This window comes from Peristeroidobacter agariperforans (assembly GCF_004138335.1).
Lineage (GTDB): Bacteria > Pseudomonadota > Gammaproteobacteria > Steroidobacterales > Steroidobacteraceae > Steroidobacter > Steroidobacter agariperforans.
Genome location: NZ_RYFW01000002.1, coordinates 1782306 through 1839168, shown reverse-complemented (window position 1 = coordinate 1839168; position 56863 = coordinate 1782306). Strand labels below are relative to the sequence as shown.

At 60.8% G+C, this 56863-nt stretch carries 55 protein-coding genes and 2 pseudogenes (2 of these 57 only partly in view); 19 read left to right on the top strand and 38 right to left on the bottom strand.

All coding sequences use genetic code 11. From position 1 onward, the window contains the following. From EK373_RS21755 to EK373_RS21740, 4 genes are all read right to left on the bottom strand, one after another. Window positions 1–296, bottom strand: the beginning of a protein-coding gene (locus EK373_RS21755; protein ID WP_129645779.1) for an AMP-binding protein. The gene continues 1204 nt to the left of window position 1, outside the view; only the first 296 of its 1500 coding nucleotides appear in the window; it begins with the start codon at window positions 294–296; its stop codon lies off the left edge, out of view. A 2-nt stretch (window positions 297–298) separates the two neighbouring features. Continuing rightward, window positions 299–850 carry a thermostable hemolysin gene (locus tag EK373_RS21750; RefSeq protein WP_157994480.1) on the bottom strand — a complete coding sequence of 184 codons (552 nt, stop codon included), beginning with the start codon at window positions 848–850 and terminating at the stop codon, window positions 299–301. Between the two features lie 204 nt (window positions 851–1054). After that, window positions 1055–1507, bottom strand: coding sequence for a universal stress protein (locus tag EK373_RS21745; protein WP_129645777.1), 453 nt, complete (start codon window positions 1505–1507; stop codon window positions 1055–1057). Window positions 1508–1531: 24 nt separating this feature from the next. Next, window positions 1532–1996 carry an OsmC family protein gene (locus EK373_RS21740; protein ID WP_129645776.1) on the bottom strand — a complete coding sequence of 155 codons (465 nt, stop codon included), beginning with the start codon at window positions 1994–1996 and terminating at the stop codon, window positions 1532–1534. Between the two features lie 237 nt (window positions 1997–2233). On the opposite strand from EK373_RS21740, the gene EK373_RS21735 reads away from it, so the two are divergent. Beyond that, window positions 2234–2632 (top strand): DUF302 domain-containing protein, encoded by a 399-nt coding sequence (locus tag EK373_RS21735; protein ID WP_129645775.1) that lies wholly within the window; start codon window positions 2234–2236, stop codon window positions 2630–2632. A gap of 9 nt (window positions 2633–2641) precedes the next feature. Here EK373_RS21735 and EK373_RS21730 read toward each other — a convergent pair whose 3' ends face one another. The 4 genes from EK373_RS21730 to EK373_RS21715 all read right to left on the bottom strand — a co-directional run bounded on the left by EK373_RS21730 (window position 2642) and on the right by EK373_RS21715 (window position 6463). Beyond that, complete coding sequence (locus EK373_RS21730; RefSeq protein WP_198683503.1) at window positions 2642–3094, bottom strand: DUF2892 domain-containing protein; 453 nt, start codon at window positions 3092–3094, stop codon at window positions 2642–2644. A 139-nt stretch (window positions 3095–3233) separates the two neighbouring features. After that, window positions 3234–5045, bottom strand: a complete 1812-nt coding sequence (locus tag EK373_RS21725) for a CHASE3 domain-containing protein (protein ID WP_129645774.1) — start codon at window positions 5043–5045, stop codon at window positions 3234–3236. 120 nt (window positions 5046–5165) lie between these two features. Next, window positions 5166–5411 (bottom strand): EF-hand domain-containing protein, encoded by a 246-nt coding sequence (locus tag EK373_RS21720; RefSeq protein ID WP_129645773.1) that lies wholly within the window; start codon window positions 5409–5411, stop codon window positions 5166–5168. A gap of 11 nt (window positions 5412–5422) precedes the next feature. After that, window positions 5423–6463 (bottom strand): universal stress protein, encoded by a 1041-nt coding sequence (locus tag EK373_RS21715; RefSeq protein ID WP_198683502.1) that lies wholly within the window; start codon window positions 6461–6463, stop codon window positions 5423–5425. Window positions 6464–6724: 261 nt separating this feature from the next. Between EK373_RS21715 and EK373_RS33825 the strand changes: the two genes are divergently transcribed. After that, the gene (locus EK373_RS33825; protein WP_232831177.1) at window positions 6725–7324 is read left to right on the top strand and encodes a DUF2238 domain-containing protein; all 600 of its coding nucleotides are present in this window, start codon (window positions 6725–6727) and stop codon (window positions 7322–7324) included. Between the two features lie 171 nt (window positions 7325–7495). Here EK373_RS33825 and EK373_RS33820 read toward each other — a convergent pair. Continuing rightward, a pseudogene (locus EK373_RS33820) lies at window positions 7496–7861 on the bottom strand (AAA family ATPase); the annotation flags it as partial. Between the two features lie 337 nt (window positions 7862–8198). Here EK373_RS33820 and EK373_RS21700 point away from each other — a divergent pair. The 4 genes from EK373_RS21700 (at window position 8199) to EK373_RS21685 (ending at window position 13056) form a co-directional block, all read left to right on the top strand. Next, entirely contained in the window at window positions 8199–9167 is a 969-nt protein-coding gene (locus tag EK373_RS21700) for a ribose-phosphate diphosphokinase (protein ID WP_129645770.1), read from the top strand. Window positions 9168–9249: 82 nt separating this feature from the next. Further along, window positions 9250–9864, top strand: coding sequence for an OmpW/AlkL family protein (locus EK373_RS21695; protein WP_129645769.1), 615 nt, complete (start codon window positions 9250–9252; stop codon window positions 9862–9864). 83 nt (window positions 9865–9947) lie between these two features. Then, complete coding sequence (locus EK373_RS21690) at window positions 9948–10751, top strand: hypothetical protein (RefSeq protein ID WP_129645768.1); 804 nt, start codon at window positions 9948–9950, stop codon at window positions 10749–10751. A gap of 748 nt (window positions 10752–11499) precedes the next feature. Beyond that, window positions 11500–13056, top strand: a complete 1557-nt coding sequence (locus EK373_RS21685; RefSeq protein WP_198683501.1) for a hybrid sensor histidine kinase/response regulator — start codon at window positions 11500–11502, stop codon at window positions 13054–13056. 824 nt (window positions 13057–13880) lie between these two features. Here the strand turns inward: EK373_RS21685 and EK373_RS21680 are convergent. From EK373_RS21680 to EK373_RS21665, 4 genes are read right to left on the bottom strand one after another with little or no spacing between them, the layout of a single operon-like run. After that, entirely contained in the window at window positions 13881–15077 is a 1197-nt protein-coding gene (locus EK373_RS21680; RefSeq protein WP_157994479.1) for an efflux RND transporter periplasmic adaptor subunit, read from the bottom strand. A gap of 18 nt (window positions 15078–15095) precedes the next feature. Next, entirely contained in the window at window positions 15096–17462 is a 2367-nt protein-coding gene (locus tag EK373_RS21675) for an ABC transporter permease (protein WP_198683500.1), read from the bottom strand. Beyond that, window positions 17459–18190: an ABC transporter ATP-binding protein gene (locus tag EK373_RS21670; RefSeq protein ID WP_129645765.1), complete on the bottom strand. Its 732-nt coding sequence runs from the start codon at window positions 18188–18190 to the stop codon at window positions 17459–17461. Before EK373_RS21670 ends, EK373_RS21675 begins: the two co-directional genes overlap by 4 nt. Before the next feature lie 19 nt (window positions 18191–18209). Beyond that, a complete protein-coding gene (locus EK373_RS21665; protein ID WP_129645764.1) occupies window positions 18210–19016 on the bottom strand; it encodes a TIGR00730 family Rossman fold protein in 807 nt (268 codons plus the stop codon). A 191-nt stretch (window positions 19017–19207) separates the two neighbouring features. Between EK373_RS21665 and EK373_RS21660 the strand changes: the two genes are divergently transcribed. Further along, window positions 19208–19873, top strand: coding sequence for a phosphoribosyltransferase (locus EK373_RS21660; protein ID WP_129645763.1), 666 nt, complete (start codon window positions 19208–19210; stop codon window positions 19871–19873). Here the strand turns inward: EK373_RS21660 and EK373_RS21655 are convergent. Both EK373_RS21655 and EK373_RS21650 read right to left on the bottom strand, forming a co-directional pair. After that, window positions 19870–20910 (bottom strand): hypothetical protein, encoded by a 1041-nt coding sequence (locus tag EK373_RS21655; protein ID WP_129645762.1) that lies wholly within the window; start codon window positions 20908–20910, stop codon window positions 19870–19872. The genes EK373_RS21660 and EK373_RS21655 overlap by 4 nt on opposite strands. 23 nt (window positions 20911–20933) lie before the next feature. Then, window positions 20934–21872: a universal stress protein gene (locus EK373_RS21650; RefSeq protein ID WP_129645761.1), complete on the bottom strand. Its 939-nt coding sequence runs from the start codon at window positions 21870–21872 to the stop codon at window positions 20934–20936. Window positions 21873–22003: 131 nt separating this feature from the next. On the opposite strand from EK373_RS21650, the gene EK373_RS21645 reads away from it, so the two are divergent. After that, window positions 22004–22999 (top strand): zinc-dependent alcohol dehydrogenase family protein, encoded by a 996-nt coding sequence (locus tag EK373_RS21645; RefSeq protein WP_232831176.1) that lies wholly within the window; start codon window positions 22004–22006, stop codon window positions 22997–22999. Window positions 23000–23014: 15 nt separating this feature from the next. On the opposite strand, the gene EK373_RS21640 is transcribed toward EK373_RS21645, so the two are convergent. Further along, the gene (locus EK373_RS21640) at window positions 23015–23296 is read right to left on the bottom strand and encodes a DUF2934 domain-containing protein (RefSeq protein ID WP_198683499.1); all 282 of its coding nucleotides are present in this window, start codon (window positions 23294–23296) and stop codon (window positions 23015–23017) included. A gap of 60 nt (window positions 23297–23356) precedes the next feature. Beyond that, complete coding sequence (locus tag EK373_RS21635; protein ID WP_129645759.1) at window positions 23357–23794, bottom strand: Hsp20/alpha crystallin family protein; 438 nt, start codon at window positions 23792–23794, stop codon at window positions 23357–23359. A 219-nt stretch (window positions 23795–24013) separates the two neighbouring features. On the opposite strand from EK373_RS21635, the gene EK373_RS21630 reads away from it, so the two are divergent. Further along, window positions 24014–25540, top strand: coding sequence for a L,D-transpeptidase family protein (locus tag EK373_RS21630; protein ID WP_198683498.1), 1527 nt, complete (start codon window positions 24014–24016; stop codon window positions 25538–25540). A gap of 16 nt (window positions 25541–25556) precedes the next feature. Here EK373_RS21630 and EK373_RS21625 read toward each other — a convergent pair whose 3' ends face one another. From EK373_RS21625 to EK373_RS21615, 3 genes are read right to left on the bottom strand one after another with little or no spacing between them, the layout of a single operon-like run. Continuing rightward, window positions 25557–26144 carry an NAD(P)H-dependent oxidoreductase gene (locus tag EK373_RS21625; protein ID WP_129645757.1) on the bottom strand — a complete coding sequence of 196 codons (588 nt, stop codon included), beginning with the start codon at window positions 26142–26144 and terminating at the stop codon, window positions 25557–25559. Beyond that, the gene (locus tag EK373_RS21620; protein WP_198683497.1) at window positions 26141–26854 is read right to left on the bottom strand and encodes a c-type cytochrome; all 714 of its coding nucleotides are present in this window, start codon (window positions 26852–26854) and stop codon (window positions 26141–26143) included. The genes EK373_RS21625 and EK373_RS21620 overlap by 4 nt, the downstream gene beginning before the upstream one ends. A gap of 1 nt (window position 26855) precedes the next feature. Beyond that, a complete protein-coding gene (locus tag EK373_RS21615) occupies window positions 26856–27197 on the bottom strand; it encodes a TraR/DksA family transcriptional regulator (RefSeq protein ID WP_157994478.1) in 342 nt (113 codons plus the stop codon). 170 nt (window positions 27198–27367) lie between these two features. Here EK373_RS21615 and EK373_RS21610 point away from each other — a divergent pair, with 170 nt between their 5' ends. Beyond that, window positions 27368–28918, top strand: a complete 1551-nt coding sequence (locus tag EK373_RS21610) for a bifunctional aminoglycoside phosphotransferase/ATP-binding protein (protein WP_129645754.1) — start codon at window positions 27368–27370, stop codon at window positions 28916–28918. 12 nt (window positions 28919–28930) lie between these two features. On the opposite strand, the gene EK373_RS21605 is transcribed toward EK373_RS21610, so the two are convergent. The 7 genes from EK373_RS21605 to groL form a co-directional block, all read right to left on the bottom strand. Then, complete coding sequence (locus EK373_RS21605; protein ID WP_157994477.1) at window positions 28931–29482, bottom strand: GNAT family N-acetyltransferase; 552 nt, start codon at window positions 29480–29482, stop codon at window positions 28931–28933. 1 nt (window position 29483) lies between these two features. After that, on the bottom strand, window positions 29484–30455 hold the full coding sequence (locus EK373_RS21600) for a universal stress protein (RefSeq protein WP_129645752.1): 972 nt from the start codon (window positions 30453–30455) through the stop codon (window positions 29484–29486). 12 nt (window positions 30456–30467) lie between these two features. Continuing rightward, window positions 30468–30881: a c-type cytochrome gene (locus EK373_RS21595; RefSeq protein ID WP_129645751.1), complete on the bottom strand. Its 414-nt coding sequence runs from the start codon at window positions 30879–30881 to the stop codon at window positions 30468–30470. An 18-nt stretch (window positions 30882–30899) separates the two neighbouring features. After that, window positions 30900–31316 carry a c-type cytochrome gene (locus EK373_RS21590; RefSeq protein WP_129645750.1) on the bottom strand — a complete coding sequence of 139 codons (417 nt, stop codon included), beginning with the start codon at window positions 31314–31316 and terminating at the stop codon, window positions 30900–30902. Between the two features lie 87 nt (window positions 31317–31403). Beyond that, window positions 31404–32003, bottom strand: coding sequence for a phosphate propanoyltransferase (gene pduL, locus EK373_RS21585; RefSeq protein WP_129645749.1), 600 nt, complete (start codon window positions 32001–32003; stop codon window positions 31404–31406). Between the two features lies 1 nt (window position 32004). Continuing rightward, window positions 32005–32457, bottom strand: coding sequence for a CBS domain-containing protein (locus EK373_RS21580; RefSeq protein WP_129645748.1), 453 nt, complete (start codon window positions 32455–32457; stop codon window positions 32005–32007). Window positions 32458–32555: 98 nt separating this feature from the next. Continuing rightward, window positions 32556–34175, bottom strand: a complete 1620-nt coding sequence (groL, locus tag EK373_RS21575) for a chaperonin GroEL (protein ID WP_129645747.1) — start codon at window positions 34173–34175, stop codon at window positions 32556–32558. Between the two features lie 215 nt (window positions 34176–34390). On the opposite strand from groL, the gene EK373_RS21570 reads away from it, so the two are divergent. After that, on the top strand, window positions 34391–35467 hold the full coding sequence (locus tag EK373_RS21570) for an NAD(P)-dependent alcohol dehydrogenase (RefSeq protein WP_129645746.1): 1077 nt from the start codon (window positions 34391–34393) through the stop codon (window positions 35465–35467). A gap of 23 nt (window positions 35468–35490) precedes the next feature. Here EK373_RS21570 and EK373_RS21565 read toward each other — a convergent pair whose 3' ends face one another. Together EK373_RS21565 and EK373_RS21560 are read right to left on the bottom strand one after the other, a co-directional pair. Beyond that, entirely contained in the window at window positions 35491–36837 is a 1347-nt protein-coding gene (locus EK373_RS21565; protein ID WP_129645745.1) for a nicotinate phosphoribosyltransferase, read from the bottom strand. 23 nt (window positions 36838–36860) lie between these two features. Beyond that, window positions 36861–37313, bottom strand: a complete 453-nt coding sequence (locus EK373_RS21560; protein ID WP_129645744.1) for a universal stress protein — start codon at window positions 37311–37313, stop codon at window positions 36861–36863. Between the two features lie 200 nt (window positions 37314–37513). Here EK373_RS21560 and EK373_RS21555 point away from each other — a divergent pair, with 200 nt between their 5' ends. From EK373_RS21555 to EK373_RS21545, 3 genes are read left to right on the top strand one after another with little or no spacing between them, the layout of a single operon-like run. Then, window positions 37514–38485, top strand: a complete 972-nt coding sequence (locus EK373_RS21555) for an ATP-dependent 6-phosphofructokinase (protein ID WP_129645743.1) — start codon at window positions 37514–37516, stop codon at window positions 38483–38485. 18 nt (window positions 38486–38503) lie between these two features. Continuing rightward, complete coding sequence (locus EK373_RS21550) at window positions 38504–38953, top strand: CBS domain-containing protein (protein ID WP_129645742.1); 450 nt, start codon at window positions 38504–38506, stop codon at window positions 38951–38953. Window positions 38954–38963: 10 nt separating this feature from the next. Next, window positions 38964–40361, top strand: coding sequence for an MBL fold metallo-hydrolase (locus tag EK373_RS21545; protein ID WP_129645741.1), 1398 nt, complete (start codon window positions 38964–38966; stop codon window positions 40359–40361). Here EK373_RS21545 and EK373_RS34360 read toward each other — a convergent pair. After that, window positions 40280–40465: a c-type cytochrome gene (locus EK373_RS34360; protein ID WP_407676198.1), complete on the bottom strand. Its 186-nt coding sequence runs from the start codon at window positions 40463–40465 to the stop codon at window positions 40280–40282. The two genes, EK373_RS21545 and EK373_RS34360, sit on opposite strands and share 82 nt — an antisense overlap. A 245-nt stretch (window positions 40466–40710) precedes the next feature. On the opposite strand from EK373_RS34360, the gene EK373_RS21540 reads away from it, so the two are divergent. From EK373_RS21540 to EK373_RS21530, 3 genes are all read left to right on the top strand, one after another. Continuing rightward, complete coding sequence (locus tag EK373_RS21540; RefSeq protein ID WP_232831175.1) at window positions 40711–41343, top strand: response regulator transcription factor; 633 nt, start codon at window positions 40711–40713, stop codon at window positions 41341–41343. 55 nt (window positions 41344–41398) lie between these two features. Further along, a complete protein-coding gene (locus tag EK373_RS21535) occupies window positions 41399–42448 on the top strand; it encodes a DUF1254 domain-containing protein (protein ID WP_129645739.1) in 1050 nt (349 codons plus the stop codon). A 120-nt stretch (window positions 42449–42568) separates the two neighbouring features. Continuing rightward, the gene (locus EK373_RS21530; protein ID WP_198683495.1) at window positions 42569–42937 is read left to right on the top strand and encodes a LysR family transcriptional regulator; all 369 of its coding nucleotides are present in this window, start codon (window positions 42569–42571) and stop codon (window positions 42935–42937) included. A 7-nt stretch (window positions 42938–42944) separates the two neighbouring features. On the opposite strand, the gene EK373_RS21525 is transcribed toward EK373_RS21530, so the two are convergent. The 7 genes from EK373_RS21525 to EK373_RS21495 all read right to left on the bottom strand — a co-directional run bounded on the left by EK373_RS21525 (window position 42945) and on the right by EK373_RS21495 (window position 51827). Then, the gene (locus EK373_RS21525; RefSeq protein ID WP_129645738.1) at window positions 42945–44282 is read right to left on the bottom strand and encodes an ABC transporter permease; all 1338 of its coding nucleotides are present in this window, start codon (window positions 44280–44282) and stop codon (window positions 42945–42947) included. Further along, window positions 44282–45442, bottom strand: coding sequence for an ABC transporter permease (locus EK373_RS21520; protein WP_129645737.1), 1161 nt, complete (start codon window positions 45440–45442; stop codon window positions 44282–44284). The genes EK373_RS21525 and EK373_RS21520 overlap by 1 nt, the downstream gene beginning before the upstream one ends. Next, window positions 45439–46131 (bottom strand): ABC transporter ATP-binding protein, encoded by a 693-nt coding sequence (locus EK373_RS21515; RefSeq protein ID WP_407676210.1) that lies wholly within the window; start codon window positions 46129–46131, stop codon window positions 45439–45441. The genes EK373_RS21520 and EK373_RS21515 overlap by 4 nt, the downstream gene beginning before the upstream one ends. 1026 nt (window positions 46132–47157) lie before the next feature. Beyond that, a complete protein-coding gene (locus EK373_RS21510; RefSeq protein ID WP_129645735.1) occupies window positions 47158–47460 on the bottom strand; it encodes a hypothetical protein in 303 nt (100 codons plus the stop codon). Between the two features lie 1167 nt (window positions 47461–48627). Continuing rightward, window positions 48628–49020, bottom strand: coding sequence for a cupredoxin domain-containing protein (locus EK373_RS21505; RefSeq protein WP_129645734.1), 393 nt, complete (start codon window positions 49018–49020; stop codon window positions 48628–48630). A gap of 76 nt (window positions 49021–49096) precedes the next feature. Then, the gene (locus tag EK373_RS21500; RefSeq protein WP_129645733.1) at window positions 49097–50476 is read right to left on the bottom strand and encodes an LVIVD repeat-containing protein; all 1380 of its coding nucleotides are present in this window, start codon (window positions 50474–50476) and stop codon (window positions 49097–49099) included. Between the two features lie 121 nt (window positions 50477–50597). Next, a complete protein-coding gene (locus EK373_RS21495) occupies window positions 50598–51827 on the bottom strand; it encodes a Gfo/Idh/MocA family protein (RefSeq protein WP_157994476.1) in 1230 nt (409 codons plus the stop codon). 86 nt (window positions 51828–51913) lie between these two features. Here EK373_RS21495 and EK373_RS33815 point away from each other — a divergent pair. Beyond that, a pseudogene (locus EK373_RS33815) lies at window positions 51914–52687 on the top strand (aldo/keto reductase). A 26-nt stretch (window positions 52688–52713) separates the two neighbouring features. Here EK373_RS33815 and EK373_RS21480 read toward each other — a convergent pair. Then, a complete protein-coding gene (locus EK373_RS21480) occupies window positions 52714–54729 on the bottom strand; it encodes an outer membrane protein assembly factor BamB family protein (RefSeq protein WP_232831174.1) in 2016 nt (671 codons plus the stop codon). A gap of 911 nt (window positions 54730–55640) precedes the next feature. On the opposite strand from EK373_RS21480, the gene EK373_RS21475 reads away from it, so the two are divergent. Then, on the top strand, window positions 55641–56863 hold the 5' end (the start) of the coding sequence (locus EK373_RS21475) for an outer membrane protein assembly factor BamB family protein (RefSeq protein ID WP_129645728.1). The gene runs 1414 nt beyond the window's last position; only the first 1223 of its 2637 coding nucleotides appear in the window; the start codon lies at window positions 55641–55643; its stop codon lies off the right edge, out of view.

Sequence of the window (56863 nt, the reverse complement as noted above, 5' to 3'; positions counted from 1 at the left end):
AGCACCCACTCGATATCGGCATCATCGAGCACGTGAGCGACCTGTTCCCGAGTGAAGGACGCCGGCAAGGGGACATTCACCGCTTCGCACGCCAGCAGCGCGAGATCGCTGAGAATCCAGCGCGCGCTATTCTCTGCGAGCAAAGCGCAGCGACGCACTCGCATCGATTGAAGCCAGCGCCGCTCCGCCGCGACCGACCGATGTACATCAGCGTAGCTGAGTCGTAGCGTGCCATCGTCTATGGCCGGCAAAGTTCCATCGACCGTGCCCAAGGCATCTAACACTGTCGCCGGCATGATCACTTCCTATCACGACGAGACAGGCGCAAACCGTCCGGCAGGTAGCCCGCCATCACGCGCGGCTCACTCTCGTAATAGCGGCCCCAGTCATCGCCCGTGCTCTGCGCACGGGAAGCACTGGCGACCGCGAGGTCGAGTAATGGCGCATGGTAGCTCGCAAGGAGTCCACGCAGCGCGTCGGTCGCTGTGAACACGATCCATCGATGGCCGTGATCCAGCAGAATGCGCGGCAGGTCGAGCACCAGGCGCATGGCCGAGCGGCAATTGACGCCTGCGAGATTGCCCACCTCGACGATCTGCGCGCGGGTCACGGGTGCCGCCGTGGCCGACCCGATCGCCAGCTCGATCGCCACATCCAGGTAGCGTTCGAGAAACAATCCCTGATCGGCGGCGCATCGAAAGCCCGCGACACTGCAAATGGCGCCGCGATCGTTTCGCATGGCCAACAGAGTCGGCATGAACGAGCACACGTGCGCGCCGTGTTTCGACGCGAATACGTCGTGAACGAATTGCTCCAACTCGCCGCGACGAGGATCGTCGGCCTGATACATCGAGAGATCGTGCCGCTGGCAACGGCTTTCGCCATCGCGCCGCGGCCGTGGCTCTACGAGGCGCCCCCCAGTCGTCATTTTGGCTGCACCCGGTTAGCTTGCTTGCCGGGTTGGACGTCGTCCGGTGAGCCGATCAATCGCGGTCCGACGTGACAAACGGTTAATGTTCGATGTCCGTAACAGCAGACATCGTCGCAACGATGATCAGGATGTCGGTTGATCTCGCACCATCAACACCGGCACAGGCGAATGCCGCAACACGAGCTCGGCGTCACTGCCCATGACCAGTCGTTTGAGCCCGCGGCGACCATGCGTTCCGACGACGATCAGGTCAGCCGTCCAGGCCTTCGCCTGCGCGACGATCTCCTGCGAAGCGTGCGCACCGATCTTCTCGACCATCTTCTGTTCGAATGAGACGCCCGCTTCGTGTGTCAGCATGGCTGCGTGCTCGAGAGTCTTTGCTCCCGATGCCCGGATCGAATCGGCAAGCGCCTGGTAATAGGCCGTCGAAGCAATCTCCGACTCCAGAATCAAGGTGTTCAGTACATGCACCAGGAGCAGGCGCGCGCCGCTCGCTTTCGCCAGACGGATCGCCTCATCGAGTCCCCGTAAAGACGTTTCGCTCCCGTCGACTCCAACCAGTATTCGCTGATACATGGGGCCTCCATCGGTGTAGTGACCTCAAGCCGGCTCACTCTCGGGCGAGTCGACCGTCGCTTTGACGATCTCCATCTGCAGCTCACGTTTCGCGCGCAGTGAGTTAGCGACCAAGCAACCTTCCTCCGCCTTGTTAAGGACGCGTTCGCAAAGCACTGTGGACGTTCCGTCGGGCACTGTGAGCGTCGCGCGAGTGACAACCCGGGTGAAGTGCGCGACACTTTCTACGCGCTCCAGCGTCGCCTCGACGCTGCAGCCCAGGTTCGTCCACGGCAGACGCGAAGCTCGCGCCAGTGCTCGGAACGTCAGGATGAAACAACTTGCGATGGCCGCCGCGAGCAGAGATTCCGGCGACCATTGATCTCCTGGGCCGCCAAACTCGGTGGGCGGCGCACTCTTTAGCGCTGGTAATCCAGCCGCAGTCAAAGTCACGCCACCCTCGGCGCTCCCGGTCGCCGCGACGGAATAAACATGTGGAAGTGGTTGCACGATCCAACTGCCCTTGACGTTTGCCGCAACGTAGCTCCACAGCCGGGCAAGTCATATCGTGAACCCCGCTTAACCACTTTCGGGAAGACGCGCACGGCAAAGACGTATACGGCCCTCGCGGATTCTCCCTCGTTGATGACTGCAGCTGAACAAGGGCATCGCCTTGAACCAATCCGCACTGTCCCAACATCTTCGTTACGCACTGTCTGGCGGCACGGCGCACACCGGAGATATCAAATGTCCTATTACATAGCCAAAACAGTATCGGGTCGCTTCGATGCGGTCCTCGCCACTGTCATCGAACGTCTGAAAGCGGAAGGGTTCGGCATTCTCACCGAGATCGACGTGCAGGCGACGCTAAAGAACAAGATCGGCGCCGAGACTCCCAAGTATCGAATTCTCGGCGCGTGCAATCCGTCGTTTGCTCACGAGGCGCTCAAGCTCGAGAACAAGCTCGGCGTACTCCTGCCATGCAACGTCATCGTTCGCGAGGAGTCCGAGGGCCGGGTCGAGGTCGCCAGTGTGGATCCAGTCGTCGCGATGGAGCGGACCAAGAATCGAGCGCTCGCCAGCACCGCTGCGGAAGTACGCCGACGCCTGGCCAACGTTGTCGATGGATCGCCCTCCGCGGACTGAGACACCACCTCAGTGCAACCGCGAATTGCGGGCCGCTAGCTCGGCTGTACGGGCGCCCTTCGCGAAATCTCCTCTCATCGCCTTGAGGGCGACGATCTCTCGATGAATTTCGCCGGCGGTTCGGACGCCCAGGCGCCGGAACAGCGGCAACGGCGGACACCACCCCTGCACCGCATGCTGCAGCAGGAAACCTGCGACAACTGCAGGCAATACAAACCAGCGGCGATTCACGGTGGCTCCCAAGGTCAATCCGATCAGCGCCACGCTCGCCGCGTTTGCTTCGAGCACGCGCTCGATATCCCATTCGCGCTCGAGCTGCGCGATGCGCTCAGATATTTCAGCCGGATGCGCGTCCTCATATTCCCTGAGCCGTTCGAGCATCTGACGTCGATTGCGCTGCCTGATTGCAATAGGAGTATGACCTTGGACTCGCTGTGAGCTGGCTGGAACGAATGAGTTCATGACGGCGGCCCCTCTGTACGCTGGCGACACAGCCATAAGCCCACCGCTTCAGCGGAGTTCCTTGAGGGTTTTCGATCCCAGAATAATGTAATGGATCTACTGGCCGGGGCGCATGCCAGTCGCTGTGAGAATCGCCAACTCAGGCCGCCACACCGTCCAGCAATTTGCGAATGTGCGCGGACAACTCTTCGGCGTCGACGGGTTTGTGAAAGACTCGGCAGGCGGCGATAGAGGCGCAGCGCGGTGTCACTTTCATCGTGTCTCCGCTCAGCACGACCGCGGGAATCTCGAAGTTCCTGAGCTGGCGCAACTGCTCGATGAGCTCGGCGCCATTCAGGGCAGCGTTCAGCTGAAAATCGCTCACGATCACGTCGGGCGATTGTTCCCATTGCTCGATGACACGAAGCGCCTCCTCGGGCGAGCCGGCCGATTTCACTTCGTGCCCGTCCATCTGGAGAAACAGGGCCGTCGCGTCACGCACCGAAGCTTCGTCGTCCACCAGCAGTATCCGGCCTGACCGTGCGATGCTCGGCGTGACGGGCGCCGGGAAACTCTTACTCTTAACAGGCTGCAACCTTGAAACGGCTGCAACGAGCTTCAGCGTAAAGGTCGTACCCTCACCCAGCCGCGAACTCACGCCGATGGGCAGATCCAGCAGCTTCGTCAGCCGACTGACGATGGATAGTCCGAGCCCGAAGCCGTCACGAGCCTGCTCAGCTCCGTGGCGGATCTGATGGAATTCCTCGAAGATCCGCTCCAGCTGATCCTCAGGAATGCCACGGCCAGTGTCGGCCACCTCCAGAATGACGGCGTCCGCCTCACGCCGTGCGCGCACCGACACCCTACCGCGGTTGGTATAGCGAATGGCGTTCTCTACGAGGTTCTGGACGATCTCGCGTAGCAGTGTTGGATCGGTGCGCGCAGCTTCGTTGGAAAGCTCGATGTCGAGCTGCAATTGCTTGGCGCGTGCTTGCGGACGGAACTCCATTTCGAGAGCTGCGAGCAGGCCCGTCAATGGCACATCTTCCAAGTACGGCTGAATGACTCCCGATTCGATCATGCTGATATTCAACAGCCGGTTGACCAGGCTCGACATTGCCTCGAGAGAATCTCGCTGGGCCTCAACGATTGCCAGCGCCGGCGCGCTCAGCTGCTGCCCTCGAAGTGCCGCGTTCAATAATGAGAGCGAGTGCAACGGCTGGCGCAGGTCGTGGCTCGCCGCTGACAGGAATCTCGTCTTGCTAGCCGTCGATTCAGCGAGCGAAGCGTTGACCTCATCCAGTCGACGGACGGACTCGGCGCGGGCGGCCATCTCTCGCTGTACTCGCAACAGCATCGTCAACACCAGGGCGGCCGCCACCGCGCACAACGTTACGATAAGGTAGAAATTGCGCTGCAGGCTGGCCTGCTCCTGCTGCTTGCGCCGGGTCAGCAGACGGGTTTCCTCGGCCGACATCGCCGCGAGGCTGCTGAACACCCGATTCATGGTCGCGATGCCCGGCCCGGCCTGAAGGAAATCGATGGCCGCGTCCATGCCGCTGTTCTGCCGCAGGCGTAGTGCATGACGGAGCTGCACTCGTCGCTCGGCGATCAGTTCGCGGGCGCCTCGGAGCCGCTCTGTTTGCTGAGGATCGTCCGCGATCAAGCGCCCCAAGCGTTGCAACTCGCCGTCGAGCGCCGCGGCCCCGGTGTTGTAGGGCTCGAGATATGCCTCTCGGCCGGTCAGCAGAAAACCTCGCTGCCCGGTTTCCATCTTGAGCATCGACTCGCTGACCGCATCGAGCGCCAGGCGCACTTCCTGCGTGTGATCGGACAGCTCAGACGTAGCGCGCACTTCCCGAAGACTCAGGTGCGCCATCCACAACACCAGCGCGAGCAGGCCCACGCTCGCAATGACGCTGGCAGCGTTCCTCTTGCCGAAACCAGTGAATGCGGCGGAGCCGACGCGCATGTGATCGAACCACCCCTTTGATTCACTTATAACAATGCGCCTGCTATGCCATGACGCGATATTCACGTGCCGGCTCCGGTCTTCCGCTTAGCATTGGCTCGCAACGACGACACCGCGCGTTCAATCCGAGCTCCACCAGTCCGCGAACTCGCAAAAATCGATCAACCCATCGGCATCCGTATCGATCTCGTGGAATCCGAGCCGCAGCTCGGCTGCCGACATGCCGGCCTCCATTCCTTGCATGAGCCGCGTGAACTCCTGGAAGTCGATGCGGCCGTCGCGATCCCGATCCGCCAGCACAAACTCCTCTTTCAGCTCCCTCGGGCGCGCCAGGTGCCGATCTGCGGAAGTGGGTGAATGGAACATGTCGTGAACCTCTAATGCGTGACGTAAGTGACGTTGCCGCCGGATTGCCCGTGCCGGGAAGCCAAGGCATAACGGCGAGGCCGTGGGATGGGCCGCCGATACGTCTGGCGCTCGACCAGGCTCTTGAAGCCGCGCGGCTTCAACACGAGCACATCGCAATCGAGCTTGTCGATCACCCGTTCGGCCGTGTTTCCGATGAACACTCGTTTCAATCCCCGCCGTGAGACCGCGCCCATGACGACCAGGGCCGCGGAGTGTTTCTTTGCGAGTCGCGGCAGTTGGAAGGCCGGGTCTCCTCGCACGACTGCCGCGTTGTCGGAGGGGATATCCGCCTTCCTCTGCAGCCGCTCGATGGCGCGCTCCAGATCTCGTTGGTATGCGCGTTGTTCGTCCTCGGTCATCGCGATCCAATGGGCCTCGACTGGCGAGCCCGTGATCGCGCCTTGGGGCAGGCTGTATGCATGACACAGCACGACTTTGCTCGGTCGGGAACCTGACGCTTCGATCGCGTGCGCGACGATCGTGTCATCGAGCATCGCAGGCTTGGCGTGCGCGTGCAGCGGGTCTACGGCCGCGATGATGGGTGCGAGCGAATTGAACTTATGAGATTTGCTCAGCCACAGCGGACAGGGGCAATTGCGGATCAGATCCCAATCGATGTTGCTCAGGAACATGCGCGCCAACCGTCCCGGCCCATGCGACTCGACCAGCAGCATGCGCGCATGGCAGGCGATCGCCTCTCTTACCAACGCGTCCTGGACCGGATAGTCACAGCGCACGGTGCTCGTCACCCTCAGCTGGCGAAGCTCCGCCCGTTGCGCCAGCTTTTCCAATCGTACCGTGCGCTGGTCGAGGTCGGCTTGCGCCGCCTGTCGAACCGTCGCGCCGGCACGTGCCAGAGCGCCCTGCGGAATGGCCAGTACGTGCACGATTCTCACCGGTGCGTCGTACAGCGTTGCCAATGAGGCTGCTTTGCGCAGGATCGAATGCGCCGAGCGATCCAGCGTTCGAACTGCGACAAGAATCGGCCGGGCGTTCTGGGTCCTGTTCATGCAGCTGCCTCCTGTGCGATGGGGACAGCGTAGCAATGCGCCGGAAATTGCCATTAAGGAGACCCGCTTAATCGCTCTCGGGATCGCCCGGGCTCATGCAACAAGGCACGTGGGGGGTGCTACGGAGCTACTGAGCACAATCCCGGAATGGTGCTTCGAATATCACCGGACTACGTTGGCCGTGTGGCTACTCCCCCGACGTACTTGAGGCACTTTTCTGTGGCACGCCCGAGTGAGCGACTGCCGTCGGTGTTACTCGCGGTGCTGATCGTGATCTGGCTCACCCTCGCCATCGAACCGGTGAGCCGCGAGGATTGGCTTCTCGAGAACATCCTCGTGCTGGTGACCGTGCCGGTATTGGTAGCCACGCGGCATCGCATGCGTTTTTCCAATGGCGCCTACGTATGCCTGTTCATATTCTTTGTTTTGCATTCGGTCGGCGCTCACTACACCTACTCTCTGGTGCCCTACGACGCGTGGTGGCAAACGGTGACCGGCAGCACGCTCAATCATATGCTCGGTTGGGACCGCAACCACTACGATCGGCTGATTCATTTCCTCTACGGTGTCTTGCTGCTGCAGCCTTCGGCCGAGCTTCTGGGCCGCTATGCTCCGGCCCGGGGTTCGTGGCGCTGGATCCTTCCCATCCTTTTCATCATGTCTCACTCAGTCATCTATGAACTGGTCGAATGGATTGCGGCGCTCAGCGTGGCGCCCGAGCTGGGGGATGCGTATCTCGGCACTCAGGGCGATCCATGGGACGCTCAGCACGACATGGCGCTTGCCACGCTCGGCGCGATCGTGGCGACGATGCTGATCCGATGGACGGACTACTCGCATCAACGAAGCCACGGTCGCTGACGCATACGTGCCGCGGCGACATCGAGCACGACGAAAGCGATTGTCACGCCGATGATTCCCGCAGCACTCAGCGATAGTGGCCGAGAGAACAATATGAGAGGCAACACCGCCTCGCCGAGCGGGTCGAGGCCCAAGCATTCCGTGCCAGGCCGTAGCTTCACCCGGCGCTTGGAGGATTTCCGGACGGTTGGTCGCGGCCATTATGATCACGCCGCGATTGGTCTCGAAACCATCCATCTCCACCAGCAATTGATTGCGTGTCTGCTGCCTCTCCTCGTGCGTGCTGAATCCAGTCACACCGCGCGCCCGGCCGAGCGCATCAAGCTCGTCGATGAAAATGATGCACGGGGCAAGCTCGCTTGCCTGATGAAACAGATCGCGCACCCGCGCGGCGCCGACGCCGACGCCGACGAACAGCTCGACAAACTCCGAACCGCCGATCAGCAGAAAAGGAACATTCGCCTCGCCAGCGACCGCCTTCGCGAGCAGCGTCTTGCCAGTACCCGGCGCTCCAACGATCAGTACTCCTTTGGGGATGTGGCCCGGGCATCGTGCAGCAGCGAGCCGCTATGGCCCAGGGAACAGAACTGTTTTGGAACCGCGATGCCCGACGCCAGCCGGGTGAGTGCCTGCAGTCGCGAGCCCTCCCCGCCGGCCAGGGCCAGCGCCCAGTTGTGCCCCGCGTCCCAATGAGTTTCCCAGCGCTCTTGTGACATCGATGTTCCCCTGTGTCACCGTCATGGATGCAGCAGCAGAGTGTCAGCTCCCACGACCATAAACCGCCGTGAACGGCCTGTGACGTTACGTAGTACACCTGAGTCGGTGCGTGAGTCCGCCAGTGGTGTCGCCCACGTCGCAGGCGCACAGTAGGACCATGCTGGTGTTCGCCCCGAAAGCCTCCTTGCAGCTGGGCACTCGCGTGGCCGAAGCGATGGAAACGTCGCTTGCTCGGAGCGAAGAACGTGAGTTCGACGGCGGCGAGCACAAGATGCGACCGATGGTGGATGTCTGTAACGAAGACGTCTACGTCGTGCAGAGTACCTGCGGCGACAGCAACGCCTCGGCCAACGACAAGCTGTGCCGCTTGTTGTTCTTTGCCGGCGCGTTAAAGGACGCGGGAGCCAGATGCGTCACCGCGATCACACCGTATCTTGCATACGCCCGCAAAGATCGGCGCACCCAGGCGCGCGATCCGGTAACGACACGATATGTCGGGACTCTTATGGAGGCCGCGGGAATCGACCGCGTCGTCACGCTGGAAATCCACAACGAGGCCGCCTTCGACAATGCCTTTCGCTGCCCCACCGTGCGACTCGAGGCGGCCGAAGTATTCGCTGCGGACATCGCAAAGCAAGCCGCCGACCAACCGGTCATCGTGATGTCGCCGGACATCGGTGGCGTCAAGCGCGCGCAGCGGCTTAGGGAATGTCTGCTTCGCACCCTGTCGCGAGACGTAGATCTGGCGTTCCTGGAAAAGCGCCGCGCGAGCGGCGTGGTGTCGGGCGCAACAGTCGTCGGGGATCTCAAGGGGCGAGCGGTCATCATCTACGACGACATGATCGCAAGCGGATCCACGATCCTGCGCGCCTGCGAAGCTGCGCGTCGTGCCGACGCCAAAGCGGTGTACGTCGCTGCCGCTCACGCCGCGTTTCTGCCGACGGCTACGCAACTATTCGAGGCTCGTGTCGCCGACGATGTTCTCGTCACAGACTCGGTCGAGCTGCACCCGCAGTTCGTTCGATGGCTCGGCGCTGGCTTGCGCGTTTGTTCAGTCGCTCCGCTTCTGGCCCGCACTATCCAGGAGCTCGCCGGACATCGCAGCCAGGCGAGTCCGCCGCGATAGTCCCGGAGTAGCTGAGGGATCTTCCTCAAGCGCGCGTCCCGCCGCTCGCTATACAAATCCGAGCGAGACACAAGGAGCCGCCATGAGCACACGAACCCCGCTCTGGGCATGTTTTGTTTTAGCCGCGCTGGCTCCGTCGGCGCAGGCGAATGACGACCTGCCTCGCCACTGGATTGCCCGCATTGGCGTGCATCCCGTCGATCCCAAGCCGAACAATCACGATGACTTCTACGTCGACAACGCCTCCGGCTTGTCGCTCGGTGCAACGTATCTGCTGACCAAACACTGGGCGATCGAGCTGTTCTCGGCGTTTCCCGCCGGGCACGACGTACACGATGCCACGGAAACGCGCGTCGCGCGCTTCACCATGATTCCCTCGAGCGCGACAGTGCAATATCACATCACTGACTCGAGCGGCACGTTCCGAGCGTATGCCGGGGCTGGCGTCTCGTATGCACACCTCGGCAGCGAGGGCACCAAGGCATCGCTCGCCGGTCAGTCGCTGCAGCTCGACGATTCGACCGGGCTGTCGGCAGCCATCGGTCTCGACATGTACCTCGGCTCGAGATGGTTCGTGAACATCGACGCCCGCTGGATGGACATCGATAGCTCCATGAAGATCGATGGCCAGCCCCGCGGCACCCTAGAGCTCGATCCTTATTTATTCGGTTTGTCACTCGGCCGGCGGCTGCGCTAGGAGGAACTATGAACGCGCCAACCGACTCTGAAGAACCGCAGGCGCGACGCTCATTTCGCCGCGCCATCGGTTGGATATAGGTCATGCCCATGGACCTCAGGACCTGCGCGCTTGCCTGTTGCTTGCTGCTGCCGATCGGCTCCAGCGCCGAGCCCGAATCGATCGACATGACGCTGGTCACCAAAGTCCGGCTGAGTGACTGCTGCATCGAGTATCAGGGGCTCATCACCACCGAAGCCAATGATGGCGTCTACGAGCTGTATCAGGAAGCCGCGCCCAAGCCGACGACCGTCATCATAGAAAGCCACGGTGGCAGCGCCGGCGCGGCGATCGAGCTCGGCCATTGGATACTCGATCATGAACTCGACGTGCGTGTGGACACGTACTGCTATTCCAGCTGCGCCAATTACGTGTTCCTTGCTGGCGAGAACAAGATGCTGGCGTCGCATGCCTCGCTCATGTGGCACGGCGGTGTCATGCAGCCCATCGATCGTCCGAAGCTCGAACATGTGCTCGATGACATGCTTGGTGCGCTGGAGCCGGAGGCGCGCGAAGCAGTACTTGCCGAGCGATCCCGTGATCGATTATTGGACCAGTTGCAGGCCTCACGTCTCGAGCTGATTGCGCGCGAAGCGCAATTCTTCCAGCGCATCGGCGTCGATCCGCGCCTCACCGTGCTCGGTCAGCTGTTCGAGCACGAGTTGTTGGCCAACGATCACGACTACGACGGTTGGGATCTGTCGGTGTCGGATCTGGAAAAGCTGGGTGTTCAGCGCATCCGGATCGTTGGCGACGGAGCGTGGGAGCCCTGGCCGTCCCGTGAGAACTTACAGGTATTTCGCATTCGGCTGGAAGCGTTGCCCGATTTCGAGCCGCGCGTGCCCTGAAAAACGTGTTACCAGTGCCTGAGCCCAATCCGGGGTCGTACTCAACTCGCGCGTGGATGTTCCTATATCTCGCTAGACATCCGTCGAAGAAACATTGCAGACACAAAAGCAGGAGCCGGCCATGCAAACAGCGTTGAGAATCACCTTCCGGCATATGGATCCGTCGGCGGCCGTCGAGGCGCGGCGTGATCATGCCGAGCAAAGCGACGATGTGTCGGGCAACGCGCGGGCTTAGCCTGGCGCTTGGATTTGCTGATTCAGGGCGGCGGTAACGAACGCCGTCGCCTTTGCCAGACTCGAGGAGCCGCCATGCTGGCCAAAAACTCCTCCTCTGCCGCTGTCGTGCGTGCCGATTTCGGATCCCATGCGGAACTCCGCTGAAGCGCTGCGGGGGTCGCGTAGCCGACCGGCGATAGGTGTAGCGATGCACGCCGCCGCCCCATTCCCCTGCTAAAGCGGTGTCTTACGACACGGTACAATCCGGCAATCCCTGCGGCGGCCGTGACAGTTCGCTGGACGATATTTCAGCCATAACTGCGCGCCTGCGCTAACGCAGTGACATACCAAACGAAAACTTGGCCTGTGACAGCTACGATCAGGGATGTATTATCTGCATTCGTGCGTTCACACGCCGCCTGCAAGCACTTGCCCCTGGATGGACGACAGCAAAGACAGCGTGGCGCCTCAATCGACCCGCGGCCCAAAGCCTGCTCGCTTGCATGGCGGTCGCCGCGGGAGGAACGAGCCGATGACGATCCATCAACAATTGTTAGCCGATCTGGTGGAGTTTGCGCCCGACGCGATGCTGGTCGTCGACGCGTCAGGTGGAATTCTCTACGCGAACCAGCGGGTCACCGACCTGTTCGGCTATCCACGCGAGGACATTGTCGGCCGCAGCGTGGATCTGCTGTTGCCGGAGCGCTTGCGCCCGCGGCACGCGAGCCATCGGCGCAACTTTGCGGAAGATCCACGAACCCGGCCGATGGGCGCTGGCCGGGACTTGCTCGGCCTGCGCTCGGACGGCACCGAGTTTCCATTGGAAATCAGCCTCAGCCCGCTGCGAGATGGGTTGGCGGCCGCCGCCATCCGGGATGCCAGCGAGCGCAAGCGCGCCGAACAGGAACTGATCAAGGCTCGCGAGATCGCCGATCAAGCGCGTGAAGAGGCCGATCGAGCCAACCTGAGTAAGAGTCGATTTCTGGCAACGGCCAGTCACGACCTGCGACAGCCGCTGCAGGCGCTCTCGATGTTGCACGGCACGCTCTCCCGGTTGGATCTGCCTCCCCACGGACGCGAAGTGCTCACCCAGCAAGGTCGGGCGATCGATTCGATGAAGCGCTTGCTGAGCGCGCTGCTCGATATCAGCAAACTGGAATCCGGCGCGGTGACGCCGCAGCCCTGTGAATTCTCGTTACATCAGTTGTTCGAGCTGCTGAGCACCGAGTTCTCGACCGCTGCCCGCTCCAAGGGCCTTGCTCTACTGGTCGAACAATCCAATTTCCACACGCGTACCGATCAGTCGTTGCTCGAACAATTACTGCGCAACCTGGTCTCGAATGCCATCAAGTACACCAAAGAAGGCAAAGTGATCTTGCGGGCGGTTCGAACCGCCGCCGGCGTTCGCATCGAAGTTCAGGACACGGGCGTCGGTATTCCTCAAGACCAGCTCGCCTACATCTTCGATGAGTTCTTCCAGGTGGGTGTCGCGAGGAACACGACTCGAGAGGGCTACGGGCTGGGCCTCGCCATCGTGCAGCGAATCGCCAAGCTCCTCGGATTCTGCATTCAGGTGCAGTCCGAGGTCGGCAAAGGCTCGACCTTCATGCTGGATCTGCCGTGCATCGATACCGGCAAGTCGGATCCTGTGGCAGATCCGTGCACATTCGACGTACAGCCGGCGCGACAAGCTCAAAGAGGCAAGATTCTCGTGACGGAGGATGAGCCCAGCGTGCTACAGGCCACGCGCTTGCTGCTGGAGCTCGAGGGTTATCAAGTCGTTGCTGCCGCGAGCCGCGAGGAAGCGCTGCAACTGGGTCGGGAGCATCCGGACATCGACTTACTGGTCAGCGACTATCATTTGAAGGAAGACCAGACGGGATTGAATGTCATCGCCAGCGTTCGCGAGCAACTGGGCCGGACTATTCCGGCCATCCTGGTGACGGGCGACACGTCCACGGCCATGCGCAAAATCTCCGGTGACCGACAGCTGCGGCTGGCGAGCAAGCCGATCGATGCGGAGGAATTGCTCACATTGATGGATGAACTGCTGAACGCCCAGCGCGTGCGTGACTCGCGAGTGTCCTGACGAGCACCGCGCTCAATGTAGCTGTTCGTCGCTTGCGCCGCCTTCACGACGAGCAAGTCGCAGGGGATCTGCTGCAACACGCTGTCGACGGTCGTGTCCGAACTCTCTTCTGCCCCTTTGGCGCGCGGCGTTGCCCCCATGACGAATACATTCCCGGCCAGCCGCGTCACAAACATACGAAGCCCCGAGACGCATTGATCGGCCGGGGCATGGGTGCGCAGCACGTGCAACTGACCCTCGAGCCGGTTAGCCAATGTCTTGCCCTCTGTCATGACGGCGTCGCTCAGGGAAAGACCAGGCTGCTCGGGATCGATGGCCGCGCAAATCAACGGGAGTTCCGGCCAGAGTTTTGGCTTGCTCAGCAGTAGCGGCGCCGGGCAGACTCGCGTCAATTCCGAATCGATTGCTGGCAGCACCGATGACTGCAACCTGCCCGCCTGTGTCGCATCCTTGATCACGAACCGCGCACCCTTCAGGCGTGCCACCAGCGCAGTTTTCAGCAGATCCGCTGGTAAGGCTTCCGTGCTCACGTCCAAGCCATTGGCCCGCAGAAAGCTGGCGAGATTACGCAACTTGCCGGAGATCTCCCTCTCCAGAGTGCGAGCCCCTTGGCCGGCTGCGCCCCAGGAAAGCAGATCCATGCGTGTTTGATATTTTTTCGCCAGTAGCGCGCCCTTGGCGAGCGCGGCGTGATGGCGGGCCGTCGGATCGACGATCACCAGGATTGTGTCGGTGTGACTCATACGAGCAGATCATTCGCCCAATCCTTTCCGATCGTTATCTGAGGTTGTCCGTAACCGCTCGTATAAGTCCCTGAGCGCCGACTACTCACCCGAGCGCGCGACGATGCGTGTCCCGTCCTCGATACGATCGTTGGGGTGTACGACGATGCGCTCACCCGGCGACAGGCCGCTGACGACTTGTACTTGCGTGTCGTTGTGCTGACCGACGACAACACCTCGCAGTTGCGCGATGCTGTTCTCGACGGCGAACACTGCCCATCGCTCGCCATCGCGAAACAGTGCCGACTGCGGCACTTGAATGGCGCGATCGGTCTCCCAAACGACGATGCTCGGCTGAACCCGATACCCGTGGCCCAACCGGCGCCACCGCTCGCGCGGCTCCGTCAGATCGATCAATACATTCACACGCTGCTCTTCGATTCCGAGTGCCGACACTTTGGTGAACGCAAACGGCTCGACACGCCTCACGACGCCCGCAAGAGAGCCCCACCCGCCCCAGCCCTCGATGAGGACACGCTGACCGGCGCGCACGCGCACCGCCTCCTCCGACAAAAGATCCACTTGAACCTCCATGTTTGCCGGGTCGCCAATCTCCAGAATCGGGGTGCCCGCGGTCACGACGGCTTCGCTTTCCTGCAGTACACGCAGCACCGATCCGGAGACCGGCGAGTACACGATGACGCAGTCGCAATCTTTCGCCGCCTTGCTCACCTTGGTCGGATTCAACAGCCGAGCCTGTGCCTGGACGTACTCGGATTGTCGCATCCGCAAGCTCGCCTGAGCCTCCGCCACCGCCGCAATAGCGGTCTTCGCACGGCGCTCAGCCGCATCAAGATCATTTTGCGAGATGCTCTGCCGGCTGGCTTGGAGACGCCGCAGTTCCGATTGAGCGAAGTCACGTTCAGCCTCGGCGCGCCCCAACTGCGCTTGGGCAAATTTGGTTGCAGCATTCGCCGCATCCACACCTGCGCGCGCCTCGGCAATTGCACGCTCATCGAGAAACATCGGGACCGAGGGCTCCAACCGGGCGATCACCGTTTGATTCGGCGTCACGCGGTCGCCTGCCTTCAACTCCAAACGACGCATGAGCCCCGCGACGGGCGCAGAAACGACGAACACGTCGCGTACACGCGCTTCGCCTTCGTCGCTGATCGTCACCTGTAATGCCGCCTGTACCACCTCATCCAGGTCGACTGCCACGGGCTTGGGACGGAACAACCAAGCCAGCGCCGCCAGTAGCAAGACGACCAGCGGAGCCCAAGTGAGAATTCTTCGCATGTTCGTCCCACCCATGGGTCACTCACGAGTTTTGAGCACAGCAATGAGATCGAGTCGATCCAGACGTCGGCGCACCAGCACTGCGGACAGGGCCGTCGACGCGATTGTAACGATCATGGCCCAGGCATAACTGGACCCTTCCAGCACGAAAGGCACTCGATAGAGCTCAGTCTTGAACGCAGCAACGATCACCCGCGCGAGCAGCCGGCCGACGAAACAGCCGAGTGGCAAGGCCAGCGCCGCGAGCAAGGCAATTTCTCCCAACAGCAGATAAGAGATCTCGCCGCGCGTGAATCCCAGGACGCGCAGCGTCGCAAACTCGCGTCCGCGTTCGGACAACGCGATGCGAGCAGCGTTATAAGTTACGCCGACCGACAACGCGCACGAAAATACAATGAAGAAAGAGACGAAGATCATGAGCGTCCGCGCCATGGTTTCGTCAAACATCTGGATGTTCGCTGCGCGCAGCGACACCGCATTCAAGCGCGGCAGCGCCTTGAGCTCTGCCAGCAAGTTCGGCAACTGCAGAGAATCGACGCGCAGGTGCATGGCGGACACGGTCTGGGATTCCCTGAGCAACCGAGCCAGTGCGCGATCGTCGATATAGGCCGGCGAGCCGATATACGTCTCGAAGATCCCCGCCACCGGAACCTGCAGCACTTCACGCCGACCTTCGAGAATCTCGACCGTGATCCGATCGCCCAGTTTCACGTGCAGCAACTCGGCGAGCATCGACGAGATCATCAAGCCTTCCCGCGGCAAGGTCAGCGATTTTCCGTTTGCGTCGTATACGCGATAGAGACGTTGCTGCGTAGGCAAGCCCTGCAACGACTCGCGCTGTTCGCGCCAGCCGAATCGAAGCTTCGCCGGAACGATGCGCATCGGCTCGACCACCTGCACGCCCGGCAGGCGTGCAACGTTATGAGCCACGTCGATGGAGCGCGGCTCGGCGAAGATCATCGTCACATCCTGCGACTGCGCCTGGCGAAAATACACATCGACCATGTGCTCGATAGCGTCGAGCCACTGAAACGAGGTGACGAGCACGGCGACGCCCATGGCAATACCGCCGCAAGTGGTCAGCGTTCGAATGGGCCAACGCCAGACCTGCCGAATGATGATGCGGGTCAGCTGTTCCAGCCGTTGCGCAAAGGCGTAACGCGCGATGCCTATGCGACGGAACATCGGTGGCGCCGGCGGCCGCATCGCCTCGGCCGGCGGCAGTGAGGCCGCGGCGTACACGGTACGCAGAGCGCCGAGCAATGCCGCACCGAAGCCGATCAATGCCGCGATAACGAAGGCGGTCGGCGCCGGCCGGTACAGGAGGAACGGAAAGTGATAGAACTCACCGTAGAGCCTGGTTTCGTACCAGCCGAGCCAGTAGCCCGCGAGCCAGCCCAGGAGGATGCCGAACGCGCCCATTGCGAGAACGAACTTCGCGTAGTGCCAGGCGATCTGCGCGCGTGTGTATCCGAATGCTTTCAGCAGCCCGATCTCGCTGCGCTCGAGGGCGATCAACCGCGCCAGCACCATATTCGTCAGAAACGCGGCGACCAGCAGGAACACAGTCGGCAGAATACGAGACAAGGTCTGCAGCTGTTTGATCTCGTTCATCAGAAACCAATTGGAGAGCTGATCGGCGCGCTCATAAGCTCCGATGCCGCCGTAGCGGTTGAGGATGCGATCCATGCCAGCGATGACATCCTGCGCCCGGGCGCCTCGCAGCAAATGCACGCTCACATCGTTGAACGCACCTTCCAGATCGAAGGCCGCTTGCAAGGCAAGCTCCGGCAGCCACAGCACGCCGAAGCGCCGATCATCCGGCATCAGCGCACCGGGACCGATTGCATATACATACTCCGGAGAGAGCGCCGTGCCGACGACTCTCAGCTCGCGCCAGGTGCCGTTGAGCACCGCCTTGATCGTCTCGCCCGCGTAGAGCGAGTGAGCGCGTGCGAACGGCTCGGACAACAACACTTCATCATCCGAATGCGCCGCCGGCATACGACCAGATCGCAAGGTGAGCAAGTTCAATCGAGGGACGGCGTTATCCGGTAGTGAGACCAGTCGACCGACGACCGGCTCCTCGAACCCTTGGATATCGAGGATCGCGCCTTCGACGACGCGAGCTTCGACGGTCTGCACGCCAGGCAAGGCTGCGATCTCCGCGAGTACCCGCTTCGGCGCCCGTTTTACTTGCGCGAACACATGCGCGAAGCGGTAACGTTCGTAGTACGCGCGGGCGGTCTCCTCGAGCGCTTCGACGGTGGACAGGCCCATGACGAGCACGCCAATGCCCGAAGCCATGATGAGGCCGATGGCGAGCACTTGGCCACGCATGCGCCACAGGTCGCGCCATAACTTCTTGTTGAGCGCGCCGCTCACCACGACAGCTCCCTCGCCGCACGGCGAGTCGAGTTGCGAATCTCATGGTGGATTTGACCGTCGCGCATGTACAGAACGCGGCTGGCCATGTCAGCGATGACGGAATTGTGAGTAATGAGCGCGGTTGTCGTGCCGAGCTCCGCGTGAATGCGCTCGATAGCCTGCAGAACCAGTATCGCGGTGGGACTGTCGAGCGCACCTGTGGGCTCATCGCACAACAACAGGTTGGGTCGCTTCGCAATGGCTCGTGCGATCGCCACACGCTGCTGCTCACCGCCGGAGAGCTGAGCGGGAAAGTGATGCAGACGCGCGCCGAGCCCGACTAGCTGCAAAGCGTCTTCCGGTTGCATCGGCCGGCGCGCAATCTCGGTGACCAGCGCCACGTTCTCGAGCGCCGTGAGGCTCGGAATCAAGTTATAAAACTGAAACACGAAGCCGACGTGTTCCCGGCGATACCGCGTGAGCGCGGCATCGTCGAACGCCGTGAGAGGCTGGCCGAGAAAGCTCACATCACCGCTCGTCGGCGTGTCCAGGCCACCGAGGATGTTGAGCAGCGTCGATTTGCCGCTGCCGGAGGCGCCCAGCAATACGATGAGCTCGCCTGAGACCAGATCCAGATTCACTCCGCGCAGCGCCTGGACTTCGACTTCGCCCGAGCGGTAGATCTTGCTCAGCTCCCGTGCTTGCAAGACCAATGGTGGCTCAGCCGTCGTCGCGAGGGTTTCCATACGAATGTGCTCGCCGTGCTCAGCCGTGAGCGTGCAGTCTGCGACGTTCGATGCTCCGCCACGCCTCATCCGCCGTGTCTGCAAACTCGAACAGCTCGCAATGGTCGGCAGACACCATGCCCTCATCCACCAGGGCATCGAAGTCGATGATTTTCTGCCAGTAGCCGCGATCGAACAGCACGACCGGCACGGCCCGGGCCTTACCTGTCTGCAACAGCGTGAGCAGCTCGAACAACTCATCGAGGGTGCCGAAGCCGCCTGGGAAGATCGCAAGCGCATTGGCGCGCATCGCCAGGTGCATCTTGCGCATGGCGAAGTAATGAAAGCGGAACGTCAGCTCCGGTGTCGTGTATGGATTGGGGTGCTGCTCCACCGGCAATTGTATGTTGAAGCCGATCGACGGCGCCCCGACGTCATGGGCGCCCCGATTGGCCGCGTCCATGAGCCCCGACCCGCCACCGGTGGCGATCACGTTGTCGCGCCATTCGCCACCCTGTTTCAGCGCGCCGCCATATAACGAGGCGAGTCGGCCGAATTCTCGAGCGGCCTCGTACCAACGCAGTTGCCGCTGACGAAGCCCCTGCTCCTCACCGACCGCCGGCGGCAATCGACTCAGAGCCTCGGGCGAGGGTACGCGGGCGCTGCCAAACACGATGATGGTCGAGCGAATGCGCCAATCTCGCAGGACGAGATCTGCCTTTGCATACTCCAGCGCGAAGCGCACGGCGCGCATTTCATCGCGCAGCAGGAAGTTGAGGTCCTCCACCGCCAGCTGATAACTGTTGGAGCCCGCCTGCGGACTCGGCTCGGAAAGTTGCGTAGACATCCATGACCTCCCGTAGCCGAAGGTGCGCGGGCGACGGGACACTGACAGCTCGGGACTTCCAGCAGTGGACCAGGGTTTTCCCGCAGCTGCTGCCCCGTTCCGTGGCATCCACGTGCGCGCAGGGACATTCGCGGAGGGCGTCGCCAGGACGAATCGCGTACACGGAGGGAGAGTTCCTGCGGGAAACGGTAATGAACGATTTCAGCAACCGAACCGATGCGGGCCAGACGCTCGCCGGCCTGTTAGCCGCCTATAACGAACGTGAGGATGCGCTCGTCCTGGGGCTGCCTCGCGGCGGGGTTCCCGTCGCCTTCGAAGTTGCCGCAGCACTGCAATTGCCGCTGGACGTGATGGTGGTGCGTAAGCTGCGGGCGCCTGGCCAGCCCGAGTTTGCGATTGGCGCCATCGCGTCTGGTGGCATCTCGGTCCTCAACGAGGAGATTGCACCGTTCGTTTGCGATCCGGTCCAACTACGCGCCGAGATGCATCGCCAACATCAGGAGCTGTCTTATCGCGAACGGTTGTATCGCAACGACCGGCTGCCGCTCGATGTGAAACGACGCACGGTGATTCTGATCGACGATGGCGCCGCGACAGGCGCGTCGATGCGGGCAGCGATCCGGGCAGCTCGCAAGCTGGGCGCCACGCGTATAGTAGCCGCGGTTCCCGTCGGCTCCTCCGAGGCTCTTCGGGCATTACGCGATGAAGCCGACGAGGTCGTGTGCGCCTTGGAACCCGCGCTGTTCGTATCGGTCGGTCAGTGGTATCGAGATTTCGATCAGACAGACGATAGCGAGGTGACCGCGCTGATCGCGCAATCTCGCGCCAGGCCTCTCAAGCTCGAGCACGAACATTAATGCGTCTGGATGGTCGCTAGCGCGGCATGCCGCTCGGCCAACGCGATGTATTCATGGGCCTTCGCCGGCCACGGGGCGAGCGACGCCACCGTGGGATCCAGGATGTGCCACGCGAGGATCTTCGCCCGAACCAGCGCTCGACGTCCCTCATACGCATCGAGCAGACAGCGAGTGAAACGATCGCCGGACGCGTTTTGATAGGCCGTCACGATCTGATCGGCCACATCCGGTGCGCCAGCAACTTCACATTCCAGACGCAAGAAGGCGAGCTCTTCGGCCGGATCGAGCACCCGCAGCTCACGAGAGAACTCCAACGAATCGATCACACACGGTGGTGTGAGACAAATGTGCTCGGGGCGTAGATCGCCGTGACCTTCCACCACACGCCCCTCAATTGCCCGCCGTCCCAACTCTGATTGCAATGCTTGCAGCGCGGATTGGACAGCACCGACCGCTGAACGCACCCGTGCTGCGTCGAGTCTCAAATCCGGCGCGAGCAGCGCAATCCCTTCGCGCTCGGTCCGCTCGATCAATTGAGCAACGTAATGGCCCGCCGGCATGAAGTATCGCTGTTGCCGCTCGTAGAACCGCGCGAGCAGCGCTCCGATGTCTGCCAATACGGCCGGATTCGCGGACTTGGAAACAATCGCGCGATCGAGCATGCGCTCCGAGGGCAACCGTTTCATCCAAACCAGCCAATCGACGACGGCCCCCTCGCCGTTCACTTTGAGCATCCCCTGCCTGTCGATCGCCAGTGGCACCGCCCCGAGATAGGCATCAGGCGCGAGGCGCCGATTCAGGCGCACCTCATCCTGGCAATTGCGCTGCCGATCCTCGAGTGAGCGTAGATCGAGCAGCGGATAATCCGCCGGCTTCTTCATCTTGTACGCGTGCTCCCCGACCAGGAACACCCACGCGAAATGCGTTTCGATGACCTCGACCGAGGTCGCGCGTACGGGATAGGACGCGACCGAGCGCAACGCCGCCACCTTTTTTGCAGTGCTGACGTCGACCGCGCCCTCATCCACTGCGGACATCGTTCTATCTGGCGCGCGCAGGCTCACAAGACCAGCATCTCCGCGAAGTTCGGACTTTTTACCACTAACAAATCGCAGGGCAGCTGTTCCAGCACGTCCTCTGCTGTGCCGCCGATGAGTATGCGCCTCACGCCACGACGCGAGAGCGCGCCCATCGCCATGATGTCGATGCCACAGTCCCGCGCGAGGCGACAGAGCACCTCGACGACACCGCCGGTTTCCAAGTGAATGTTCTTCTCAGGAAACCGGTAGTCCGAGGTGATCGCCGTCAGCTCCTTGAGCTTTGATTTGCGCTCCTCTTCCAACGCCTCTGCAGGGATGTCTATGACAATCGGCGGTACCGACATCGTCGCCGCTGCGATCATGGCCGCCGGAATGTAGGCGTGAATTGGGTGTACCTCGCCACCGAGCGCAGCCGCGAACCTCGCCGCTTCTTGCAGGATGCAACGATCCAGCAGTCTCGGCTTGTCATCCATGTGACCGGGATCGAGCGCCGCGCCGATGCGGTGAGCCGTCGACCAAGGGGTGGCCTTGACCAGCAGCAGCGGCACCGGACAACTACGAATCAGTTCCCAGTCCGTATTAGTGAGAAACGTACGCTGCGCGATGCTGTGATGGTGCGTGTCCTTGATCACGAGTTCCGCGCAGGTGTGTTTGACGCGTTCCACCAGCTCCGCGTGCAGCGGATCGGCTGACACCACCTCCGTGGTCACTTCGATGCCCTCACGACGCAGCGGCTCGGCGAGCGATTCGAGCCAAGGAATCAACTTCTCTTCGAATGGCGCCTGTGGCGACAGCCGCAGATGGCGGCCGAGACGCAGGTCGCGCGCAGCCTTCGTTTCGCAAACAAACAAATCCAGGCGGGCCGCGAGCTGTTTGGCCAGAATGGCTCCCTTGGCAACGGCGGGTTGTTGTTGCGCGGTGGGATCGACGATCACCAGAATATTTTGGATCGGATTCATGACCCTGCCTCGGTGGAGTTATCCTTCACCAGTCTCATCCCGTGCCGCTGGTGCGGAAACCGGTGGTTCCCCCTAACCTACCCGCACAACCCCCGGGTGATGCATCTGCCGATGCGTGGAGACTTTCCTTCATGACCAGCGCGTCTTCCTTGTGCATGCGGTTGCACCGTCCCGGAGAAACGCTGGCGATGGAGCGCCGCCCCGTGCCGGCGCCCGGCCCCGGGCAGGTGCTTTTGAAGGTCAGCGCGTGCGGCGTCTGCCGCACGGACCTGCATCTCATCGATGGTGAGCTGCCCGAGCCTCGATTGCCCATCGTGCCTGGACACGAGATCGTCGGCACCGTGATCGGATGCGGCGAAGGCACGCACTACGGCCTCGGCACGAGGCTCGGTGTGCCCTGGCTCGGCCACACGTGCGGCACTTGTGACTTCTGCGCCAGCGGGCAAGAGAATCTTTGTGACCAGGCCCAGTTCACCGGCTATCAGCTCGATGGCGGCTATGCGGAGCATGTGGTGGCTGATGCTCGCTATTGTTTCCAGTTGCCCGAGACCATCGATGACGCGCACGCCGCGCCTCTGCTGTGCGCCGGGCTCATCGGCTATCGATCATGGCGAATGGCGGAGAGCGCGAAACGTTTGGGAATTTACGGCTTTGGCGCCGCTGCGCATCTCGTGGCTCAAGTCGCAACCCACAAGGGACAGGAGGTCTACGCTTTTACGCGCGCCGGAGACGTGACGGCGCAGCGCTTTGCAAAGCAGCTGGGCGCGAGTTGGGCTGGCAGCAGTGACGATCGTCTGCCCGTGCCTCTCGATGCCGCGATTATCTTTGCGCCGATCGGCCCACTCGTGCCGCACGCGTTGAAGGCTGTGCGCAAAGGCGGTAGCGTGATCTGCGGCGGCATTCACATGAGCGATATCCCTTCGCTCCCGTACTCATTGCTCTGGGGCGAGCGTGTCATTCGCTCGGTCGCCAACCTCACGCGCCGGGACGGGATGGAATTTCTGGCGCTCGCCGGTGAGATCGGCATCCGCCCCAGTATCGAAACGATCCCGCTCGCCGGCGCCAACGAAGCCTTGGAAAAACTACGCGCAGGCGCACTGAGCGGCGCGGCGGTGCTCATTCCCTGAGCGATGCGATCAACGCTACGGCGTGTCCGCCCCCGCAATCATCAAGTCGTGGTGCTGGGCTTCGGCAATGTCATTTTCGGCGGCGTACCAATCTTCGAGCTCATGACCCGGCTCGAAGCCACGCTTCTGCGCCCGAAAGTAAGCGGCGGTCGCGATCATCTCGCGACGGTCCACCGCGCGGCTCGCCGCTTCGACGGCAGCCATGCGAACGATCTCGGCGTGGCCCGGCGTCGGCTCGCGTTGACGTTTGGCTTTAAGCGATTTCGCCGCGCGGGCGATGTTCGGTTCGGCACTCATGAGAATTCTCCAAAGCACGATTTCCGGCAGGCAGTTGGACCGCCTGCCGAAAGTCATCGATCATTTCACTTCGACGGCAATGGGCTGTTCGGGCTGGGTCGGCGTGGTCTTCGGAATACGAACCTTCAGCACGCCATCCTTGCACTCGGCCTGAATGCCCTTTGCATCGACGTTGTCGGGCAGCGAGAAACTGCGCGAGAAAGAGCCATAGAAGCTCTCCACGCGAAGCTCGTTCTCGTTCTTCTGCTGCTTCTCCTGGCGGCGTTCGCCGGAGATCGTGAGCAGGCCTTGCTCGAAACTGACCTTGATGTCGTCTTTCTTGACCTCAGGCAGCTCGGCTTTGATGAAATAGTCGGTGTCCGTCTCGCTGATGTCGGCGAGCGGGCGCCACGCGCCCTCATCGCCTTCGAAACGGCGCACGGCGCGCGAAAAGAACGGCGAATACTGCCGAAACATATCCTCGACTTCGCGGAAGGGTTCCCAGCGGATGATGTTCATGTCCGGTCTCCGATGAATGATGAATGTCCGATCAACGACCGAAATGTTTCGGCATGAGACGGCGCACTCACCATTCGTGGAACGCCGTAAGCGCTACGTGCTCCTTACGAGCAAGGCTGCCGCGAGATGTCGCGATCGTCTCAGAGGATTTCCGGATGGGGAGTTACATGCGCACTGCGACACTTGGTGCTCCGACGCCACCACTTGAAGAGGGATTCAGTGACGCGCGCGATTCTCCTGGGAATGGCTGTTGTTGGGGCATGGTGGGCTGTTGTTACGCACGCAGCCGAGCCGCTGCTTTGGGTGAAACAAGGCCGCCCTTCGCCGCAGGCGGAGGACATCGAAGACGCGTTGCGCGAAGCCGAGCGGCACGGGCTGCGTGCCGATGCGTACCTGAGCGGTCTCACGAGCACTGAGCTGCAACGGGTACATGGCTCCCGAGCGGATGCTGAGTTGTTGAATCGATATGATACCGACCTGTCAGGGCGGGTCTCCCGTTTCGTGGCTCATCTGCGCTACGGTCGCGTCAACGCCAGCGCGGCGGGTTTCGACTTGCCGGCGACTAAGGAACGTACCGATATCCCGACCGTCGTTCGGCGACTGGCAAATTCCAGGAGCATCGAGGCGGAGATCGATTCGATCGAGCCGCGCGCCGTCCCTTATCGTCTTCTGAAGGAAGCCCTGGCCCGCTATCGACAGTTGGCAAAGGATCAAGTGTACTCGGCCCTGCCAGCACCCTCTGCGCGATCCGCTGAGTTGGGCGATGAGTACTCGGGCGCAATGCGGTTGCGGCAGCAACTGCTCCTGCTGGGGGACTTGCCGGCGACGACTGGCGCCTCGACCAGCTCCGCGACGCTTGATGCTCCCGTGGTGGACGGACTGAAGCGTTTCCAAAGCCGCCATGGCCTTTCGCCGGACGGCGTCCTCGGCAAACAGACATTGACGGCGCTCAACGTACCGCTGCGCCAGCGCGCGCGTCAGATCGAGCTATCGATGGAACGTTGGCGTTGGCTCAGCGAGCTGCCCCGGCCCGAGATCGTCATCAACATCCCACAGTTCATGTTGTATGCCTTGCCCCGGCCCGGGCGGCCCGGTGAGCAGTTGCTGGAGATCCCGGTGATTGTCGGTCAAACCAAGCAGCGTACGCCGATCTTCACCGCGTCCATCGAAGAAGTGATCTTCAATCCTTACTGGGACGTGCCCGTCAGCATCGTGCGTGACGAATTGCTGCCGAAGATCCGCGAGGATGTGAAGTATCTCGAGCGACACCACTTTGAGATCGTGCGCGGCGGCAACGAGGTTCAACAGCCGACGCCCGAGGCAATCGCGGCGCTCGCCGCAGGGAAATTCCGACTGCGCCAGCGACCTGGAGCCGACAACGCGCTCGGCCCGGTGAAGTTCGTGCTGCCGAACCCCTATTCCATCCGATTGCATGGGACCCCCGAACCCGACTTGTTCGCACTTTCGCAGCGAGCATTCAGTCACGGCTGCATCCGGATCAGCGATCCGGCGGCGTTGGCGGAATACGTGCTCGTCAATGCACCAGGCACATGGGACGCAGACGCGGTCGAGACTGCGCTGTGTGGCACAGCGCCACGACGGATCAAGCTCAAGACACCCGTACGAGTCATCGTCTTCTACGCAACGGCTGCGGCTACGGTATCTCGCGGCGTGATGTTCGCGCCGGACCTTTATGGGCACGACGCGCGGTTGGAAAAACTGCTGGCGAGCGCTCCGGCGTCGTAGTCCAGCCTTGCGAAGCTCAGACTGCGCGGGCCCCGAGCTCTCGCATGCGTCGCAGATACGCCTGCCGCTGTGTGAGCGAAAGCTTGGCAACATTGCCGATCACCGTGGCCCGTACGTGCCTGAACCCGATGAAGTGCAGGATGTTCCGTCGCAAGCTGCGAAGGCTGTGAGCGCGGAAGTACCAGCGATACAGCCAGCCCGGCATGCCCATCGTCACAACCACGCGCGCGCTCTTACCCGATTGCAGCTTCACCGGCCAACGTCCCAACTTGCGCGCACTGAATGCAAAGCCTGGTCGCAAGGTCTGTTCGAGCAGCGCCTTGAGCATGGCGGGCATGGAGCCCAGCCACAGGGGATACACGATGACGACGTGCGTCGCCCAATCCAGCATCGACTGGCAACGACGAATGGTCTGCAACGGCTCGCCCTTTTCATAGTCCGCCTGGGTCCGCAGCAGCGGAAATTCCAGATCCGCCACACGCAGCGTCAGCACTTCGTGCTTGCCCGACTCCGCCCCTTCGCGATAGGCGTCCGCAAGCGCGTGCACCAGCCGTCCGCCGGCGGGGTCGGGATGACCGTCGATGATGAGAATGCGTTTGCTCATGGCGTAACGGATTGCGCCGGCTGCGATGGACGTTGCTCGGAATCGACTACCGAACTGCCCGCCATCGGCAGGCGCGATGCGTAGTCGGCAATGGCGCTGAGCTGGTCGTATGACAGCTGCCGCAAAGTATCGACAATCTCAATGTCGACGCTGTAGCGATGATCCGCGGACAGATCGCGCATTTGCATCAGCAGGTATGAATAATGCTGCCGGCGTAGCGCTGGCGTGGCGTGAGCTTCGTTGCCACCACCTTGAGCGCCGTGGCAGTAAGCGCACAGACCTTGATAGTAACGCTTGCCCATCGCTAGCTGCGCGCCGTCGCCTGTTTCTGGCTTGGGGTTGGGATCGAGTGTGCCGAGATAGGTTGCGATGTCGCGCAAGGCTTGCGGCGTCGTTAGCGGCTTTCTGGCCGCGATCCGATGCATATCCGCCGATGTCCGTGAGCGCTCTGACAGATCGACGAGTTGCTTGATGACATAGATGGGCAGCTGCCCTGCAAGCGCGGGTATGACTTGCTCGGCGTTCCCATAACCCCGCGCGCCGTGACAAGTTGTGCAGTGCTCGTTGTAAATCTTCTTGCCGGCCGATGTGTCCGGCTTTGCCTGCAGGGCGCGTTCGATGAGCTCCGTGCTACGCACGTCCTGGCCAGCCGCAGGGCTCGCGAGCATGGCGGCGATCGAAATCGAGAGCGTCAGCAACGCTCTCTGCATGTCAGCTCCGCCCGCACTCTTGGCACGTCGATGCCTGAGGCACGGCCGCGAGTCGCGCCGGGGCAATCTCGTCGCCGCATACTTTGCAGATTCCATAGTACCCTCGCTCCAGGCGATCCAGTGCGACGTCGATATCCTCGATCTCACTGACGGCGGCCTCACCGATCGCGTGCAGCGACTCGTCGTTCTCCAACTGAATGGCGCGATCGCCGGCATCGCTACTGAGCGGATCCAATTGCCTGGACAGATCCTGGCCCACCCGACTGCCGCGCTGTTGCAACTCCAGCCGCCGGGTCAGCAGGCGTTTGCGAATTTGTTCGACGGACCGGGCTTCAGTGGCCATGGAACACCCGCACGTAGGGTCGCGTCTCGACAGTGAGACAACCAAATACTCCGGCGATGCCAGGCCGGGAACCATGCGGGTTTGGGCTTAGCCGTTACGTGGTCCCGCCGAGTGCTCCCCGGCCTTAGCTCGCTTAAGTTACTGATTGCCAGAAACCGCTCGAGGACGCCATGAGCGATGCAGATCGGCCCTTGTGTATCGAGGAACTGCTGGTCCCCTCAGCCTTCCCCCATGACGTAACCGAATTGCGCGTGGTGGAGACCCATATCTCGTGGATCGTTCTCACGGGAACGCGGGCTTACAAGATCAAGAGGCCCCTCCAGCTGGAATTCATCGATACGTCCACTCTGGAACGCAGGCGGCATTACTGCGAAGAGGAAGTCCGACTCAATTGTCGCCTCGCGCCCGAGCTATATCTTGGAGTCGTGCCGATCACGCGTGTGAGCGGTCGAGCACGCGTCGCAGGCGCAGGCGCAGCTATCGAATACGCGGTCTGCCTGAAGCAGTTTCCTGCCGATGCGGAGCTACCTGTATTGCTTCAACGCGAGCAGGTGTCGCTGGCGGAGATGATTCAACTGGGCGAAACCCTGGCCCACTTTCATCTGCAGACACCGGAACTCACCGGAGAATATGCATCCGACGCCACGCAGCACATGTATGACACGGTGCTCGCCAACCTCGAGCAACTGTTGGAGTACACCGAGCAGCGCTGGATGACTCCCGAGCTGCGGTGGTTGTGGGAATGGACGCGCAAAGCGATCGACGCGCACGAAGCCACTTTCGAAGAGCGGGTCCGCGACCACCGCATCCGGGACTGCCACGGCGATCTGCATGCCGCGAATATCGTACGGTTCGAAGGCCGGCTCGTTCCGTTCGACTGTATCGACTTCGATCCGCAACTTCGCACCGTCGATGTCATCAACGACATTGCCTTTCTGATCATGGATCTGCACGGCCACCGTCGCGACGACCTGGCAGCGGCGCTGCTCAGTCGCTATCTGGAGATCACCGGCGACTATGCCGGGGTGCGCCTGTTGCCGTTCTATGCCGTTTATCGGGCACTGGTACGAGCCAAGGTGGATGTCATCGCCGCCGAACAATCGACGCATCTTGCAGAGAGCTACATCGAGCGCATGCGCCGCCGAGTGCGCACTGCCCTCGAACTGACGCAGCGGCCCAGGCCCGTCCTGCTGCTGATGCATGGTGTGTCCGGCGCGGGCAAGTCATGGTTGAGCGAACAGCTGATTGCGCCGTTGCACGCAATACGCATCACATCCGACGTCGAAAGAAAGCGCCTGCTCCGCGCGCCCCCGACGACAGCTGGCTTCAAACAGGGGAACTATGCTCCGGAGACGAGCCACCGAGTTTACGCACGGTTGATGGATTGCGCGGAGAGCTGCCTGCAAGCTGGATTCAACGTGATCGTCGATGCGACCTTTCTGGAGGCGAGCGACCGAGAGTTGTTCATCTCTTCAGCCGACCGAATGGCTGTCACGTGCATGTTCATTTCATGCTCAGCTGACCCTTCGACGCTGCTGGACCGGATAGCTGCCCGGGTTGCACACGGGGGCGATCCCTCGGAGGCCGATCAGTCGGTGGTGCGCTCCCAGTTGCGAGATTTGGCGCCACTCGACACACACTATCGAGTCATCAACGTCGACACTCGCGACGCTGACGCCGTCGAGAAGGTCGCCAATGCTGTGCGCTCTCAGAGCTCGTAGCACGATCTTCGCTCAAAGCGAATCGTCGAGCCGACGCGAGATCTTCATGATGTGCCCGGCGGGATCGTGCTCGATTGTGAAGCTCAGACTTCGAGCCAGCGCCAGCATCGCGTGATTTTCCGGCAGCACCATTCCGGCAAGCTCGTGAAAGCCATGGCTGCGGGCAAAGCGCATCAATGCTCCGATGAGGATGGTCGCAATGCCACGGCGCTGCCACGCATCCGTCACGGTCACACCCAGTTCCGCCTGCTCCTGCCGATCCGTCGAGCCATAGCGGGCAACTCCGACAAACATCTCCTGGTCGCCGGCCCCCACGGTCGCGACCAACGCCATGCGTCGGTCGTAGTCGACATCCATGAACTGACTGAGCAGCTGTGGGGACAGATACTTCAGTGGCGTAAACATGCGGAAGTAACGCGTTTGCTCGGAAAGCGACTCGATGAATGCGATCTCGCGTCGTTCGTCGTCCGCACGCAACGGGCGAACCGTGATCGAAGTGCCGTCGCGAGTGGCGGTTGCCCAGGTCCACTCGTCCAACTTCAAGGTTGGCGGTGGCGCGAGCATCTCAGCCTGCGTACTGTGCCGGCACTCGCTTCCCGCGGCCGCTGCCGTTGCTCTTGCGAGCCGGCGCATGCCGTGGCGGCCGTTGCCGTTTCGTCGCGACATTCGCCGGCTTGATGACCAGCAGGTCGCATGCCACTCGATCAATGACGCGCTCGGCGGTGTTACCGATCACCGGATGGGTGTCGATGCTACGAGACACCGCGCCCATTACCAGCAGATCCGCCCCATCTCGCCGTTCGATTGAAGAGATGATTTCCTCGGGCGCGCCGGCTTTGACCTCACAATATTCCGCATCGATACCATGCCGGGAGGCCAGATCGCACACCGCCTGTTTGGCCGCCGCGACCACCAGCAAACGCACCGCCCGGGCATCGTCGCCGGCGTTGCAAGCGTGTACCAGTTTCACGCGGCCGCCGAACTGGTCTCCCACGACGCGCGCCGCATGCACCAGCCGATCATCGAGAGTTGCGGGCTTGTCGTGCGTATGAAAGGGATCGACTGCGACCAGGACGGTCGGCTCGAGCGGCATCTCAGGCGATCTCACGAACCACACCGGGCACGGGCACTGCCGGATCAACTCCCAATCCGTGTTGGCAAGCAGCCATCGCGCCACGCGCCCGTGCCGATGGCTCGCGCTGATGACCAGGTCCGCCTTGGTCTTGAGCACCTGACGCACGATGGCTTCGTGCGCGGGATAGTCCCAGGTCACGATGCATTTCGCGCCCGTGACTTTGGAACTTGCAACGAGCAATTCCATCCGTTCGCGCCGCTCCCGAATGGCCGAGGCAATGATCTGCGTCCGCGAGCCCATGGGAACGTCGTTGACCGGCTGCGGAATCATGAACGAGTTGAACAACACCAGCCGCGCGCCGCTTCTGAGGGCCAGCGCGGCTGCTTTGGTGAAGGCCGGTTGCTCGTGCGCGAACGGATCGGTGATCACCACCAGCAGCGTCTTCCACGATCGCAGGTTCATAGCTGTTCCTCCTCAGTTCTCGGCTGGCTTCTGCAGCAACCATACATAGTCGGCGAGCCGCAGGATGATCAGGCGTGTGCTGCGTTCCGCATCCGGGTTGCCGATTTCAAGCCGGCTAAAATCCTCGCCCCACACCGGCATCGTGCGGGAACCATGCGCGCCGACGATGTAGCGCCCGTCGATGATCTTCTCGATTCGATCGCGCGGATACGTGCCCTGCGCTCGCCGTGCGATCAGTGTCAGGTCGGGCACTTCGATCTTGAGCGACTCGGATGCCGGGCCGTCACCTCGCCCGGTGACTCCGTGGCAGCTGGCGCAGAAGCGCGAGTACAGCTCCGCGCCGGACATGGCGACGTAGTCCGCCGCCGTCGCTTGGCTGGAAACTGCGAGTAGCAGGAACGACGCGAGCAAGGTGATGACACGCACGGGCGACCCTCTGGAGCATCAGCTTTTCTGAATGGACCGCAGATAAACGACGAGACGATCGATCAAGGCATCGACCCGGGCGCGCTCGGCCGGATCCTTGAGGGTCTCGCTGCGATAGAATTGCCAGCCCCACACCGGCATGTCGCGAGGTCCATGCGCGCGTCGATCGAAACGGCCGTCGATGGTCCACCGCACATCTTCGGTCGGAAACTCGCCGCCATATCGATGTGTGATTCGAGTGAGATCCGGCACATGAATCTTGATCAACGGCGCGACCGGACCGTCACCTTCCCCGCCGACGCCATGGCAGCTGGCACAGAACGTTTCATACATCTCAAGCCCAGACATTTGCGTCACTTCGCGCTGCGTTGGCATGGGTGCGCATGCGACGACCGACATGGCCGAAATGGCGACGACGCTCAACCAGAACTTCATGCTCGGTCTCCCTGCGGCAAGTCTGCGCTCAACGATGATTCGAGAGTGACACTCCGGCAGGCATTGCGATGCCCGGAGTCCTCCCGGTCAGTTACGTAGTTCACCGGTGCCTGACGGCGTCAGTTCGATCTCACCAAAGTCGCCGTTGGCGACACCTGCTGCATTCGCTTCGTCGGTATCGAGATGCAACTCCAGCCGGAAGTCGGGGCTGACACGGACGATCACATCGCCAAAGGTCAGGTCGCGTCCATTACTGTCGATTCTGACGCTCACCGATTGCCGGTCATGTAATCCGAGCTGCGTGGCGTCCGCCGGACTCATGTGAATGTGTCGACGCGCGGTGATCACGCCACCTGCCAACGTGACGCACCCGGCGGGCCCCAAGACTTGCAATCCCGGGGTTTGCACGAGATCGCCCGAAACGCGCAGAGGCGCGGCCAGACCGAGCACATGCTCATCGGTGCGAGACAACTCGACCTGGTCTCGCTCACGAGGCGGCCCCATGAGCCGCACATGATCCAGTCGTCCGTCAGGACCGATCAGCGACACAGTCTCTTCAGCCGAGAACTGCCCCGTTTGGGACAGCCACTTGTGCACGCGCAGCTCGTATCCTTCGCCAAACAACTTTTGCAGCGTGTTCGAGCTCAGATGCGCGTGCCGGGCGGAGACCGCGATCGGGATTCTCACGTCAGCTCGCGCGCGTGCGGCGTTCCACTCGTTGCTCGTTTTTCACGGACCCTGTGATCTCGCACATGAAGTTCGTGAGCACATCGAAAGCGTCGTCGACGGCGATGACCCCCATCAGGGCGCCGCGTGCGTCGACGACCGGCACGCGACGGACTCCAGCGATGCGCATTCCCTGCAGCACGTCAGCCAACTCTTCGTGCTCGTTTGCAATCACGGGTTGCCGCGTCATTACGTCTTCGACCGTAAGCGAGTCTGCGGCGACCTTCTTCGCGATCACCTCGACGACGATGTCGCGATCAGTAAGCACGCCGATCGGCCGACGCAGATCGTCGCCCGATCGATAGACGACCAGGAAACCTACATGGCGCTCACGCATCATCTGCGCTGCTGCAGATAGGTCCACTGTGTTGTCGATGCAGACAACGGCACGCTGACAAATTTCACCGACTTTCATGACCGTCTCCACGACTTGGTGGTTGGAAGTCTCGACCCTGGCGGCGGTTTCGAACCATGCGGGGAAGGCCGTAAGCGCTAGGTGGGCGTCGGCTGCGCTCAAGCGTCCAATTCGGCTGCTGCCGGGGATTTCTTCTCTGTCGGAATCTCCGTCATGATCGCCTCGGTCAGCAGCAGCACGCTGGCAACCGATACGGCATTCTCCAGGGCGATTCGCACCACCTTGGTGGGATCGATGATCCCCGCCTCGAACAGATCCACGTAGCGATTCCGGGCAGCGTCGAAACCCACATTCGACTTCGACTCCAGCATCTTGCTGACGACGACACCGCCGTCGACCGCAGAGTTCACAGCGATTTGCCGGGCGGGCGCTTCCAGCGTGCGCTTGAGAATCTGAACGCCGGTGCGTTCGTCTCCTTCGCACTGCCCCTCGGCGGCCTCCACTGCCCCGACACATCGCAGCAGCGCCAGGCCGCCGCCGGCGACGATGCCTTCGGCAACCGCCGCCTTGGTGGCGCTGATCGCATCGTCCAGAGAATCCTTCTTGGCTTTCATTTCCGACTCCGCGGGCGCGCCGACCCGGATGACCGCGACGCCGCCCGACAGTTTTGCGAGCCGCTCTTCGAGCTTTTCCTTCTCGTAGGTGCTGGTCGCCTTGTCGATCTCGCGACGGATCTGCGCCGTGCGGCTGTCGATCGCGGCGCGTTCGCCTGCCCCGCCGATCAACGTGGTTGAGTCCTTGTCGATCACCACCCGGCGCGCCCGGCCGAGCTGTTCGACGGTCGCGTCGTCGAGCTTGAAGCCAAGCTCTTCCGAGATGAGTTGCGCACCCGTCAGTACCGCAATGTCCTGCAACATCGCTTTGCGTCGATCGCCAAAACCCGGCGCCTTTACCGCGGCACTTTTCAGCACGCCGCGGATCTGATTCACGATCAGTGTGGCAAGCGCCTCGCCTTCGATGTCCTCGGCGATGACCAGCAGCGGCCGAGCATCCTTTGCGATCTGCTCCAGCAGCGGAATCAAGTCCTTCATGATGTTGATCTTGCGATCGGTGAGCAGGATGGAAGCATCCTCGAGCACGGCTTCCAGTTTTTCGGTGTCGGTGATGAAGTACGGAGAAAGATAGCCTCGGTCGAACTGCATTCCCTCCACGACTTCGAGCACCGTCTCGGTCGTTTTCGATTCTTCGACCGTGATCACGCCTTCGCCGCCGACCTTCTCCATCGCATCCGCGACGAGCTCGCCAATAGTTTCGTCGTTGTGCGCGGAGATGGTCGCCACCTGCGCCTTCTCCTTGCGACTGACGACTGGCTTGGATTGCGCGCCGAGCGCTTCGACGGCCACCTTCAGGCCGCGGTCCAATCCGCGCCTCAGATCAATGGCGCTCGCACCTGCGGTGACATTACGAATTCCCTCGCAGAAAATCGCGTGCGCCAGGATGGTTGCCGTGCTGGTGCCATCCCCCACCAGCTCACCGGTCTTCTCGGCCGCTTGCCGCAGCATCTGCGCGCCGAGGTTTTCCTCCGGGTCCGTCAAGTCGATTTCCTTGGCGATGGTCACGCCATCGTTACAAACAATGGGTGCGCCCCAGGACTTTTGTATCAGGACGGACTTCGATTTCGGCCCCAACGTGATGCGGACGGCGTCGGCCAGCCGCGTTGCGCCGCGTAGGATCTTTTCTCGCGCTGCCGATTGAAACAGGATTTGTTTGTGCGCCATGACGGCGACTCCTTGAGGGGTGCACGACCGATAGTGCCGCCATCGGGCCGCGCTGCCTTTAAGGAATGCCGGCAAGGAGACTCGGCTTCCACGAGGGATGCTGCCGAAATTGCCGCTTCTGCGGGATTTCCAGCAGGCTTTCACGGAATGTTCGGGTGTCCGCGTACTCCCACGGCGCGGCAATGTCCGGTCGTTCGAAGACTATCGGAGCCGTTATGCCGCGATTCATGAAAGCAGCTGTGTTCGTCAAGCCAGGCCGGATCGCGCTCGACGAACGGCCGATTCCCGATATCGGGCCGCTCGATGCGCTGATTCGGATCACGACCACGACGATCTGCGGCACCGACGTCCACATCATGAAGGGCGAGTATCCGGTGCGGCCAGGTCTGATCGTGGGCCACGAGCCGGTGGGCGTGATCGAAAAACTCGGCTCAGCTGTGCAGGGCTATCGCGAAGGTCAGCGCGTAATCGCCGGTGCCATTACTCCGAGCGGGCACAGCCACGCGTGCCTCGCGGGCGATGGTGCACAGGATGGCGCCGGCACTGCGCACGGCTGGAAACCGATCGGCGGCTGGAAGTTCGGTAACACGATCGACGGTTGCCAGGCTGAGTACGTGCGCGTGCCGGACGCCATGGCCAATCTCGCTCCGGTGCCCGATGAGCTCAGTGACGAAGAAGTGCTGATGTGCCCGGACATCATGTCTACCGGCTTTGGCGGCGCCGAGCGGGGTCGTATTCAGATCGGCGATACCGTTGCAGTGTTCGCCCAAGGCCCCATCGGCCTGTGCGCGACCGTCGGCGCCAGGCTGATGGGCGCCACCACGATCATTGGTGTCGAAACGGTCGAAGCCCGCGCAGTAGTCGCGCAACGGCTCGGTGCAGATCACATCGTGGACTTTCGCAAGGAAGATCCGGTAGCAGCGATCATGACGCTGACGCAGGGGCGCGGTGTGGACGTTGCAATCGAGGCGCTGGGTACGCAACCGACATTTGAGGCGGCGCTGCGCGTACTGCGGCCCGGCGGCACGCTCTCCAGCCTCGGCGTATATTCCAAGGATCTGAGCATCCCGCTCGGTGCATTCGCTGCGGGCCTTGGCGATCACACTATCGTCAGCACCCTGTGCCCCGGCGGCAAGGAACGCATGCGCCGACTGATGGAAGTCATCGCGTCCGGGCGCGCCGACCTGAAGGCCCTTGTGACCCACCGCTTCAAGCTCGATCAAATTGAGCAGGCGTACGAGTTATTCGCCAATCAGCGTGACGGCGTACTGAAAGTGGCGATCACGCCCTGATTCGAAGCGGAGCGTGGCGCGGATCAGTGCCGGATCTGCGCCACTTGGTCCGCGAGTTCATGCTGACGTCGCGAGACTTTGACCGGAGCTTGCAGCACGTGTTCCAGCGTGCGATACGCCGACGGCAACCTCGACAACTGCTCGGCGCAATACATTCTCGCCTCCTTCAATGACGGCGCACCACCCAGACGCCGACCGTTCGTCATCACCTCGTGCAGCAGCGGCTGCCCCTCGATGATCTCGTCCTCGCAGGCCAGCGCGTCCATGCAGAAATACCCGCTCGCATCGTACTGACGGTAGACCTGTCGTGGCCCTGGCCATGTTTCCTTCGACTGGGACAGCTTTCTTACCGGACGATCGGCGTACTGCTGCAGCTTATAGGCGCAATCCAACGAAGGCGCGTCTTCGGAGACGGCTAGCCTCGTCCCGAGACAGAAGGCGTCGATTGGCACACGGGCAGCCACCATCGCGTCAAGCGCGTACTCATCCAGACTGCCGCTGGCGAAGATGCGTATGTCCTTACAGCCCCCACGATCGAGGACGGTGCGCACGGCACTCGCCGCCTGTGCGAGATCTCCGCTGTCGATCCTCACTCCGTGAATTCTGATGCCTTCGCGAAGCAACTGATGTGACAACTCAACCACGCGCGCGGCGCCCCGCTGAATGTCGTACGTATCTATCAATAAGACGATGCCTTGCGGATGACAACGTGCGAAGTTCTGGAAGGCGTCCGCTTCGAACTCGTGCGCCTGAACGAAGGAGTGCGCCATGGTCCCTGCCGGTGGAATGCCATATCGATACGATGCCTCAACGGTCGCTGTCGCATCGATACCGGCAATGTAAGCCGCCCGGCTCGCCAGCAACGCAGCTTCGGCGCCATGCGCTCGACGCATTCCGAAATCTATGAGCTCCGCCTTCGGTGCCGCGAGTCGGCAGCGTGCGGCTTTGGAGGCCACCAATGTTTGATAGTGCAGCAGGCTGACGATCCGGCTCTCGACGAGCTGAGCTTCGGGCAATGGCGCTTCCACCCGCAGGATTGGCTCGCTGGCGAAAAACACCGTGCCTTCGGGCACGGCAAACACACGTCCGGTGAAACGGAATGACGACAGCCGTTCCAACGTGCTGTCGCTCAAACGCTTCGTGGACTCCAGCCACGCAGTCTCCTCGGCCGTGAAGTGCACGTTCTCGAGATATTCGAGCACTTGGTCGAGGCCCGCGGCAATGAGAAAACTACGCCGGTTCGGTAACCGTCTCACGAAGAACTCGAACACCGCTGTCTGGGTCATTCCCAAGCGGTAATACGCATCGAGCATTGACAGCTGATACCAGTCGGTGAGCAACACCGAGGGAAGATTGCCGCGGGTAGTCATATTCAGCTCCACAGATTGGCAGCCTAAAGATCGATCTGCCCGCGAACGAGCAACACCGGAACCGGTGCCGAGCGCACCACCTGCTCGGCGTCGCTCCCCATGGCGAGTCGCGACATGCCCCGGCGGCCATGCGTGCCCATTACGATCAGGTCCGCGCCCCACGATTTCGCGGCGTCGACGATACAGTCGGAAGCTCTGCCGCCGATGGTCTCGATGAGTTTGTCTTCCGCCTGCACGCCCTGAGCCTTCGCAAGGTTGTGAGCGTCAGCCAGCGTCTCCTTACCGGCGGCCCGTATGCTCTCGATCAACTCTTGCCGATACTCGGTGGGCGCGAGCACTGCATCCGAGAGCAATTCGTTCACGACGTGTAGCAGCAGGACTCGGGCGTTCAACGCACTGGCAAGCTGCAGTGCCTCGGCCAGCCCCTTGACTGAACAGGGGCTGGCATCGACCGGAACCAGGATTTTGCGGTACATAGCGGGCTCCCGCATGAACTGTAGCGCGAACACATGCGCGTCGAACCCGGAATTCTCCGGAATCGCCACGCGGTTTCGCTAAGGCAGCCGGTCGCTGCAGCTAGGGACCGACGCGTACTCACTCTCGGGAACGCTCGGGTTCCTCCCCTCTCTACGACGCCCATACTCGACCGCACCAGATCACTCAGGAAAATCGCTCCATGGTGCGTGTTGCAGTCCTGACGAGCGGCGGAGATGCGCCTGGAATGAACGCCGCGATACGGGCGGTTGTTCGCTGTGGCGTTCTGCAGGGATTGCAGATGTATGGTGTGCGCCGAGGCTACGCTGGCCTGATCGCGGGTGAGTTCATTCATCTCGGTCCTCGCGAAGTCGGCGGCATCATTCATCAGGCCGGGACCATGCTCGAAACCAGCCGTTGCGAGGAATTCAAGACCGACGCAGGACAGCGCGCAGCGATCCAGCAACTGTACGATCGCGATATCTCCAACCTCATCGTCATTGGCGGCAACGGCTCGCAAGCCGGCAGCCATGCCCTGGCCTGCCGAGGCATTCGAGTGATCGGTATAGGCTCGACGATCGACAACGACCTCTACGGCACCGATGTTTCCATCGGCACATCGACCGCGCTCGACACCGCGCTCGAAGCCATCGATTGCTTGCGAGTTACCGCAGCGTCGCACGAACGCGGCTTCATCGTCGAAGTGATGGGCCGGCACAGTGGCTATCTCGCCGTCTCCGCTGCCATCGCCGGCGGCGCTGAAGCAGTGATCATCCCGGAAGCGGAAACACCGCCGGACGACCTCGTTCGACAGCTGCACGCATCACGCGAACGTGGCAAAAGGCACGCGATCGTGGTCGTGGCCGAAGGCGCGAAGTACAACGCCGACGCGTTGGTGCGCTACTTCGATCTTCACGCCGCGAAGATTGGCATTCAACTGCGCATGACGCGGCTCGGCCACGTTCAGCGTGGCGGCACGCCCGGCGCGTTCGATCGGATTCTCGCAAGCCGACTTGGTGCAGCTGCCATCGAGCTGATCGCACATGGGCAGTCGGGTTGCCTGGTCGGCATACATCGCGGCGAGATCATTCGTACACCCTTATCCGAAGTGGCGGGGCGCACCAAGCCGCTCGATCCCACGCTGCTCGATCTGGCCCGAGCTCTGGCCACCTGACCCTCGGAGGTAATTGCCATGAAACTCAAAGAACTTTGCGTCCTGGATGTCGCGTGCTGTCACAAAGAGACAACGGTCGCCGAGGCTGCCCGGCTGATGCGCCAGCATCACACCGGCGATCTCATCGTCATCGACGAGAGCGACGGGGTCCGGGAGCCGCTCGGCATCCTCACCGATCGTGACATCGTCATGGAAGTCATCGCCAAGGGGCGCGATCTGGATCGCACTCAGGTCAGTCAAGTGATGGCGGTCCCGCTGGTCGTGGCGTCCGGGTCGGAGAACGTTGCCACAGCCATCGATCGCATGCGTACTCACGGCGTGCGTCGGCTGCCTATCGTCGACGACGACGGTGCTGTGCTCGGCATCATCACCTTGGATGATCTCTATCGAGTGCTCGCCGAGCACACAGCCGCGCTGACTGCCATCGTCGCCAAGGAACAAACACGCGAGAGCCGAGGTCGGCGCTAACGGGCTTGCCATGCCAAACACACCAGTTCGATTGAGCTTCTATGGGGCCGCGGGCACTGTAACCGGCTCACGCTATCTCTTGGAAACGGGCGATCGCCGTATTCTGATCGACTGCGGCCTGTTCCAAGGTTACAAGCAGCTACGGCTTCGTAACTGGACGCCCCTACCCTTCGATGCTCGTGAGATCGATGCGGTGATCCTGACTCATGCGCATATCGATCACAGCGGGTTTCTGCCTGTGCTCACGCGCCAGGGTTTCCGTGGCCCGATCTACTGTTCGGCGGCGACGCTCGAGCTCTGCAAGATCCTGTTACCCGACAGCGCCCATTTGCAGGAAGACGACGCGCGCTTCGCGAACCGGCATGGGTTCTCCAAGCACAAGCCGGCTTTGCCTCTCTATACACAGCTGGATGCGCACGCCTGCCTGCAACAGTTCCAGGTCGTATCGACGGATGCACGCACCGCATTGGGCGAAGCCACCGCTTTCACGCTCAAGCGGGCTGGTCACCTCCTGGGAGCCTGCTTCGTTCGCCTCGAAAGTCGCGGCGTGTCGGTGACGTTCAGCGGCGATCTGGGCCGGCCCGACGATCTCATCCTGCAAGCGCCCGCGTCGCCACCCGCAACGGACTTTCTCGTGTGCGAGTCGACTTATGGAGATCGCACGCATCCGGTGATCGATCCTGAAGCAGAGCTGGCAGAATGTCTCACGCCGGCACTGGCGCGTGGCGCGGTGGTCGTCGTTCCAGCCTTCGCCATCGGCCGCGCCCAAAGCCTGTTGCTCCAAATCGCCCGGCTCAAACACAGGGGGCAACTCCCCGACGTTCCAGTGTTTCTCGACAGTCCCATGGCCATCGATGCAAGCCACCTGTACCGGCGATTCATGGATGAGCATCGCCTCAGCGCAATCGATTGCGACGACATGTGCCGTGCCGCCACGTTCGTCAATACAGCCGAGCAATCCAAATCGCTGAGCCAGCGCGGCGGCCCGATGATCATTGTTTCAGCCAGCGGCATGGCGACCGGCGGACGCGTCATACATCACTTGAAAGCCTTTGCCGGCGACGAGCGGAATCTCATTCTCCTGACCGGCTTTCAAGCTCCGGGCACGCGCGGCGCTTCGCTTGCAGGCGGGGCATCGAGGGTCCGAATTCACGGTGAGGACTGGCCTGTCCGTGCCGAAGTCCGTCAACTGCAGGCCAGTTCCTCGCACGCCGACGCTGGCGAAATCCTAGCCTGGTTGAAGCAAATGCCGAAACCTCCCCGCCAGATCTTCATCACCCACGGCGAGCCGGGCGCCAGCGACACGCTTCGCCAACGTATCGAGCATCAGTTGGGTTGGGCCGCCATCGTTCCCGAGTATCGACAGACTATCGAGCTGACGGTGCTGAAGTGGGCGCCGTGGCATTGAGCGCAGTTAGTTGCGTAGAGCTGCTGACCGTTCTCGGCGTTTTGGTCGAGCTGCAGGGTGTTGCGCACCTTCTCATCGACGGACGACGGCGAAGACTCTGTCATCCCGGCCGCGAACGAGCAAATTAGAACCGCGCTGGTTGTGGAACGCGTATCCCCGTCCCCATTGTTCGCAACGACATTGTCGGATGGTGCCGAGTCTTCGCGTATCCGTGAACCGCTGCTACCGGTGGATCCCCCTAACCTAGCCGCAAAATCCGAGGTAGTCTCCGCATGTGGGTCCATGCAGAGTACGAGTCGGGCCGAATAACAAAGATCGCCACTCCGATCATTCCAAAGGGAGCAACGACGTGGTCGCCAAAGTAGAGAACCCTTCGAAGCCGGTCGTCTATATCGTCGATGACGACGATGGCATGCGGCGGGCCGTGTCCACCCTATTGACGACGATCGGTCACAGCACGATCGCCTATGCCAGCCCGACGGAATTCCTCGCCAAATATGATCCGAGCAAGCCGTCCTGCCTCGTGCTCGACGTGCGTATGCCGGAGATGAGCGGGTTGGAAGTGCAACAGCAGCTGAATCGTTCGGGCTCGATGCTGCCGGTCATCCTCATCACAGGACATGGCGATGTCCCGATGGCTGTGCAGGCCATGAAGGATGGGGCATTCGATTTTCTGCAGAAGCCCTTTCGGGACGAAGATCTGCTCGACCGCATTCGACGGGCCCTGCAGCAGGATGCGGAAAACCGACGCAGTGTTCAACGTCACGCCGACCTGCGGCAGCGAGCGAACTCGCTAACTCCCCGGGAACGCGAGGTGATGGCCATGGTCGTGGACGGTCGCGCCAACAAGGTGATCGCGATCGACCTCGGATTGAGTGAGCGCACGGTGGAAATTCATCGGGCCAACGTCATGGAAAAGATGGCGGCGAGCTCGGTCGCGCACTTGGTGAAAATGCATCTGCTGTTAGACGCAGAGACCTGACCTGCTTCCCTCGTTCCGTACATGCGAGCGCAGCGCGATCTGGTAGCGTCGGGTCATGCGTGTGCACTCATTCACCAGCTGCTCTGCCGCCATCCTCGGTCTGCTAACAGCGGTCACAAGCGCGCCTGCGCCTGCCGACTCCGTCAAGCCGGTCACGGTCCAAAGCTTTCCGCGCGCCGAGTCGCACATGTACTTCGCCAAGGCAGTGAAGGATGGAGCCTTTGGAAAACTGGTTCATCAGCGCGTTCCCGTCGCCATCGAGAAGCAGGACATCATCCGGATGAACCGCGACACACTCTACTCGAGCGGAGTGTTCGATCTCGATGCGGGGCCCGTCACGATTGTCCTGCCGGATACGGCCGGTCGATTCATGTCTCTGCTGATTATCAACGAGGACCATTACACTCAGCCCGTGACGTACGCGCCAGGTCGGTTCACTTTCACTCGCGATGCCGTGGGCACACGCTACATGTTTGCGGCCGTCCGCACACTGGCGAACCCGGCGGACCCCACCGATTTGCAGGCGGCGACCGCCGCGCAGGACCGCATCGAAGTGCAAACTTCGGCGGCGGGGCGCTTCGAGATACCCGACTGGAGTGCGGCCGAACGAGATGAGATTCGTAGCGCTCTGCTGACGCTCGCAGGAAAGGCCGGCTCGGACAGCGCAGAGCGCTTCGGCGCTCGCGACAAGGTGGACCCCATCCAGCACCTGTTATTCACGGCGGCCGGCTGGGGCGGAAACCCTCGCGAGGCAGCGGTCTACACCGCTGTCGCCCCGAAGCCCAACGACGGCAAGAGCGTCCTCCAGCTGACGGTGCGCGATGTTCCGGTCGACGCCTTCTGGTCCATCAGCGTGTACAACGCACGAGGCTTCTTCGAGAAGAACGCTTTGGAGAGCTACTCACTGAACAATCTGACCGCGACACCCAACAAGGATCGTAGCTATACGATTCAGTTCGGGGGTTGTACAGAGCGAGCGGTGAATTGCCTTGTCACGCCACCGGGATGGACATACGTAGTTCGCCAGTATCGACCTCGCCAACCTATTCTCGACGGTACTTGGAAGTTTCCGGAAGCGCGTCTCGTGGAGCGAGCACAACGCTGAGCGCCGCACTCGTTTGCCCTGACAATCCTGTCGAAGGACCTCGAAGCCGTCCAACTCCTACGTTTTCAGGGCATCCCAGCGCACGCAGAACGTAATCCCCGATCTCCTGCAGGTGGTGCCATGACTTCACTGCCCAGTCTCTCGCGTCGTGCATGTCTTTGGATCACAGCCAGCGAAGGTCACGCGTGTATTCCGCAGCAAGATATTAGACGCACCGGGTTATCCACCCTGCGCCGGAATCCCGGTCGCTTTGAGCCTAAATCCCTACAAGCGCTGGAGGCAACCGCCCGACACGGTAGCTTCGTGGGCGCGGCGTCCGAACTGGATGTGGCTGCGGCGGCAGTGGGCCAACTCGTGCGTTCGTTGGAAAAGCTGGGTCGATTACCCGCTCTTCAAGCGCACGCTCGGGCGCCGAGCGGCTCGCGCAGGCGACGAATGGACTTGAATTCTGTAGCCCAAACTTCCCGCGACGTTGTTGGCGGACGATAGGGCGTGACTAGAGTTCGCGCAAACCAGCCGTGACTTGCATGCGCGCGGCCTGCAGCGCTGGAAAGAGGCCGCCGATCAGACCGATGCTGATGGCCCACTTCAGACCATCGACAATGAGTTCTGGAGGGACATTGAAAGCAAACACGATCTGACTGGAGTTCGCGCTGGTCGTTGAGCCGACATAGCCATCGAACAAGAGCCAGGCAATGGCCCCACCTATGACACCGCCTGGCACGGCAAGCAGTAGCGTCTCGATCATCACCGCGACCACCACCGGCAGGCGACGAAACCCGATGGCACGCATCGTTGCAATCTCACGTGCGCGCCCCGAGACCGCCGAATACATGGAGTTCAAGGCGCCGAACAGCGCGCCGATCGCCATAATGGCGCCGACGGCCGTGCCGAGTATCTGCGCGACTTTGGTCAAGTGCTCGGACTGGCGACTAAAGTATTGCCGGGTGATCATCGCCTCGGCCTTGAGTCGAGGATCATTCGCAATCGCAGCATTCAACGGATCGATGGCGGCAGGTTCGTTCAGTTGTACCAGCAGCGATGTCTTGGCACTTCCGCGCCTGAATGCGGACGCGATCACGGCAGTATCGCCCCAGAGCTCAGAATTGTGAGCATCTTGGCTATCAAAGATGCCCACCACCGTCCAGGCCTGGCCGTTGACCATCAAGGTCGCACCCTCGTGCACGGCGAGCGTGCCCTGCACTCCGGCGCCCGCAACGAGCTCCCGCAAGCCAGGCATGAACGCCCGCCCCGCAATCAACTTTGCACGGGGCCGCAACTCCCATCCCCGCTCCCCAATACCGCGGATACCGATATTCGCATTCATCCCCGTGCGCTTAGGGAGTGACGCGACGACGAGCAACTCAGGTGAGGCGATGGGCTCGTTGAGCTCGGAACGGCGAATCTGCGGGAGCTGGGACAGCATCCCGACGCCTTCATGTGTCAGTGACGAGTTCGCCTCGGATCGAGCACCTGTTTCCAGGATGATCGCAGTATCGTCTCGTCCGGTTTGCTGCAAGGTGCTTTCGAAACCCTTGCCCATCGCAAACAGCGCCACCATAACGCCCACCACGCCTGCGATGCCAACGACGATGACGGCAGCGGATCCCATCCGCTGCGGGATCGTTGTGATCCCCACCAGAGTCACTGACCACGTTTGCCACCCTGTCCGCGTTATGCCCAGCCACAGCGCCAGCAACAGCACCGAGACCCAGAGCACCCAGGCCGGAAGCAGCAGCACGAGTGCCACAAAAAATGCGGCAATGAGGAGCACCGTCAGAGTGAATGCCAGTGATCGGGAAGTTTTCACGACATTTCCTGTTGGCGAGCCCATTAGCGACCCGCAATGGCATCAATGATTCGCACACGAATACCGCGTGCTGCCGGAATGGCTGCCACGACTAGTCCGACAATGGCGGCGACGGCCAAGGCGCGCAACCAGATGTCCGCGGCGATCGGCAGCATGGGGAGACTCGGGCCAAGTTTTGCTTTCAGCACCTGGACCGCAGCCGTCGCGGCGATGAGGCCAGTGACGCTTCCGGCCATGAGCATCAGCACGGACTCGCCCAAGATGAGGCTCATGATCAGACGCCGAGAGAACCCGAGCGTTCTCAGAATACCCAGCTCCGGAATGCGCTCCCGAACGGCTTGCGCCATGGTATTTCCGGTGAGTAGCACGAGCGTGAAAAACACCGCGCCCATGATCGAGCCGGAGATCAGTCCCACATCGGCGAGCTGCTTCCCCCACTCTGCATACAAGGCAGCCTCGCTTTGCGTTCGGGTCTCATGCTCCGAGTTCGCCGACAAGGCATCGATGGCCTGACTGATGGGATCGCTCTGGTCAAGATCTCGGACCTTGACTGTGTACCAGGTGACCGTACCCTTTTCTGCCACCCTCGCCTCGTCGAAGTAGTCCCAATTGATATAGAGGATGCCCTCCATCGCTTTTAGATTGGGGTTGTCAATCCGATAGATTCCGACCAGATCAAACGTCCACGTTGTATCGCCACTCTGTTGCTGCACCTTCGACTGCAACGGAATTTTGTCTCCGACTTTCCAGTTGTATTTCTTGGCTAATGTTTCACCTGCCAACGCACCCGTCTTGGTGGACTTGAAAGCCTCTCGATGATCCGCGGCGATGTACCATTCCGGGTAAAGGTCCAAGTAATGCTTCTCGTACGCTTCGACCGGGACCAAGTTTTTGGGATCCTGGTACGTACCTAAAAAGGCGCTGCCATAGCTGGCGGCGACGACCCCAGGCACCGTCTGAATGCGAGCCTGAAGGCTCTGCGGCAACGGCGATCCAAAGCTCACTTTCGCCGCGGTAATCAAGCGATCGGCTCCCGGGATCCCTTCGCCGGCGTGTGCAAAAGCAGATCGCACCGAATCGAGGAGTCCAAACAGCAGGAAGGCGGCAATGATCGACACCAGCGTGAAGGCCGTCCGCACTCGCCGTATGTTGAGCGCCGCCCAGATGAGTTCGAGGAATTTCATGCGCGCTTCTCAGCTTTGGCGTCCGACGGGGGATCGGCTACCAGGCTGCCCTTGTCGAGATGAAGAACGGATTGCGCATACTCCGCCGCTTTCGGATCATGCGTCACCATCACAATCGTCTTGCCGTAGCTTGCATTCAGCGCTTGCAATAAGGACAACACTTCCTTCGCCGACCGGCGATCAAGATCGCCCGTCGGCTCGTCACAGACGAGCAACTTTGGGTCGGACACAATGGCACGCGCGATGGCGACACGTTGCTGCTGACCGCCGGAGAGCTCGTTCGGGTGATGCTCCGCACGCTCACTGAGCCCGACCAATTCCAAGGCAGTGAGCGCATGGCGCTTGCGCTCAGCCGCCGACAGCTTCGTCAGAAGCAAGGGAATCTCCACGTTTTTCCTGGCCGAAAGCATGGGCAGCAAGTTGTAGAACTGAAACACAAATCCCACACTCGAGGCGCGCCAGCTCGCAAGTTCATCTTCGCCAAGCTGATCGATCTGCTTTCCCGAGACCCGGATCGTCCCTTCGCTCGGTGAATCCAGTCCCCCGATGAGATTGAGCAATGTCGTCTTGCCAGAGCCCGAAGGTCCCATGAGAGCAATGAAGGCACCCTGCGGAATGTCTAGGTCGATCGCATGCAGCACTTCGACTTTCTGCTTTCCTCGCTCGTAGATCTTCTTAACACCGTGCATTTGGACGATCGGTTTCGCGGCTCGTGCTTCACTGTGCGTCAATGGCATGGTTTCTCTCTCGCTATCCGCTGGTGGCCTGGGTCGACACCGCCCCCACCTTGGCGAGACTCCCCTTCCGGTCAAGATCGAGTGATGCTTGTATCAGTTGCGCCTCGTATAGTCCGAGCATCGAGTGCGCCACTCGTAGTGCGCCTCAGACTCTGAGAGCGCAGCCATCTGTGCCGTGCTTTCCAAACGGGTCAGCACTTGCCCCGCGCCAACGGCCTCGCCTTACATGTGTATGCTTGACGCTGGCCTGCGGCGGCGTCCCCCTCTCCCTGGATCTGACCGACATATAGGCCACATTAACCCCCAGGATCATGTGCACACGACGGCGGGTTCCGAACGATCTTCCAGTTCGCTCGGATCATTATGCGACAGCGGATGGTACGCGATCCTGGATGACGAACGTTGGATGTAAATGTTCTTGGCGAGCTTGCGCCTAGCGCACTCCACCCATTGCCGGCTCGATAAAATCCATTTCGCCAATGGGCGCACCCCTCGGCGAATGCTGACCGGCGAGATATCCACGAAAAAGGCATTACCCGGATTCCCCTGGCTTCCTCTTCGATGCCTTTTCTGTATTGCCTGCCTCACCAGCTGCCCGAGAAACATACTTCGACGGCCGACAGGAATTTTGGCTGCGCCTAGCCTTTGTGGCGGACACCAAAGATGCCGTCGCCCTCCTGCCCGTAACACGCCTGGTGGCCGGTGACTGAGCGTATGCATGTGGTGCAAGGCTTGAGAGCGTTGGCATGGCGAAGAAAACACAGCCCAGTGGCACTACACGATGACAGGTTCGCGAAGCGCCGGGTCTTTTACGCCGGTCGGTGACAGCACGCGGCGAGTACGAGATTACGGCCGTGAACCGCTGGTGCTTGGAGCGCGACTGTTTTAGAGTGGAGCAGTTGGCGCGTGGAAGAGCGCGGACTGCTCGCACGACGGGAGGAGCTCCTTTCACACCTGGCTGAAGACCGTGACACGAGATCAGCCCTGCTCGGTTCCCAATGGAAGTGATAAGATCCACAGACCGACGATGGTATAGGCAACCATCAGGATCAGAGTCGGCACCTGGCTGATGACCCGGCGCTGGTTTGAAAATGTTCGCATGGCCGTGACATGCGCCAGATAGATGCTGGCAACGTGACCGCCGAGCAATACTGCGATCTGCGTATGCCACACGATGCCCATCTCCAGGGTCGAAGGTTCGACGGGAGCGGCGCCATCGAGTGACAACAGGTTCCAGCCGATACCCAGGGGGTCCGACAACAACAATGGCAGCGCCTTCATCTGCACCCAAAGAAAGGTGAAATAATGCGTGAAGTGATAGGCAACCGCGATCGGCAGCAGCGAATAACAAGGTGAGCGACAGCGTCCGCAGAGGAATCGCGCTTCGGGTGATGAGCTTCGCCAGATACAGCACCATCAGATACATCCCCAGGTACAGAAGCGGAAAAATCAGGAGGCCAGCTTTCCTATATAGCAGGTACCAATCCATCAGCACGGCCTGCGCCTGGCCGAGATCATCTCCCCACACCGCTTCGAAGATCGATAGCGCGTTTCTCCAGAACAGATCGGCCCACAATACGGTAGCGAGAATCGCATCGTACGTAGTCGACGACAGCATGAAGAGCACGAACAAGACGATGCCAATGTGCGCAGGCCTGCATCTCAGCGCGCCTTTGAACGGCGAACGCAGACTGACCTGCCAACGACCAGGGATGCCACGCGACCGCTTGTATTCCGCCGGTGCGAGCCGGCCAATCATCTGGAAGTAGATGCTGAAAAAATCAGCCCTGCGAAACCAAACAGTTTTGCCGAATGCGCGGCAACCGGCCAGAGTGATTGCGCTATAGATCAATAAGAGGATCGCGGTGGCACGAGGAGTCGCGCGCTCAAACAGCTCAATGCCGACGAGCAGCATGTAGAACGCTACCGCAGGCCAGTATCCAAGTGGCCGTGGCCACCTCACCCGACGCACTGTGAGATTGCCACCCATGCGCTCCAGCCAATCAACCGCTGCTCGCCACGGGTTGATCAGCGCATACAGATCACCGGCCGTCAGACTGATGTAGGCAAAGCCGAGTAAAAACATCGTCCAGAACAGCGTCATCCCCAGGTTCCGGACGGGATCAGTACTTCCGAACAATCCTGCGAACGTGCTCACCAGCAGACAGACTATCGCCCCTGACCGAAGCACCCCAAACAGCAGCGGGTTCAAAGCGATCGAGCGCCGGCTGCTCTCCAACCACCCAGGCGCACGCACCTGCGCGGGCGGCGCAGTGACCAGAATCCCCAGAAGTGAAAAAGTCAGCAGGAGGATCGCGACACACGCGTACACGTACATCCAGAACGGCACAGGCAGCACGTACACCGCGCCAAATGAGTGCGCGCTCGAGAACGTTGGGACGATGCCGGCAAGGCACAACCAGCGCCGCTGTACGCGAACCCGTGGCATCAATATTCCTTAACCTCGAGTACCGCCACCTGACGATGAGCAACTAGAGTATTGGGATCCGCGGGGTTCTGCTTCTCGTGCAGATGGATGGGATAGATACCCGGGGTCTTCGCGACGAAACTGAGCACCACCTCGGCGCCCACTTTCAGGGTCACATTCTGATCGTAACCATGCACATGAACATCGCCTGCGCGGTCGGAGCGAATTGACAACGTCACGGTTTCATTCTGCCTCACCGGCAGGACCGTCATAGCCTCGCCCGGTTGAGGGGCGGCGATCAGCATTGCATAGACCGACTGGGGAGCGAGACGTGTGTCGTGTTCGCCGATCGAAGCGCGAAGACCTAGATAGAGTACAACGAGCATTCCGAAAGTGGCGGCAACCCACAGCATGCCGCCGTGCCACGTACGGGAAGCTCCAGACCTCACCTCGACCTTCCAATAAGAGGAAAGACGCCGTCGTTCTGAATTATTCCTTAAACAGATTTCTATTCGATGCCCTAAATTGATCCGAGAATCTCACGATTTGGAAACCGTTGTCCGCGCTGGTGAACCATATCTCCGTAGCATTCTCTCGGAACTTCGGTGCAACAAGCACCGAATCCGCAGTATAGTCCTGCCCTGGCTCGGCGGAGAAACGAAATAACGACCCAGGGCGGTCCTGTGTGCGCCGCGCGGGCGGCTTGTAGTATGCTACTTCGCGGGGGCGTTCAGGCTCGCGAATATCGAATACGCGCACGCCCGCTTCAAAGTTGCCGCAGGCTAACAGTTTCCCGTCCTGCTCATCATCTACGCTGCACGCGAAGCTGCCGTAAGAACCATACTGTGTCGGATCGTGCAACGATTTCTGACAATTGGTTGGCTCGGCAACCTCCGGCACGAGCTTCGCAACAACTCGCGGCTGGGCATCGTCCGTCACGTCGATGATGCGCGCCAATCCGTGCGCCGGTCTTCCCGACTTACAAGCAGAGGCCAGTCGTTCGTTACCGAGCGCGCCAAGATTGTCCGAAAAGATCAGATAGTCTCGATCTTTGATCCGAACCAATTCGAGCCCTTCCGCGCCATGAGTATCATCCCAGAACAGAGTGGTGATTAGACGAAACTGAGCCCCCCCGCGGCGAGCCTGTACGTCAACGGCATCGAAGATGGCCAGCCCGTTTGGGACAGCAGATTTTCTCGTATCTTCGTCCACGCGTTTGAGCGCGACATATACCCGGCGTCCGGCCCTGTCGATTACGGCACTGTGGGTCATCCAATCTTTTTTGTCCGGCGGCGGAGTCCAAGTGGCGATGGTGCGAGGACGGGTTGGATCGCTGGTATCGAGTGCGAAAACCAGTGGTCTGCCCGCTTCCCACCTCGCTCCGTAAAACGTAAGCCCATCCGCCGAGAATCTACCGGCGTGGGATACTATTCCCTCAGGAAAACGAGTGCTGCTCTTCAGCACTGGTTGCCGGCACTCGGCTATATCGTAAACGTCAAAAGTGGCTACGCCGTCGGCTGCGACAGTGCTGGCGACAAGCAGGCGTCTCTGCGGCGCGATTTCCAGGGACTCATGCGCATTGAGCATCGCTGGGCTCGCGAGGTATGTGCTGGCTTTCGGACGACGAGAGTCCGACACCTCAAGCACCGCCACTCCAGGGTGTTTCATCTTGGGATTCGGAGCCGTGGAGAAGTAAGCGCAGCTGTCGAACGCTTCAACGTCTGCTCCCGCCCCTTCGCCTTCGAACTGGCCGATCAGATCGAGATTACAGCTAAAGGCTTTCGTGTTAGAGCTGAAGCGCTCAGCGAGCGTGGTCTGTCCTTGCACCGTTTCAACGCGATCCTGGGGGCCACAAACCGCTCTGGGCATGGAACGTATGACCTCCGCAGCCGCTGAGTAAGAAGTCGCGATAAATATAGCGGCCAACCAGAGAAATCGGAACGTCTCATGCCGCGATCGCGGAATGTCCTTTCTGCTCATCCGAGGTCCTTCAGATCGGTCGGGAACGCGTATCGAAGAATGACGGTTCGAGCGCGTGCCACGGCATGAATGTGGTCGTCAAGTCTTGCGCGCGCCCGGTGAGAGCCGCCTCGTACCCCTTGAATAGAATCTCGTGAACATGCAACTGCTGCGCGCCCCCACATCTCGGCGCAGCGAGCCCCTGGATACAGTCGACAAAGTGGTCAATGAGCCCTTCGCCGTTGATATTAAGTATGGGCTTCACAGCGGGACGATAACAGTCTTTCTCTCCGCGCCAAGTGATAGCCTCCGCCCTTTCGACGGGACGATCCGGCGAGTGAATCACGACCTCGTCTCCGAACACGCCTGTAATCATCGTGGCGTGGCGTCCGTAGATGAGGACGTCCCCTCGATACAGAGACGAACCCCAGAATGCTCTGAGGACGGCTTGTTGGCCGCCACTCCATTCCAGAATCAATGAGACATTGTCGTCGATGTTCGATTCAACCACCTGCTCCCCCACGATGCGTCGCGGGATAAGTGTGTTTACAAAGCCGGTGACTCGACGAGCAGGGCCCAACATTTCCATGAGATAGGCGACGGGATACACCATCGTATCGAGCATCACACCGCCGGCAGTATCCTTGTCGTAGTACCAATTGGCCCGTGGATGTCCGCTAATGTTGAGCTGCGCTTCAGCGCCCGTCAGCACGCCGAGCGTGACCTCATTAAGATAATTGAGCGCGGTCAGAAAAGCAGGTGTGCCGTAGTACGGCAACGCGAGAAACACGACCTTGCTACGCTGCGCAGCGGCAACCATGGCCTCGCAATCTGCATAACTCGTCGCCATGGGCTTTTCGCACAGGACATGGATACCTCGCTTGAATGCAGCCAGGGCTGGCGCTGCGTGCACCGAACTTGGCGTGGCTAAGATGACCGCATCTGGCTTGACCTTGTCGTACATGATTTCGTAGTCATCAAACCATTCCTTGATCCCATACTCGGTAGCGCGGCCCTTAGCACTGCTCAACGTGCGAGCGCAGGTGGCGACAAAGCGTGCGCGCTGACTGTCTTTGACTTGCTTGAGGTAGCGATGTGAGATTTGGCCAGTACCGACAATCGCCAGCGTCACAATGCCCTTCGCTTTTGGGCGTGCCAGGTTGGCTGAAGCCGCTTCACTGGATTGAGCGATGTGGGCTGCCGCGGCGACTCCGACTGTGGCGGACGCTGTCTGCCACAAGAATGAACGACGAGTATGCAAGAGAACCCTCTCTTCCGCGGCTGCATCCGAATCGATGCGGGTTCTAGATAGACTGTTCGGCGATGTCGGCGTACCCCTGAAGCAACATGGACGAATCGAAGGCCAGTCACTATTGCACTCTGCAACCGTGCCACGTGCGTTCCGCCCGGACTATCGGAGACACCTCAGCAGCGTTCGGTGAGATACTCAAGCAGTCACCGGATTTTCAGAGAATCGTCATCCAATTCAAATGTGGCGTTCTCTTCCGAGACGATTGGCGAGCCGGGTTTCCATCTCATCTGGATATTTTGCTTCTGCATTACCCGGATGCGCTCGTCGAACCGGCAGAAGTCGCGAATGCCTTCGACAAACTGAGGGATCACGGCAAAGTACGCAATTTTGGCGTGAGTAATTACACGGTCAGTCAAATTGAATTGTAGAAAAAGTATGTTCACCAGCCGATTGTCGCAGATCAGATTCCGCTCGGACTAATGCATCCCGATGTGCTCGCTGATGGACTCAGGGGAAATCGAGCGGATAGCAAACGTAGTACTGGCATAGTCGACTATTGCCGGCTGCATGACATAGGCGTCCAAGATTATTCTGCACTCAGGGGCGACTGGCTGAATCCCGGCGCAGACGTTGGGCAAACGGCCAAAGAGGCGGCGCAGGTGATTCGGCAGATCGCGGATCAGAGAAACACGACCCCTTGGGCCATAGCTCTAGCTTGGCTGCTTCGTCATCCTGCTACGATCATCCCGATCATTGGTAGCACCAACCCCAAGAGCATCGCCGAGAATTGCGCAGCCGACGAGATCAGCCTGGATCGTGACGAGTGGTACAGGCTGCTGGCCGCAGCAACAGACGCAATACCGATATGAGTCATCGCGTCGGCCGCTTAAGATAGCTAGTGGCTCACTTGAGTCGCCTCACGTGCGCGCTGCCGCACGTACATGAAGATTGCGTGAGCTTCGTCCTCGCTGAGTTCATCGAATTTCGGCATGCCCGCAGCTGCGAGAACGCCCTCACGCACCACGGCATTGAACGCTTCCCGGTTCAGTGCCAATCCTGACTCACGCAGATCCGGAGCGATTGATGCGTAGTTCTCGAGATTTGGACCATGACAGCCGCCGCAACGGCCGTAAGCTTCTGCGCCTTTCGCAGCCAGCGTCGCATCAATCGTCAGTGTGGGGTCGTCGACGGCCTTCACATGGAAGCGGGGCGGATTGCTAGGAGGCAAGTGCGTTCGTGTTCCTAATGCAAACGTCAACAGCCGGCGGGGTTGCTCATTGAAGCGCCACCCATAATCCGCCAGCTTGCTAGAATTGGCAGTTCCGCCGTAGCCGACCAGCACTGAGATGTATTGCACTCCATCCACTGCGAAAGTCATTGGCGCAGCGTTGATCCCTAAGCCCGCATCGAAGCTCCAAAGCTTCTTCCCCGTCTGTGCGTCATACGCCAGGAACTGCCCGCGGCCAGTGCCCTGAAAAACGAGATTGCCGCCAGTGGAGAGCACGCCTCCGTTCCAGAAGCAATCCTCATACTGGACCTCCCAGCGTTTTCTCTGTGCCACTGGGTCCCACGCCAGAAGTCCACCGATACCCTCGCCCGGCTCGCTCGTGCCAAACCCTCCTGACGAAGCTGAGATCCACATGCCTAATTGCGTCGTCGGGATATAAACCAAACCATTGCGCGGATGAAATGACATCGCCTGCCAGTCATGAATCCCAAATGCGCTGGGCCATATGACGACGGTTCCGTCTTTGTCCTTGAGTTGGTCGATCTTGACTGGACGCCCCGTCTCGATATCGATGTGGCTTGTCCAGGTCACTTTGCCGATCTTCTCCGCCGAGATTAGTTTTCCGCTGGTCCGGTCAATGACGTAAAAAAAGCCGTTCTTGGGCGCCTGCATTAATACTTGGCGCGGCTTTCCGGCGATGTTCAGATCGCCAAGGATTATTTGGTTGGTGGCGTCGTAGTTGGGATCGAGGTCCAACGCCTCGCCAGGATTAACTTGATAGTGCCAGACGTAGCGGCCTGTATCCGCTTCCAGCGCTACTATCGAGGAGGAGTACAGCCGGTCTCCCTCCAGTTTGGCGCCCGATGCGGTCGCTGTTCCGACATAGACGCGATTAAATGTCGGATCGTAGACCATGCTGTCCCAAGCAACTCCGTGGCCCCCTTGCTTCCACCACTCAGCCGGCCAGGTCTTGGCGGCTCGTGCCATAGCCTCGCTTTCGAAACCTTTTGCCGGGTCGCCGGGAACGGTATGGAAACGCCACACCTTGCGGCCGGTCTCAGCGTCGTAGGCGGTAATAAAGCCGCGAGTCGTGTCGTAACCGCCATTGCCGATGATGACCTTGCCGTTGAATGCGCGAGGCGCGCCGGAAATGTTCTTCTGCATGTTTGGTTCATCGAAGGTCTGTGTCGCCCAAACTTCCTTGCCTGTAGCTGCATCCAGTGCCACGAGGCGGCCATCAGCAGTGCCTACGTAAACTTTTCCGCGCCAGAACGCCACGCCACGGTTAGCGCCAAAGATGGCACCGCGCGTGCGCACAGGGTGCGCAGCGAGATCAGGATCGAATTGCCAGAGCAACCGTCCCGCGCGGGCATCCACGGCAAATACCCAGCCATTGGTGCCCGAGAAATACAGCACACCGTCGACTGCGAGCAGGCTAGCCTGCAGCGAACGCTGGCGGGGAAGGTCGAGATACCACGCTAATCCCAGCTGCTGAACGTTGCCAGTGTGAATGGCACTCAAAGGGCTGAACTGACGCTCCGAATACGTACGTCCGTTGGTCAGCCAGTTGCCGCCTTGCTCCTCATCCGCGATGCTGCGCGCGTCGACGATCCATTTGGCATTCGCCGAGATCGTGACAATCCCGACCGTGATTCCAATAACTATGAGATTGTGAGCGCCCACGATACTTTCGTGAAGGCCGGGAAAGAACAGGCTGGAGCTGATGCGTATATGGTGTTTCTGGCTGCGGGCTTCATTGCCAAACAAAGCTCAAGGGCCATCGGAGGAATTTCGTGCAGCAACGAAGCCCGCCCGTGTCGATCCGGAGATGCGAACTTGTTCGGTAAGTGAGACCGGATAGTGCTCTTGGTTAACCCCTCAACTGGCGCTGCCTCGAGCAACGCAGCTGTATCACGGCTGACCACATAGCGTTGAGTAATCGATTCAGTGGCGCTCGTGGCAGGCCAATCAGCTTTCTATAGGGTTGAGGCTTCATCGTGTAGCTGCGTAAGAACAGCGGCGTTCTGGCAGGCCAATATCCACGTGAAGCTCCAGCGAACACCACAATGTCAGCCGGAGAGCGCCGCTATCGTCCTGATGTTCTCGCTCTTAGCACGACCTTGCTTGGCTTGCCATCGATGATCGAACGCAATTCTGATTACCATGTGACGGGAGCGCGCTGTTTCTCGCTGCAATAGCTGTGGCGATCGTAGAGCCCTCAACTCGTGCGTGATCCGCCCGCGCGCGTGAACTCGGCGCGATCTCGCGTCGTAATAGCCTCCCATTCCGCGACGGAGGCAGAACCTATACTCCCCATGGATCTCACTTGGCACACTCAGATTGGCGTATTGCTCCCGGTAATTTAGTGAGCATTTATTTGGCTCACCTATAAGCACTTCGGTTGTCAGCTGGCCGTGCGCGACCAGCCGTGAGCCAGTTGCCGATCTTACTTCTGATGGTTATTTATACCGTGACGGGCTGTGGATTCTCTCGTTATCCCTAGCGACTGAGCAGCCGGATCGAGCCAATACTACAACTTCGCCGACTCAGTCGAGGTCGTCGCATACACCGCGGGATGACCGCATCTTCTTGAGATGGTTGAACCTGCCTCGCAGCTCAGATCGCAGCTGCGCTACATCTCTTATCGCCCGCCTTCGACCGGCATACAGATCTGCATTCTGTGGCTGTGCGCCACCAAGGAATATCTCGGCATGCATCCATCTAGACATGTACGTCACGCCCGCAGGGGCGGACCTCACAAGATCATCGTGGCAATGGTGCTGGCGACCGTTCTTAACTTCTCCATGGACTTCGCGTCAGCTAGCCGCGAAGCACCGAGTAGCGAGTACAGGGCATGGGCTACTGATCACTGGCCTATGGTAGGTGGAAACTGGAGCAACAGCCGCTATTCGGCACTGGATCAAATCGCTCCTCGCACCATTCAGAAACTAGGGGCGACGTGGGTTTCAAAAAGGTTCAGTGATGGCGCCACCTCACATTCACCCCTGGTCGTGAAGGATGGCCGGCTGTTCCTCACCGCCGGCCGGCATATCTATGCCTTGGACGCTCGGACCGGCCAAACCGTATGGACTTACAACACGGTCGCCGACGCAGAGTCCAGCGAATTCACTCCAACCGAGGCGAACGCAATGTCGGCCTTGAACTCCACAAAGGGTGTTCCTAACGGCAAGGGAGTCGGTGTTGGGCAGGGCATGGTGTTCGTTGGACTGAAGGATGGACATGTGATCGCGCTCGATCAGTTCAGCGGCGAACTGAGGTGGGCCCATCAAACTGGCATCAGCCATCCTAAGAAAGGCCAGTGGGCAGCGGTCGCTCCCACGTATGCAAAGGGAGTGGTCTTTACCGGCCTCTCGGATGGCGATCACAACGTGCGTGGCCGCATGGTTGCGCTGGATGCGAAAACGGGCAAGCAGCGCTGGAGCATATTCGCCGTGCCGGCACCGGGCGAACCCGGTCACGAGACCTGGCCACCCTACAATGAGGCCTGGAAGATTGGCGGCGGAGGTGTCTGGACCAATCCGCCAGTCGATCCCGACCTCGGCTTAGTCTATTTCACTGCAGGAAATGCTGTTCCAGCGTACGCAGGTGACTGGCGGCCCGGAGCAAATTTATATACCTGCTCCGTATTGGCCGTTGACATCGAGACCGGAAAACTGAAGTGGCACTATCAGCTCATCCATCACGATGTATTCGAAGCCGATCTGGGCGTCCCCATCATTCTGTACGATGCGGTTGTGTCCGGACAGTCGAGAAAGGCCCTGGCTGTGATGCGCGCTGATGGATACCTATTCCAGTT

Excerpts from the sequence above, each read along its gene's own strand:
- EK373_RS21545 (WP_129645741.1), top strand. The coding sequence starts at position 38,964 with ATGCCAAACACACCAGTTCGATTGAGCTTCTATGGGGCCGCGGGCACT.
- EK373_RS21620 (WP_198683497.1), bottom strand. The coding sequence starts at position 26,854 with ATGCAGAGAGCGTTGCTGACGCTCTCGATTTCGATCGCCGCCATGCTC.
- EK373_RS21525 (WP_129645738.1), bottom strand. The coding sequence starts at position 44,282 with ATGGGCTCGCCAACAGGAAATGTCGTGAAAACTTCCCGATCACTGGCA.
- EK373_RS21520 (WP_129645737.1), bottom strand. The coding sequence starts at position 45,442 with ATGAAATTCCTCGAACTCATCTGGGCGGCGCTCAACATACGGCGAGTG.
- EK373_RS34360 (WP_407676198.1), bottom strand. The coding sequence starts at position 40,465 with ATGACAGAGTCTTCGCCGTCGTCCGTCGATGAGAAGGTGCGCAACACC.
- EK373_RS21560 (WP_129645744.1), bottom strand. The coding sequence starts at position 37,313 with ATGTACCGCAAAATCCTGGTTCCGGTCGATGCCAGCCCCTGTTCAGTC.
- EK373_RS21670 (WP_129645765.1), bottom strand. The coding sequence starts at position 18,190 with ATGGAAACCCTCGCGACGACGGCTGAGCCACCATTGGTCTTGCAAGCA.
- EK373_RS21700 (WP_129645770.1), top strand. The coding sequence starts at position 8,199 with ATGCTGGTGTTCGCCCCGAAAGCCTCCTTGCAGCTGGGCACTCGCGTG.
- EK373_RS21500 (WP_129645733.1), bottom strand. The coding sequence starts at position 50,476 with ATGCCCAGAGCGGTTTGTGGCCCCCAGGATCGCGTTGAAACGGTGCAA.
- EK373_RS21660 (WP_129645763.1), top strand. The coding sequence starts at position 19,208 with ATGAACGATTTCAGCAACCGAACCGATGCGGGCCAGACGCTCGCCGGC.
- EK373_RS21665 (WP_129645764.1), bottom strand. The coding sequence starts at position 19,016 with ATGTCTACGCAACTTTCCGAGCCGAGTCCGCAGGCGGGCTCCAACAGT.
- EK373_RS21720 (WP_129645773.1), bottom strand. The coding sequence starts at position 5,411 with ATGTTCCATTCACCCACTTCCGCAGATCGGCACCTGGCGCGCCCGAGG.
- EK373_RS21600 (WP_129645752.1), bottom strand. The coding sequence starts at position 30,455 with ATGAACCTGCGATCGTGGAAGACGCTGCTGGTGGTGATCACCGATCCG.
- EK373_RS21580 (WP_129645748.1), bottom strand. The coding sequence starts at position 32,457 with ATGAAAGTCGGTGAAATTTGTCAGCGTGCCGTTGTCTGCATCGACAAC.
- EK373_RS21650 (WP_129645761.1), bottom strand. The coding sequence starts at position 21,872 with ATGAATCCGATCCAAAATATTCTGGTGATCGTCGATCCCACCGCGCAA.
- EK373_RS21555 (WP_129645743.1), top strand. The coding sequence starts at position 37,514 with ATGGTGCGTGTTGCAGTCCTGACGAGCGGCGGAGATGCGCCTGGAATG.
- EK373_RS21590 (WP_129645750.1), bottom strand. The coding sequence starts at position 31,316 with ATGAAGTTCTGGTTGAGCGTCGTCGCCATTTCGGCCATGTCGGTCGTC.
- EK373_RS21610 (WP_129645754.1), top strand. The coding sequence starts at position 27,368 with ATGAGCGATGCAGATCGGCCCTTGTGTATCGAGGAACTGCTGGTCCCC.
- EK373_RS21635 (WP_129645759.1), bottom strand. The coding sequence starts at position 23,794 with ATGAACATCATCCGCTGGGAACCCTTCCGCGAAGTCGAGGATATGTTT.
- EK373_RS21535 (WP_129645739.1), top strand. The coding sequence starts at position 41,399 with ATGCGTGTGCACTCATTCACCAGCTGCTCTGCCGCCATCCTCGGTCTG.
- groL (WP_129645747.1), bottom strand. The coding sequence starts at position 34,175 with ATGGCGCACAAACAAATCCTGTTTCAATCGGCAGCGCGAGAAAAGATC.
- EK373_RS21695 (WP_129645769.1), top strand. The coding sequence starts at position 9,250 with ATGAGCACACGAACCCCGCTCTGGGCATGTTTTGTTTTAGCCGCGCTG.
- EK373_RS21615 (WP_157994478.1), bottom strand. The coding sequence starts at position 27,197 with ATGGCCACTGAAGCCCGGTCCGTCGAACAAATTCGCAAACGCCTGCTG.
- EK373_RS21730 (WP_198683503.1), bottom strand. The coding sequence starts at position 3,094 with ATGAACTCATTCGTTCCAGCCAGCTCACAGCGAGTCCAAGGTCATACT.
- EK373_RS21515 (WP_407676210.1), bottom strand. The coding sequence starts at position 46,131 with ATGCACGGTGTTAAGAAGATCTACGAGCGAGGAAAGCAGAAAGTCGAA.
- EK373_RS21735 (WP_129645775.1), top strand. The coding sequence starts at position 2,234 with ATGTCCTATTACATAGCCAAAACAGTATCGGGTCGCTTCGATGCGGTC.
- EK373_RS21505 (WP_129645734.1), bottom strand. The coding sequence starts at position 49,020 with ATGCTGTGGGTTGCCGCCACTTTCGGAATGCTCGTTGTACTCTATCTA.
- EK373_RS21530 (WP_198683495.1), top strand. The coding sequence starts at position 42,569 with ATGACTTCACTGCCCAGTCTCTCGCGTCGTGCATGTCTTTGGATCACA.
- EK373_RS21685 (WP_198683501.1), top strand. The coding sequence starts at position 11,500 with ATGACGATCCATCAACAATTGTTAGCCGATCTGGTGGAGTTTGCGCCC.
- EK373_RS21570 (WP_129645746.1), top strand. The coding sequence starts at position 34,391 with ATGCCGCGATTCATGAAAGCAGCTGTGTTCGTCAAGCCAGGCCGGATC.
- EK373_RS21645 (WP_232831176.1), top strand. The coding sequence starts at position 22,004 with ATGACCAGCGCGTCTTCCTTGTGCATGCGGTTGCACCGTCCCGGAGAA.
- EK373_RS21550 (WP_129645742.1), top strand. The coding sequence starts at position 38,504 with ATGAAACTCAAAGAACTTTGCGTCCTGGATGTCGCGTGCTGTCACAAA.
- EK373_RS21745 (WP_129645777.1), bottom strand. The coding sequence starts at position 1,507 with ATGTATCAGCGAATACTGGTTGGAGTCGACGGGAGCGAAACGTCTTTA.
- EK373_RS21565 (WP_129645745.1), bottom strand. The coding sequence starts at position 36,837 with ATGACTACCCGCGGCAATCTTCCCTCGGTGTTGCTCACCGACTGGTAT.
- EK373_RS21690 (WP_129645768.1), top strand. The coding sequence starts at position 9,948 with ATGCCCATGGACCTCAGGACCTGCGCGCTTGCCTGTTGCTTGCTGCTG.
- EK373_RS21715 (WP_198683502.1), bottom strand. The coding sequence starts at position 6,463 with ATGAACAGGACCCAGAACGCCCGGCCGATTCTTGTCGCAGTTCGAACG.
- EK373_RS21625 (WP_129645757.1), bottom strand. The coding sequence starts at position 26,144 with ATGAGCAAACGCATTCTCATCATCGACGGTCATCCCGACCCCGCCGGC.
- EK373_RS21725 (WP_129645774.1), bottom strand. The coding sequence starts at position 5,045 with ATGCGCGTCGGCTCCGCCGCATTCACTGGTTTCGGCAAGAGGAACGCT.
- EK373_RS21510 (WP_129645735.1), bottom strand. The coding sequence starts at position 47,460 with ATGAAGGCGCTGCCATTGTTGTTGTCGGACCCCCTGGGTATCGGCTGG.
- EK373_RS21655 (WP_129645762.1), bottom strand. The coding sequence starts at position 20,910 with ATGTCCGCAGTGGATGAGGGCGCGGTCGACGTCAGCACTGCAAAAAAG.
- EK373_RS21750 (WP_157994480.1), bottom strand. The coding sequence starts at position 850 with ATGTATCAGGCCGACGATCCTCGTCGCGGCGAGTTGGAGCAATTCGTT.
- EK373_RS21680 (WP_157994479.1), bottom strand. The coding sequence starts at position 15,077 with ATGCGAAGAATTCTCACTTGGGCTCCGCTGGTCGTCTTGCTACTGGCG.
- EK373_RS21605 (WP_157994477.1), bottom strand. The coding sequence starts at position 29,482 with ATGCTCGCGCCACCGCCAACCTTGAAGTTGGACGAGTGGACCTGGGCA.
- EK373_RS21640 (WP_198683499.1), bottom strand. The coding sequence starts at position 23,296 with ATGAGTGCCGAACCGAACATCGCCCGCGCGGCGAAATCGCTTAAAGCC.